The sequence below is a fragment of the Limnohabitans sp. 2KL-3 genome (assembly GCF_001269405.1).
Classification (GTDB): Bacteria; Pseudomonadota; Gammaproteobacteria; order Burkholderiales; family Burkholderiaceae_C; genus Limnohabitans_A.
The window spans coordinates 1-55,396 of the sequence record NZ_CXON01000015.1; the positions used below are offsets into that span (position 1 = coordinate 1).

Consider the following 55,396-nt stretch of genomic DNA (forward strand, 5'->3'; position numbering starts at 1 on the left):
AAGACGGCATACGAGATAGGAATGTGACTGGAGTTCAACGTGTGCTCTTCCGATCTCTGCTGAGTGCGCCTCACTTTTACTGCAGGTGTTGCGATGATCCGTATCGACACCGGCGCGCATGTCCAGCGGCAGGGTGGCCATCCAGATTGCATCGACGCGGATCATCGCAGCACCTGCAGTAAAAGTGAGGCGCACTCAGCAGCGCCAGACAGGGGCCAGGCGACCGACACCAAGGTGTCGCCCCGTTGGCAGCGCAGATCAATGGTCTGAGCAGTACAGCAAGCCGGTGCAGCTTGCAGGGCGCTCAGATCGAGCGCGATGAATCCAGCGCTGCTGGTCTGAGCAGATGCGGGCGGTGTGCTTGGGACATGTGGGACATGTGAGCCGTGTTGGCGATGCTTTTGGAGCCAGCGGCGCAGTACGTTGGCATTCATGCCGTGGGCTGCCGCGATGGCACTGACGGATGCGCCGGGGAGTTGGCAGGAGGCCACCAATTCAGACTTGAACTGAGTGCTGTAAATGCGACGCGTGCGCGAAGGCGTTGAAGGGGTAGGAGTGTCTTGATTCATCATCGTGTCCACGTTGTTGTTGTGTGGCCAGGATGTTGCCGGGATGGCATTTGAATCTCAAGATGGGTTCACCGGACGCTTACGGTCCAGCTTCATTTGTGTTGACTGATTCAAAAATCCAACTTTTAAATTCGCTGAAATGCGCTGCTCAAGGTCATTTCCCTTCAGACACGCAGGAATCCCTGGTGAAGCCGAGACACTCATAGCCCCAATGCATTCGTGAGCTGTGCGTGTTTCCAGCAAGGGCGATATGGTCAACAGCAACCAACACTAGGGCGAACCCGTTTCAGAGTGTGTGGTGTCACAGATGTGCAGCGATTTCAGTCGCTGCCGGGTTGTCTGCGAAGGGCCGCTTACTGTTCACTACCACCAGTCAACTTAAAGCGGGATGATGCTAGTGGCCTTTGAGGCTCAGCCACCAAGCATAAATCAAGCCATGGAGCACGCTTGGTTGCGTCAGCTTATCCTTGATCCTACTGATGAGTTCAAGGCTGTCGGCTTTATTGAGGCGCAGACGCTGAGTAGCTAAGGCCAAGCCAAATTCCAAGGCAGCTTCGCCGTACGGACGACTGGTGTTGAGGAAAACTTTCTCAAGAAACTCACGCATCATTTCGCTGAGTTCCGGCGAACCGGAATAATCAAGTTCATGTGCATCAGCCGCCCGAAGTAGGCTTACTTGCAGAACGCCATCGTTAAAGCGAAGAAAGTTCTCAACGTCCAGGACAACGGTCTCATGCATCGATGAGCTTAATCTGCTACCCGCCTCATTATGCTCACGCGCATTTTGGAGAGCGGCTGACATGGCAAGGAAACACACTGCCGCATTGTTACTGTCAGCGCGTATTTCGTTTGATGGATTCCAGAACACGAAGCCACTTGTCAATCGAAGCTCATCGCCAGACATGGTTTGCAGGTATCCGTCTTGAAGCGACTCCAGGGTTTTCGCCATTTCTAAAATCGAAGACTGAGTGTGATCCTTGGACCAAGGCGCATCATCAGTAATATCCATTTGATCAGCCTGCTGCATAAGCTCATCCGCACGTAACCAAGCGTCCCCGGTGCCAGACGGAGCACCTGTTGGAAGAACCATCCAAGATGAAAGAAGATATGGACGATCATTATCATCAGACTGGATCAAAAACTGTTTGAGTCGAAGCCAAGCCCGCATCGTCTCAGGTAAACCGACAGCTACGACGAAATGACGAGATGCCTTGGGTGCTAGCTCGCGAAGGTCACGTGCGATGGCTCTTAGACTGTGACCATCCCCGACAACAGCACCGCACACAAGAACCCCGGTCACCTCACTCCTCGCCGCATCATCAAGGGCCATTAAGTTTTCAAAATTTATAAGCTTTGGTGGTCGGCCAGTGATTGACTCCAAAATTTCTGCACAAACCTGCGCCATGCGACCACCGCCTACGCCATTGAGACCAAGAATATGCGAGACGCTAACAGGCGTCTTCAAGCGTATTTCATCTTTCAGCCACTTTTTTAAATCCGCGCTTTCAACGATCTTTGTCTCATCTAGACTCACTAGGTCCTTCCGAGCAACATTCCCAGCGCGAGGGTGATTGAGCCGGAGAACAGAACGATGACTAAAATTTTTGAGAAACGGATTTAGTGACGCAGGCTGATGGGCCTTTGTGAGCACGAAAGGTCTTGGCTTTTTACCTTGCGCAGCAAAATACTCGCCCGCGAGTTCGATTACTGTCTCATTTTGAATTCGCTGTGGACCAGCCGAGAGTGCTTCAGTGTGACGGCTGCGCGCATAGACAACACTTCCACTCCGTCCCTCATCAGACATTTCTAAAAGAGTGATCAAGGCGTTTTCAGACACACCGTCCTCGCGAAGTTTCGTCACCATTGAGCCAGTAGTCGACGCGCTAACCAGAACGGCGTCAGCCTCAGTTAAAACGGTGTGTAGCTCCGCCATCCCTCTATGCGAGTGGAAACTATCGATCTCCCATCCTGATCTGTTGCCGCCGCAAGAGCGTGTTACATCCTCGACAGCCCGCGCTATGGGATAGATCCCCATTGTGTCGATGTGAAGCGTAGATGTGCACTTCAACCTGCTCCAAGCCGTGGCGCATATAGCCACCGCTACGAAATAGGCATCCACCTCGTCCCGCAGAAGCTCGCTCGCCAGCAAAAATTGACGCGTTGCACGCCCTGAGGGATGTTTGAATATGTGTCCTGGAGGTGCCTCTTGAAACGCGCCCCGGATATCGACAAGTTGCGCCAGTCCGGCTTGCCAAAGTTTGGCAAGGTCGAGATCGTAGGTCCGTCGTGATTGATTGTCGCGAAAGGTTTGAATAAACAAGCCATCATGAAACTTCCAAATGGTGAGCTCTTTCAGGTAGTCAACGGCGTTGCGCCGACCACGTCTCACAAGACCGTCAGCACGAGACTTGTTTTGCGTCCAAACGTCAATAAGTCGATCTGCATACACATCAAACGACACGAGCAGCAAAGCATCCGGCAACGGATCATCCGACTTGAGGTTATTCTGGATTTCATCGTCCAGGACGTTCATGTCGAGTTCGGACCGCGCGAAGAACAAAACAAGGACGTCGATCAACTCTCCGGAGGACCTACAGTTTGTCCGAGACCTAAAGGCAATCATGCGTTTCATAAGGTTGGCCGCGGCAAAGGAATAAAGATGCTCACAAGCGTGCCAGCCACGCGGAGGAGTTCGCGCTGTGGGCCAAACCAGTTCTCGAAATCCAAGTTCTGAATTGCGCTATTTGCACCTGGTAAAAAGCATTTGAAGATAGCTTGCCTACCGGAACGAATTCGGACAAAACCGGCTGCAAGGGCAATTTCTGACAAAACCGCGTTAAGCCCAAGGCCGGTCGCGTGCGTACTCTTAGAGGTGACGTGCATTCTTAAACATTGCTGAAGCGCGGTGGCCTCCTCCTCTGCAGTCATCTGGAATACTGGCTTTCCAAGGAGCCGGGCTGCCATACCAGGTCCAGAGTCTAGAAAGTTGAAGCTGAGACCAGCGACCTTTTCACGCCCAGTTTGGCTCGACGAGATGGCATCCCAATATGCTTTGAGGGTTTCATTTCCGTAGAAGTCACCCTTTGCATCTACCTCTGAACTGGCGATCCATCCAACATTCAAGAGCTCAACGTGTCTTCTATAGACTTGACCTTGTTCGTTTGAAATTGCATGGTCTTGTGTGTTTTCAAAGAGCTCATGCGTTAGGGTGGCTAGCGAAGAAATTGTGCTTTCGTCAAGACCAGTAGAAGAAGGTGCCGCTCGCATTGCAAGACCACGGATAGTGGACTTCAGGTCGAATTTGTCCTTAACTTTTCTTGGTGAAGGACCGTTAAACAAAGGTTTTAGGTACTGGCGCGTGGCACCACTCACGGAGAGAAGGTCAATAGTTCTTCCGTGCACTAGAGAGTCATAGTCACCTTGGTAGGCTGCCTCTATTCTCGACTTGGCACCCAGCAGTGCAAGTTGCCGAGCTACGGGTTCACCACGCACTTTGACTGATCCGCTTAACGACATGGCAGCGATGCCGCTAGAGTAACCACAAGCCTCGCCGAGGATTTCCAAAGCACTTTTCTCAGAACCACCGTCTACGTTGAGTGCCGCCTCCGGATTCAGACGAGCCCAAGTTAATAACGCTTGGAGGTAAGCGGCATCCCGAAAAGAGCCTCGCCGCTTATTGAGGTTCTTAGCAGAAACCGCCAGGCCGCACTCACGATTTCCATGGATGGTACCGAGAGCTCTTTCGACGTCCTCTAATGAGTCGACGCCGGCAAGGCGAAATTCTTGGGATGATTTCATCGGATGAGTGAATTCGGAAAATGACGTAGCATTTATCTTAGAGCATAGCTCAGCGGAAAATCGGGCTAGCTCGGACCATACTATTTCATAAAGCAAAACCCACTAGCGTACGTCTTGGCAACTAGCGCAACCCGCCATGCGCAGTAAGGCAACGCCAGTCAGACAGGCACGACACCTTAATGTCGCAGATCACCCACAAGCAGTTACTCACACACATCAAATGTAAAAAATGACATCACACCAAATTTGGCAGTTACCCCATTTCAGGCTCCATATTGAAAATTGAGGACAATCAAAATCAAAACCAACGCGCCGCCAGAAACCCCGTACATGACCAACCAGCCCGATCCATCGTCTACTGTCGGCTATTACAACGACCGCGCCGAGCAATTTTTCAGCTCAACTTTGCGGGTAGACATGGGGCCAATTTACGAGCGCTTTCTTGACGGTCTTGCCCCCGGCGCAAGCATCTTGGATGCCGGTTGCGGGTCGGGGCGTGATGCGCGTGCATTTGCTGACCGGGGTTTCAGCGTCAGCGCTTTTGATGCTTCTGTTGAATTGGCCAAGCGAGCCAGTGAGCACTGTGGCTTTGTGGTGGATGTTCGGCGCTTTGAAGATGTGGACGAGGTCGCCCAATACGATGCGATCTGGTGTTGCGCCAGCTTGCTGCATGTGCCGCTTTTTGACATGCCGGGGGTGTTGTCCAAATTGTGGGCGGCGCTCAAAGCTGGTGGCCGCATTTATGTGAGCTACAAGCTTGGCAACGGCGAGCGTGAACACGACGGGCGACGGTTTACCGATGCCGACGAGGACACCGTGCGTGCTTGGCTGGGGGCGATGCCCGAACTGTTGCGCATGGAGTTTTGGCAAACCCAAGATCAACGGCCGGATCGGACAGAAAGCTGGACCAATGCTTTGGCCCACCGTTCAACCGGGCCTGACAAGCGACTGGTCACGGGTGGCGACGACCATTTTTTGCCGCACCTGTCGGCCGCTTTTGCGCGATCCAACCAAGCCGATTTGGCGGTGTCCTTTGTCAAGACCTCTGGGCTGCGTTTGCTGCTACCCGATTTGCAAGGCATGGCACAAGCAGGTGACACCCATCGCGTTCGGGTGTTGACCAGCGACTATTTGGACATCACCGACCCAGAAGCTTTGCGCTTGCTGCTCTTGCTGCAAGAAAGCGGTGCTGAGGTGCGCGTTTACGCCACTCAAAACCAAGACAGCTTTCACCTCAAGGCCTATGTGTTCGCCCGCTTCGAAGCCGGGCAGTTGGCGTCTGGCACCGCCTTCATTGGGTCCAGCAACATCAGCAGCAAAGCCCTGCGCGATGGGCTGGAGTGGAACTACCGCGTGGTGTTTCCGCAAGATGCCGGTTATCTGGAAGCACGCGAACGGTTTGAAGAACTCTTTGCGCACCCCAAAACCATGGCCTTGACCGACAGCTGGATCGAGGCCTATGAACAGCGGCGCTTGCCGCCCACGCGTTCGGTGGCTCCCGGCAGCCATGAACAAGAGGCACCACCAACGCCCAACGACATTCAGCAAGAAGCCTTGACCGCACTGGCCGACACCCGCGAAAACGGTTATCGACGCGGCTTGGTGGTTTTGGCAACGGGTCTCGGCAAGACATGGCTGGCCGCTTTTGATGCGGTGCGCATGGGGGCTCGGCGCATTTTGTTTGTGGCGCATCGCGAAGAAATTTTGAGCCAAGCGGCGGCCACCTTCATCCGCATCTTGCCCGGCAAGCGTGTGGGTTATTACACCGGGCGCAGCCGCGATGGCGATGTGGATGTGTTGTGCGCATCGGTACAAACACTGGGCAAGGCGGCGCACTTGGAGCGCTTTGCACCGCAGCACTTCGATTACATCGTGGTGGACGAATTCCACCACGCCGCTGCGGCCACCTACAAACGCTTGTTGGCGCACTTTGCGCCCTCGTTTTTGTTGGGCTTGACGGCCACGCCAGACCGCACAGACCAGTCGGACATTTTGTCTTTGTGTGACGACAACCTGGTCTTCGGCTGCAACCTTTTTGCGGGGATCACCAGCGGCTTGTTGGCTCCGTTTCATTACTACGGCGTTCATGACGAATCGGTCGATTACAAAGAAGTGCCTTGGCGCAATGGACGCTTTGATCCTGAAGAACTGTCAAACAAGTTGGCCACGTTGGCGCGTGCACGGCATGCCCTGTCGCAGTGGCGGGCCAAAGCCCAGCGAAGCACGTTGGCGTTTTGTGTGTCCACCCGGCATGCCGACTTCATGGCAGAGCATTTCACGCGGGCTGGCGTGTCGGCCGCTGCGGTGTATTCGGGCTCAGTGCTGGGGCGTGCACAGGCGCTCGAAAAACTGGAAGATGGTAGTTTGCAAGTTTTGTTCTCGGTGGACTTGTTCAATGAGGGCGTGGACTTGCCCAGCATTGACACGGTGTTGATGCTGCGGCCCACCGAATCCAAAATTTTGTTTTTGCAGCAGCTGGGGCGTGGCTTGCGGCGGCACGAAGGCAAACAGCAGTTGGTCGTGCTGGACTTCATTGGCAATCACCAAGCCTTTTTGGGCAAACCACAAGCCTTGTTTGGTGTGGGCAGCACGTACAAAGCTTTAGCGGACTTTGGCCGCAAGGCAGAGAGGAACGCACTGGAGCTGCCAAACGGTTGTTACGTCAATTACGACCTGTCGATCATCGAGTTTCTGAAATCGCTCGATGGAGCCGGAACGCAAAAGGACTACGAGGCGCTTCGAGCCGTGCTGGGCCGCAGGCCCACCCTGACTGAGTTTTACCATTCGGGCAGCAGCATGCAAGACATGCGTCGGCGTGAAGGCCATTGGTTTGCTCTGGTCCACAGCATGGGGGATTTGTCTGCGGACGACACCGCGGTTTCAGAGCGTTTCCAAATGGTCTTGCAGTACGTGGAAACCATGGAGATGAAAAAAAGCTTCATGGCCGTCACGCTGGAGGCGTGGCTGGAACTGGATGGCCTGCGCCAGCCTGTTGCGCTGGGCATTTTGGCCGCTCACTCGCGTGGGGTACTCGACCGTCGTCGCCCTTTGTTGTCCGACCTCGATGCAAAGATGCTGACCACCACGGGCACCGACGCCGCGTGGCAACGCTATTGGCTGAACAACCCCATCACAGCCTTAACTGGGGGCAACTCCAAAAACCCTGCATCGGTCCCGTTTAAGGCAATCGATGGCAGCTTTGGACTCAAGCAGGCTCTTTTGGAATCAGACGTGGCACCGCTGAGGGACATGCTGCAAGAACTGGTCGATTACAAACTGGCCGCTTACGAGGTGAGCAGGGTGGCGGTGAAGCCCGTCAACAATGTGATCCCCTTCCCCGTCAAGCGGCGCGAGACGGTGGAGTTGCCGTATTTCCCCAACCTCAAAATCGCGTGCGGCCATTTCAAAACCGGGCGTGCTGACGCCGAAGAGCACAGGGCTTTGCCGCTGGCCTATGGCACGCTGGACCCGAGTCGCCACTTCATTGCCCGCGCATCGGGCAACTCGATGAACGGCGGCAAAAACCCGGTGCTGGACGGTGACTATTTGTTGCTGGAGTTGATCACGCCCAGTCGGGCGGGCTCGATCACAGGCAATGTGGTGGCCATCGAGCGGCAAGACGACAGCGGCGACAACCAATACCTGCTGCGGGTGGTCACCAAGGGCCGCGATGGCCAATACATTCTGAAAGCCAACAACCCGGACTATGACGACCTGACGGCCACCGACGACATGCGCACGCTCGCTCGCCTGCGCAACATCATCGATCCACTGGATCTGGCGCTCGGTGAGCCTTTCATGCGCGAAGACATTCCGGCGCTGTTTGGCGAGGTCTACAACCCCGGCAATTGGAATGTCGGCCATGTGGTGCTGGCCCAGAAAAAGGCGCACATCCTGCTGGTCACGCTCAACAAACAAGGCCGGGCTGACGAGCACAAGTACATGGACCACTGGATCGATGACACGCACTTTCATTGGCAAAGCCAGAACGCCACCGACCCGACCAGCAAACGCGGCGACGAAATCATCCGCCACGCCGCTTTAGGCATCGACATCCACCTCTTTGTGCGCGACACCAAGCTGGCCGTCGGCAAGGCCGCACCCTTCACTTACCACGGCCGGGTGCGCTACCAGTCGCACCAGGGCAGCAGGCCCATGAGCATTGTGTTTGGGCTGCAAAGCGGGGCGGATTGACGGGTGCATCGCTGGCCCTGCAAGTGGGCGGCGATGCATTTCAAGGGCCTAACGTATTTTTTGAGCGCGGGCTGCGCTAGGCACGGCCTTATTGAATCGGCCCTATAAAGTTTTCAATGCTTGAAGATGTTGTAGGTCGGCGGCTTTAGCCCCGACATGCAGCCTGCGCCGAAGCCATGTCGGGGCTGAAGCCGCCGACCTACGAGATGGCATGGCGCACATTTCAAACTTCAACTGGCCGGATCAATAGGCTGCCTCGATGAGCTCGATGTCTTTCTTCAGCAATGCATTGAGCAAGGCATTGAGTGGGATGCCCTTGGCCTCAGCTCGCTTGACCAGGAAGTCCAACACCTGCGGATCAAGGCGCACAGGCGGAATCAGGCGCAAATCAGGCTTGTAAAACTTGCCCCGCTGCGCGTTCGAAAAATCGTATTCTTCTTTCATGGTGTTCACCTTTTAGCTGGCATGTGGGTATCGCTCACAGCGTCCGAAGTTTTCGTTCTGTCTTCATGGCGCGTCGGTGTCCGCGTTCCACACTTCTTACACAAAGGTCGCGGCAGAAACGCCAAACCGTTCGCTGAGCGCGCGCACTTGGCGAATGTTGAGTTCTCGCTTGCCCGTCAGTATTTCGGACACGACACCCTGACTGCCGATCTCGCTCAGATCGCTTTGCTTCAGGCCGTGTTGTTCCATCAGGAATTTCAGAGCTTGCACACCCGTGACTTCGGGCAAAGGGTGATGCTTCGCTTCATAGTCCTCAATCAGATCGCCCACGATGTCGACCAAGCCCATCGCAGGATGCTTTTCTTCGCCTTGGGTTTCATCCAGCAGGGCTTGGAGCATCTCGGTCATGCGCGCGTAGTGCGCTTCATCCCGGATGGGGGTGATGTCGGTGGCGGCACGGAACTGCTCCCAGACTGGGAGAAGGTGCTTCACGTCGATGGCTGCATTCATGATTTCCATGCTCCTTTGTCGTATTCCCGGTGGGTCAATACTGCCTTGATGTACAAAATTTGCTTTTCGAACCGGATGTAAGCCACCAGGCGGTACTTGTTCCCGCCGATATCAAACACCGCTAACTCGTTCACCTTGTCAACTGCATTGAAGGCGGCTTTGAGCTCGGCCCAGTTTGCAAAAATGTTCTTTTCAATCACCCGCCGCCATCCCTGCAAGGGGGCTTCGGCCTGAGGATGATCGGCAGCGAAGGCCCGCAGGGCACTGTTGCTGATGATTTTCATGGGTTCAGTTTATCTCAATACGAGATAAAAACAAGCAAAAGCTCATAGTCACCTTGGTCTGCAGCTCGCAGGGCTGCCAGGTTCCCCGGGATGAGCCCAGCCTTCTCGTCGGTGGCCAGCGGTGTCTGGCCGTCCTGCTCATCCCGGTCTATCGCCATAGGTTTGACCAACGGCCGCGAAGCAATTCTTCGGTCCTGCGGTCCACCTGTTTCCGAAGCCGTTCTGCGCCGGGGCGCTGGTCTTCAAGTCCCATGGTGTGGGCCACGCTTGCAACCTCTTCCATCGCGATGGTGCGAGCGCGTTCCTGAACCACGTCCGTGAGCGGGCGTCTTGGAACCAGTGCGTAGACCAGTTCGCAATCGAGTCCATCAGCGAGTTTGCGCAGTTGTCCGAGCGAGATGCGGTCATCCGCTTCGGACTGTTCGGACTTGTGCAGCGTCGCCCCCGAGACGCCCAGCCGCTGAGCCTGCTGGCGTTCCGTTCGACCCAGGGCTTCTCGGATGAGCTTCAGCCATCCCCGAGACGGTGGCTGCCGCTTCACCAAGTCCGCGTAGCCGGAAAGGGTGGACTGCACTTGTTCAAGTCGAAGTTGGTTCAGTTCAGGAGACATTGCTAGCCTATAGGCTGGTCAAATTCGTTGAAATGTAAGCCCAATTGGAAGCAGAATGCAATGAATTGCTTCTTTACAGAGAAGCAGTCAATGTCATTCTGCTGCACTTATAGGAAGGTTTTATTGATCAGGCCAGCCCATGAGCATTGTGTTTGGGCTGCAAAGTGGGGCGGATTGACGGCTGCATCGCTGGCCCTGCATGTGGGCGGCGGTTTTTTTTGGTGTGGGAGCCCACCCCTGTGGGCGATGGTTTGCAGGGCGAAGTTGAGGGCGTGTCCCACGCCCATCGCCCACAGGGTGGGCTCCTACAAAGACAGCTCATCGCCCACGGGGTGGGCTCCTGCACAAAAGCCATCTCTTGCCTGTTGCTCAAGACTGCATGGTGCCTGTCCTTTGGGCGCGCGTTTCGGCAACTTTTTGATGTCATTCATCTGACTTTGACTTCGACTCGGGTAAAGATACACTGCCATGATCTATTCCAGCCATGAACACGCCCAACCGCCACCCCAACAACGCCACGCCATCCCAACCAGGATCGTGGGCATCGAGCCAAGCCTTGGCTATTTTGGCTGTGGATGGCATCCGCCCCAGCAACAAGGGGTTGGCCCTCATGCAGTCGATTGACAGTGGCACCATGACCCATGCTCAGGCGATTCAGTCCATCATTGAAAGAGCACGTCAGTACGCCAAAGACTGAACATCATGCAGGACGATGATCATTGGGAATGAGGCTATGAAACAGGCTTGCATCGCCGGTATTCAAGGCGAGTCACGCCCAATGGCGCGTCTCATCTGGCTCAACATCAAACAGTTTCCAGTCTAAAGCCGCCCCGAGCCTGTTGAACCCTATTGAGGACGTGTCCCACGCCCATCGCCCACAGGGTGGGCTCCTACAAAAAGGCAGCCGTTGGCCTACAAGGTGGGCGTCTGCGTTCAGGGTCTGACGGCACAATCAGGTCATGCCAGACAATGCACCCTCACATGCCATTAAAACTATCAGCGCTCCGCACAAGGCGTTGATCAAGGAAGGCTTGTTGGTTCGGGTGAGTTCCGGGATTTACACCAAAGTACGGGCGGGGGCCAAAGATGCACCCCTTGCAACAACCCAGTCCAATCCCCTCAAGCCCATCAGCTTGCCCGAAGACTTGAATGCCCTGCCTCTGAAAAATGTGAGCGCATTTGTCCAGCGTTTTGCCATGTCATGCAATGTGCACTTCAAACGCACTGGACTGGACCCATGGGCAGAGGCGGTTACCCGGGCATCGGGCGACGATGTCACGCTGGACGAAACCGGCAAGCTCTTGGTCGCGCTGAAAAAGAAACAGTTGATCAATGGCCGTCAGATGGCACGCCTGATGTCCAACCACTTGAGTGAGCATCGCGGTGTTTGATCCATTTGGCGACTACGAAACCCGGGGCTATTTTCGAAATGCTTCAGACGAGTAAACCTCCTCACCCTCAGTCAGCACGTCGGGGTCAGAAAGTTTCATATAACTGAAATTCGTTGCTGTCCCGGCTGAGCAATTGCATCAGTTTGGGGTGGATGAAGAGCTTTTCTTTCCCATAAGTCATTTCACGCAGCACGCCCAAGGCCACGAGCTCTTTCAAATACCGCGAGGCAGCTTGCCGTTGCCCAATCTGCTTGTCCACCAGATTGCCAATTCGGCAGTAGGGCTGTTCAAAGATCACATCCACCAGCTCGCGGCTGTAGATTTTGGGCAAGCTCAGCCGTACGTGTTCGGTGGTGTGTTCGGCCAACTGCCGGATGGCCGCGATCTTTCCGGTGGTCCATCGCGATGTTTCTTCCACCGCCTTGAGCATGAACAAGACCCAAGGCTCCCAAGCTTGGTCCCGCGTGACTTCCAGCAAAAGGCGGTAATAGTCGGCTTTGTTCGCGATGATGTGCCGACTCAAATAGAGGATGGGCAAGTTCAACAACTCTTGCTGGATCAGAAAGAGGATGTTGATGACACGGCCTGTGCGTCCGTTGCCGTCCGTGAAGGGGTGAATGGCTTCAAATTGGTAATGCCCAACGGCCATTCGTATCAATGGGTCCAGTTCGGTTTCGTTGTGCAGGAACCGTTCCCAGTTGGCCAGCAGGGTCCGCAACCGGTCTTCCCCTTCCGGCGGTGTATAGATCACTTCGCCCGTTCGGTCGTTGGCCAGTTGGGTACCGGGTGTACGCCGGATATCCATGTCTGCACCTTTGAGGGTGCGACACACTTCAACCGCAGTGGTCGTGCACAGTGGCCTGGATTGGAGTGACCGATAGCCATGGTGCAGTGCGGTTCGATAACGCAAGGCTTCTTTGGTGGCGTGATCGGCTTGCCCATCACCATCAACGTGTTGAAACAGCTGGTCGGTGGTGGTGACGATGTTTTCGATTTCCGAGCTGTCTTTGGCCTCCAATAGCGGAATCGTGTTGATAAGCATGGTCTGGTTGGGGATCAGCTCGGCGGCTTGTTTCAGCTCGGCCAATGCAGCGCGGGCCGTAATGCAGGCACGCAGCACTGCTTTGCTTTCCAGGTCGTGCCCCGGAGGCAGTGTCGGTAACTGGTTGTGCGCCCGGTCTGGCTGCCAAACGGTTTCGATGTCGTACATGTACTTGAAATTGAATTATTGAAACATGTTTGAAGAATATGTTCTCATGAGCGACACGTCAAGCAAACGTGTCGCAATAATTCAATTTTTCGAACATGAGAGCAGCCTCATGTTCTTGGCGAGTACACGTCATCCCTGTCATGTCGCCAAAACAGGGTTTTGACGATATGAGGTTTCGGATCGATCAAAGATCGATATTCCCCGCCCGCAGCGCGTTGCTCTCGATGAAGTTGCGGCGCGGCATAATTCCTGTCCAAAATGGACAATAGTTACAGTTTTTGTCCATAATGGCGAAATGCCAAGCAAGCCACCCATTGTTTTCCCCCAAGAGCAAACGCTGCTCACCGCCTTGGGCGAGCGCCTGCGGCTGGCGCGTTTGCGCCGCAAACTGAGCACGGCCGTGGTGGCGCAGCGGGCAGGCATGTCGCGCACTTCGGTCTACAAGGTCGAAGCCGGCGATGCGGGTGCCACTTTGGGCACTTACCTGCGTGTGCTGGCGGTGCTCGGGCTGCAGGCAGATTTCAATGCCTTGGCCGCCGACGACAAAGTGGGGCGCAAGCTGCAGGATTTGGCTTTGGCCCCATCGGCTGCAGAGCGACGCCAGCGACGCGCCAGCATGCAGTTACCCGACTCTGCCAACAGCACTTCTGAGGTGCAGCCATGACGGGGCCATTCGATGGGCTAGAGGTCTGGTTGGGAGCTGGGCAACTTTGGCGTGTTTCTCGACTCATCACCCGACCGCTGGGGACAAACGCTGATGAAACGGCGTGAGGCCTTGCTGGCCAAGGACCAAAAGCGCCCGGCCAGAACACTTTATGCCTGGGATTTTCTGATCGGCGTGCAGGACATTACCCGACAGGGGGCGTTGCGGTTTCGCCCGTCGGGCACGCCAGCGTTTTTGGGCAACGATGCTTTTGCAGCACCACCCGTGACCACGTTGCGCGAACTGGAGCAGGTGGCTTGGCAACTGACCCATAAGCGCATTGACGATCTCGATGCTTTGCGCAAATGGTTAACTGTTCTGGTGGCACCGGGTGCTTCGTTGGGGGGCGCTCGGCCCAAAGCCAACTTCTCAGAGCTGGACGGTTCTCTTTGGATCGGCAAATTTCCGGCGCGTGACGATGACCGTGATGTCGGGGCTTGGGAGTTCGCCACGCACCAAATGGCCCAACGTGCAGGCATCGATGTCCCTGCTGCAAAGCTTTTGCGCCTGGGTGGTGAGTTTCATACTTTTTGTGTGCAGCGCTTCGACCGTGTCGGTGGTCAGCGGCGGTTTTATGCATCGGCCATGACGCTGCTGCGCAAGGACCAAAGTGAGGGCTGCAGTTATCTGGAATTGGCGCAATTTCTGCGGGCCAGTGGCGATGCAGCGACGGTTCAATCAGACCTGGCTCAGCTGTTCAGGCGCGTGGTTTTTAATGTGGCAATTGGCAATCGGGACGACCATTTGCGCAATCACGGCTTTGTGTTGAGTTCAACGGGCTGGCGTTTGGCACCCGCGTTTGATGTGAACCCGAACATCGACAAAGCCGAGCATGTGCTGAACATTGATGATATGGACAACCGTCCTGACTTGCGCACCGCGTTGAGCACTGCCGCGTTTTACGGCTTGACGGCCGCGCAGGGGCGGCACATCGTGGAGGAGGTGATGGGTGTCGTGGACACTTGGCGCGATGTCGCCAACCAAGTTCGCATTTCTCGGGCCGATATCGAATTGACGGCCGCTGCGTTCAGTGCGCATGAAGCTTGGCAAGGCCATGAAACGCGCTCTAAGCCCAAAAATTGACTTGTTAATGACAGCAGGAGCATTGGTCCGCTGTCCAATGAGAGGGCGCTGACAATGCTGCTGGTGATCCGGCACGCTGAAATTTGAATTTTGTTCACCGGTATTCCGTCGGTGGCTTTTCAGCGTGTGCCGCCTGGACGCAGCGATCCCTGTGGGAGCCCCGCCCTCGGGGCGATGTGTGGTGGTATGCGAGGCTTTATCGCGGCGAGGGCGCCGCTCCCACAAAAAACCTGATGCGATGAGCGGGAGCAATCGCATCAAGACCACCCCGAAGACCTACAGATACTTGGCGTGATGCGCAAAGTGATCGCCCAAGAACGTGGCGATGAAGTAGTAGCTGTGGTCATAGCCCGGCTGCATGCGCAGGGTCAGCGGGTGGCCCGCTGCCTCGCAAGCGGCTTGCAACCGTTCGGGGCAAAGTTGCGCCAAAAACTCGTCGGCATCGCCTTGGTCCACCAGCAGGTGCAGCTTTTCCTGGCGTGCAGTGGCCACCAGTTCTGCGGCATCCCATGCACGCCAAGCCTGTGGGTTTGCACCCAGGTAGGCAGTCAAGGCTTTTTGGCCCCAAGGCACTTGTGATGGCGCGGCGATGGGCGCAAACGCCGACACGCTGCGGTAGCGGCCCGGGTGGCGCAGCGCCGTGACCAACGCGCCGTGCCCGCCCATCGAATGGCCAAAGATGCCGCGTGAATCGCTGGCGGCAAAGTGCTGCTCGATCCAGTTGGGCAACTCAAGCGCCACGTAGTCTTGCATGCGGTAATGCGTTGCCCAAGGGGCTTGTGTGGCGTTGACGTAAAAGCCCGCACCTTGGCCCAGGTCGTAGGCATCGTCGTTGGCCACGGCTTCGCCGCGTGGGCTGGTGTCGGGCGCGACCACGATCACGCCGTGTCGCGCCGCGTGTGCCTGTGCACCGGCTTTGGTGATGAAGTTTTGTTCGGTGCAGGTCAGGCCCGAGAGCCAGTACAGCACCGGGCATTTCTCGCCGCGCAGCGCTGCCTCGGGCAGGTACACGGCCACGCGCATGTCGCAGCCCAAAGTGCTGGAGGTGTGCGCCCAGACTTCTTGCCGCCCGCCAAAGCTGGCGTGTTGTTCGATGCGTTTCATTCGCCACCTTCAAAGTGCACCACCGAGCGGATGGACTCGCCGTTGTGCATCAAGTCGAAGGCGTGGTTGATGCCGCTCAGCCCCATGGTGTGGGTGACAAACGGGGCCAACGCGATGCGTCCGGCCATGGCGTCGTCCACCATGCCGGGCACTTCACTGCGGCCTTTGACGCCGCCAAAGGCGGTGCCCATCCAGCGGCGGCCGGTGACCAGCTGGAAAGGTCGGGTGGAGATTTCCTGGCCCGCACCGGCCACGCCGATGATGACCGACTGGCCCCAGCCACGGTGCGCGCACTCGAGCGCAGCGCGCATGACCTGGGTGTTGCCAATGCATTCGAAGCTGTGGTCCACGCCCCAGCCGGTCATCTCGACGATGACTTGCTGAATGGGTTTGTCGTGGTCTTTGGGGTTGACGCAGTCGGTTGCGCCAAAGGTGCGTGCCAGATCGAACTTGCTGGGGTTGGTGTCGATGGCGATGATGCGCCCGGCCTTGGCCAGCTTGGCACCCTGCACCACGGCCAGGCCAATGCCGCCCAGGCCGAACACGGCCACGGTGTCACCTTCTTGCACCTTGGCCGTGTTTTTGACGGCGCCCAGCCCGGTGGTCACGCCGCAGCCCAACAGGCAGACTTGCTCAGGGTTGGCGTCGGGCCGGATTTTGGCCAGCGAGACTTCGGCCACGACGGTGTATTCGCTGAAAGTGGAGCAGCCCATGTAGTGGTACAGCGGCTGGCCTTGGTATGAAAAGCGCGTGGTGCCGTCGGGCATGACGCCTTTGCCCTGCGTGGCACGCACGGCCACACACAGATTGGTTTTGCCCGACTTGCAAAACAGACATTCCCCGCACTCGGCGGTGTAGAGCGGAATCACATGGTCGCCGGGCTGGACGCTGGTGACACCCTCGCCCACCTCGACCACAATGCCCGCGCCCTCATGGCCCAGCACGACCGGAAACAGCCCTTCGGGGTCTTCGCCCGAGAGCGTGAAGGCGTCGGTGTGGCAGATGCCGGTGTGCGTGATCTTGACCAGCACCTCGCCCTTGCGCGGTGGCGCGACGTCGATCTCAACGATTTGCAAAGGCTTGCCAGCTTCAAAGGCGACGGCGGCACGGGATTTCATAAAGGCTCCTGAGGGTGTGAATTGAAGGTATTGTGATCGCACGACTTGGTCGCCCATGAGCAGGCTTGCGCTTCAAACCGGTTTGTTTGAAATCAGCGCCTGTGCCCCTTGGTTTTGCAGCATCCACGCTGCGGTGATGAGACATCGGACAGCGATCAGATCATGGATTTTCTGAAAATCAGTTGCCAGATTGCGCTGGAAAATGGGTTCATGGTGCGCAATCCTGTTGCGTAACTTCCTGATGAGCTCCAGCTCCGAATAGACCATGGAACGAATTTGTGCGGTGGTCTTGTTGATCCTATGCAGATCTGAGCGATCGCATGCAGCTTAGAATTGCAGCACTAGCCTTGGGACACGTTGGCGAAAGCTCCCCCCGAGGACAGATGAAGTCTGAAAAGCCCGCCTTGTGCGGGCTTTTTCTTTTGGATATGCCCACGACGGGGCCATTCAGTGAAAACATCGTCTCTGGCCTCCCTGACCAAAAACTGAAGCCCACCCGGCTCTGTGGCCGTTGATGGTGTGACTTCAGCAGTTCACATACTCAAATATCAATATTCCCCGCCCGCAGCGCGTTGCTTTCGATGAAGTGGCGGCGTGGCTCGACTTCGTCGCCCATGAGCATGGTGAACACGCGGTCGGCTTCGATGGCGTTATGAGCCAGTCATTTTTTGTTGTAGACTACGAATCAAGTGGATTGGGGGTTCCCGGTCGGCGCTACAGCCTCGGTGGGTTCATCGGGGCTTTTCGCTTTCTGGGGAGGGTAAATCTTCAACCCTACATTTTGGTAGCCTTGCCCAGCACGGTCCCGTCCTCCGGCGCAAAAGAATTTGTTCTTGAGCAACTCAAAGGCTTGGTTTGCCTGCTCGGGCCGTATGTAATTCAGCCCGACGGGCCTGGCCACCAAGTCGGCCAGTTGCAGACCGGTCAGGTTGGTTTTCTTGTCAGCAAAGATGACGTTGAACGGCAGCTGTCGATTGCCCGGGTTTTCGCCATCGCAAATGCGTCTGAATTCCAATTCCAGTTCGGCGTCTTCCTTCTTGCCGCGACACTCGACCAAAACATGTGTCTGGAGGTGATCCTGCGTTTTTTCTGCCAAAAATTCCCGCAGAACCTCCAAGCAGATGCCTAACGCAATGTGATAAGGGTTGGAGCCAGCGCCTTCATGTCGATTCAATCGCGCCTTGTCGACCACACAAGACATCAAAATGAAATTGCTCGCATCCATGATGGAAGATAACCGGCCAATGAACTCTTCGCGTGTAGGCTTGTGGCTCAAAAAAGCGAAATCACCTTTTTGCTTGCGAATTTCATGCTCGTGCAGCACCACGCTGTCATGGCCAAAGTAGTTGAACTTCAGCTTTTCAACTGCCGGAATAATTTTCTCGGCGTAATGTCGTTTATGAAACACACAAAGAGCGAGCACAAACACCGGATAGTCGGGATCTATGCGCTCAAGTGAATGGTCTCCGCTCTCATCGACGTAAACCACATAGTCGCTGAAACGACGGACATTCACAACAGTTGCAGCGTGCAACTGTTGTTTAACAGGCATGACCTCTGCCGACTCGAACAGGGCGTATTGAGTGCCTTGCGGGGTCATCAAAGGCTTTCAATTGCCCATCAAATATCAATATTCCCCGCCCGCAGCGCGTTGCTTTCGATGAAGTGGCGGCGTGGCTCGACTTCGTCGCCCATGAGCATGGTGAACACGCGGTCGGCTTCGATGGCGTCGTCGATCTGCACACGCAGCAAGCGGCGCACGGTGGGGTCCATGGTGGTTTCCCACAGCTGGGCGGGGTTCATTTCGCCCAGACCCTTGTAGCGCTGGCGGCTGGTGGTGCGTTCGGCTTCGCTGATGAGCCAATGCATGGCCTGGCGGAAGTCGCCCACTTTTTCTTCTTTCTGGCGCTCGCCTTCGCCGCGCAGGGCTTTGGCGCCTTCGCTCAGCAAACCGCGGAAGGTTTCGGCGGCTTCGGCCAGAGCGCCGTAGTCCGCGCCATGCACAAAGTCTTGCGTGATGATGCTGCTTTTGATGTTGCCGTGGTGGCGGCGGCTGATGCGCAGAATCGGTTTGTCGGTGCGCACGTCAAACTCGGCTGTCACTTCGGCGGGGATGCCGGTGGTGTTGAGTTCGCGCAGCTTGGCTTGCAGCGCGGGGGCGCATTCGGCGGCTTGGTCCAGCGTGTCCAGGTTCAGTGACACACCATCGGCCATGGCGCGCAGGGCTTCAGCGTCCATGAAGTTGGACAGGCGGGCAATGACGTGTTCGGCCACTTGGTGTTTGCGGGCCAGCGCTTCCAGCTTCTCACCCGTCAGCACTTGCGGCGCAGCGCCGCCGGTGCTGATGCTGGCGTCTTTGAGCGCGATGCGCAGCAAGAAGCCGTCGAGCGCCGGGCCGTCTTTGAGGTACAGCTCTTCTTTACCGGCCTTGACTTTGTAGAGCGGCGGCTGGGCAATGTAGATGTGACCACGCTCGACCAAATCGGGCATCTGGCGGTAGAAGAATGTCAGCAGCAGGGTGCGGATGTGGGCGCCGTCCACGTCGGCGTCGGTCATGATGATGATGCGGTGGTAGCGCAGTTTGTCGACGTTGAAGTCGTCGGTGCCGCTCTTGCCGGATTCGGCGCTGGCCTTGCCGATGCCGGTGCCCAAGGCGGTGATCAGTGTGACGATTTCGTTGCTGGTCAGCAGTTTTTCGTAGCGGGCTTTTTCGACGTTCAGGATCTTGCCGCGCAGGGGCAGGATGGCCTGGAATTTACGGTCGCGGCCTTGCTTGGCCGAGCCGCCGGCGGAGTCACCCTCGACGATGTAAATTTCGCACAGGGCCGGGTCTTTTTCTTGGCAGTCGGCCAGTTTGCCGGGCAGGCCCATGCCGTCGAGCACGCCTTTGCGGCGTGTCATTTCGCGGGCTTTGCGGGCGGCTTCGCGGGCACGGGCGGCTTCCACAATCTTGCCGCAGATGATTTTGGCGTCGTTCGGGCGCTCTTCCAAGAAGTCAGTCAAGGCTTTGGCCACGATGTCTTCCACCGGGGCACGCACTTCGCTGGACACCAGCTTGTCTTTGGTCTGGCTGCTGAATTTAGGCTCGGGCACTTTCACGCTCAGCACGCAGCACAGGCCTTCGCGCATGTCGTCGCCGCTGACTTCGACTTTTTGTTTTTTGGCGATCTCGTTTTTCTCGATGTACTTGCTGATGACGCGGGTCATCGCGGCGCGCAAGCCCGTGAGGTGGGTGCCGCCGTCACGCTGGGGAATGTTGTTGGTGAAGCACAGCACGCTCTCGTTGTAACCGTCGTTCCACTGCATGGCCACTTCGACACCGATGCTGGTGCCGGGGATGCCGCCGTAGCTGTCAGCAGGGCGCTCGCCGTTGGCGTGGAAGGCGTTCGGGTGCAACACTTTTTTGTTGGCGTTGATGAAGTCGACAAAGCCTTTGACACCACCCGCGCCGGAGAAGTCGTCCTCTTTGCCGCTGCGCTCGTCCTTCAGGCGAATGCGCACGCCATTGTTCAAGAAGGACAACTCGCGCAAACGCTTGGCCAGAATTTCGTAATGGAAATCGGTGTTTTGCGTGAAGATTTCCACGTCGGGCAAGAAGTGCACTTCGGTGCCGCGCTTGTCGGTGGCCCCCGTGACGCGCATGGGCGAGACTTCAACGCCGTCCACGGTGTCGAGCAAACGGTTTTGCACAAAGCCTTTGGCAAAGTCGATCTGGTGCACTTTGCCTTCGCGGCGCACCGTGAGGCGCAGCCACTTGGATAGCGCGTTGACGCAGGACACGCCCACGCCATGCAAACCACCCGAGACTTTGTAGCTGTTTTGGTTGAACTTGCCGCCCGCGTGCAGTTCGGTCAATGCGATCTCGGACGCACTGCGCTTGGGCTCGTGCTTGTCGTCCATCTTGACGCCCGTGGGGATGCCACGGCCGTTGTCGGTCACGCTGATGGAGTTGTCGCTGTGGATGGTGACGACGATGTCGTCGCAGTGGCCGGCCAGTGCTTCGTCAATCGAGTTGTCCACGACTTCGAACACCAAGTGGTGCAAACCGGTGCCGTCAGACGTGTCACCGATGTACATGCCGGGGCGTTTGCGCACGGCTTCCAGGCCTTCCAGGATCTGGATGGAGCCTTCGCCGTAGCCTTCGGATGCGCCCACTTGGTGGGCGTCGATCTTGGGTTGGGCGGTGGTGAAAGCTTCTTCGCTGGGTTGGATGTCGTCGGTCATGTTCAATTTTCTCTGTCGCTTGAATGGCCGAAACCCGCGAGAGGTCGCGGGTTTCGATAAGGTGGGCCTGGTGGGCTGGGGCCTTAAATGCGCATGGGCATCACCACGTATTTGAAGTTGTCGTTTTCGGGAATGGTGATCAGCGCCGAGCTGTTGCCGTCGGCCAGATCGATGCGGACCATGTCTTGGCCCATATTGGCCAGCACGTCGATGATGTAGGTGACGTTGAATCCGATCTCGATGGCGTCGCCGCCGTAGTCGATGTCGAGTTCGTCCACGGCTTCTTCTTGTTCGGCGTTGGTCGAGGCCACACGCAGCGTGCCGGGCTCGAGGTTCAGGCGCACGCCTTTGAACTTGTCGCTGGTCAAGATGGCCGTGCGCTGCAGGCACGACAGCATGGCCTGGCGGCCCAAGGTCAGGTTGTTGCGATGACCTTTGGGGATGACGCGGTTGTAGTCGGGGAATTTGCCCTCGACCAGTTTGGTCACAAACTCCATGCCGTCAAAGCTGAACTTGGCTTGGTTGTTGGCGAACTGCATTTCGATCGCGCCGTCGGCGTCAGACAGCAGGCGCTGCAGCTCCAGCACGGTTTTGCGCGGCAAGATGACTTCTTGTTTGGCTGGCACTTCCACGTCAAGGGTGGCCGAGGTGTAGGCCAGGCGGTGGCCGTCGGTGGCCACCAGGCTGAGCTTGTTGCCTTCTGCCACAAACAAAATGCCATTGAGGTAATAGCGAATGTCGTGAACGGCCATGGCAAATGAGACTTGCCCCAGCAATTGTTTGAGGGTTTTTTGCGGCACGCTGAAGGCGGGCCCAAAGCTGGCGGCTTCTTGCACCAGCGGAAAGTCTTCGGCCGGCAGGGTTTGAACCGTGAACTTGGACTTGCCACCTTTGAGGATGAGCTTGGCCTGCGAGGATTCCAGACTCACGGTCTGATCGGCCGGCATGGTGCGCAAGATGTCGATGAGTTTGCGTGCCCCCACGGTGGTGGTGAAGTCGCCGGGGTCGCCGTCCATCTCGGTTGTGGTGCGGATCTGGATTTCCAGATCGCTGGTGGTCAGTTGCACGGCATGACCGGTTTTACGGATCAATACGTTGGCCAGCACAGGCAGGGTGTGGCGGCGCTCGACAATGCCGGATACGGATTGCAGGACCGACAGCAATTTGTCTTGGGTGGCCTTGAGAACGATCATGGGTCTACCTTTGGTGTTGTTTCAGCCCACGAACGCACAAAGCGGTCCGGGCAGTGCAATAAAGCGCATTTTCTCTTTTTTTGGCTGCAAAACGGCTAAAAACTGCTCAGAACCTTGTAAATGACAGGAGATCATGGCCTGGAGCGGCATTCAGCCTTTGAGCGTCTGTTCCAGAACGTGCAGTTGCTGGTTCAGCTCGGTCATTTGCAAGCGTTCGGCGCTGATTTTGCGCACCGCATGCAGCACCGTGGTGTGGTCGCGTCCGCCAAACAGCTCACCAATTTCGGGCAGGCTCTTTTGGGTCATTTCTTTGGCCAGGTACATGGCAATCTGGCGCGGGCGGGCAATGCTGGCCGGGCGCTTTTTGCTGTACATGTCGGCAACCTTGATCTTGTAGTAATCGGCCACCGTTTTCTGGATGTTCTCGACGCTGATCTGGCGGTTTTGAATGGAGAGCAGGTCGCGCAGGGCGTCGCGGGCCAGCTGAATGGAGATTTCTTTTTGGTTAAAACGCGAATAAGCGAGGATTTTGCGCAAGGCGCCTTCGAGCTCACGCACGTTCGAGCGCACGTTTTTGGCCACAAAAAACGCCACCTCTTCGGGCATTTCGCTGCCTTCGCTGATGGCTTTGTTGATCAAAATGGCCACCCGCATCTCCAACTCGGGCGGCTCCATGGCCACCGTCAGACCTGAATCAAAGCGCGAGACCAGACGCTCATGGATGTCGGCCAGGCCCTTGGGGTAGGTGTCGCTGGTCATCACAATGTGCGACTTTTTGGCCAGTAGGGCTTCAAAGGCGTTGAAGAATTCTTCTTGCGTGCGGTCTTTGTTGGCAAAGAATTGCACATCGTCGATCAGCAGCAAATCGAGCGAGTGGTAGTGGTACTTGAACTCGTCAAAAGTCTTGCGCTGATAGGCTTTAACCACATCCGACACAAACTGTTCAGCGTGGATGTACAAAACTTTCGCTTCGGGGCGCTCGGCCAGCAGTTTGTTGCCGATGGCGTGCATCAAGTGGGTCTTGCCCAAACCCACACCGCCGTAGATGAACAAGGGGTTGTAAAGCTGCCCGGGTGAGCCCGAAACGTGCATGGCGGCGGCCCTGGCCATGCGGTTGGCGGTGCCCTCGACCAGGTTGTCAAAGGTCAAGGCGGTGTTGAGTCGACTGCGGAAGGTGTTGGTGACCGGCTCTTCTACAGCTGGTGTGGGTTCTGGCCGCACTTCCATGGAAGAAGGCGTGGATGCACGCGCTGGCCTGATGCCGCCTTCACGAGGAGTAATCACTAACTCAATTTGAACAGGGTGACCCTGAAGACTTTCGAGTGTGGCCGACAAACGGCCCGCATATTGGGCGCGGACCCAGTCGAGTTTGAAGCGGTTGGCGACGAACAAAGTCACCTTTTGTTGGTCGTCGGAGACCTGTGCAGTCAGGGGTTTGATCCAGGTGTTGAACTGCTGCTCGGGCATCTCGCGTGACAGCTCGTCACAGCAGGTTTGCCACAGCGCTTGCCCGACATCGGACTGAAATTCTGGGGGGGTTCCCTCGGACATGTTGATCTTGTTTTTTTGTGGACAGTAGGGATCTGGGGCGATGGGATATGAAGGCTTATCAAGAGCTTATCCACATGCCGAAACGAACCGGGAGGGCGATCATAAACCACATCGGCCCATTTGATCCACCCTCACAACACTTGGGTCAAAATTCACCGCGATTTGCCTAGCTTGTGAAAGTTTGCGATAATCTTGGGTTTCGCCCAACGCTGATTCATGGCATTGGGCACAAAGGAAGAGTTATGAAACGCACCTACCAACCATCCAAGACACGTCGCGCCCGTACACACGGTTTTCTGGTTCGCATGAAAACCCGTGGTGGCCGTGCCGTGATCAACGCACGCCGCGCCAAGGGCCGCAAGCGTCTGGCTGTCTAATGTCCGCACAACCGTCTGGCAGTAACCCGTTGTTGCTGCAGGCGGTTGAAGCTGGGGCCAGGCCACCGTGCAGCGTCTAAAAACACGCCCACAATTTCAGGCCACCCTGGCTGGCGGCACAGTCTCGCGCACGGCGCATTTTGCGTTGCATCGCTTGAACTTGGCTGCCTTGACAGACACCTCTTTGGCTCAAGCCGATCAAGTCGGGCCTGCACCTTCACCGGAGCAGGCCCTTTTTGACTTGGCCGATGTCTGGCTGGGTGCCATGGTGCCCAAACGCTGGGCTCGCCGCGCGGTCACGCGCAATGCCATCAAGCGCCAAATTTACAACGTCAGCGAACACTTTGGTGATCGTTTGCCCTTGGCTGCCCATGTGGTTCGCTTGCGCACGGGTTTTGACCGCAAACAGTTCATCAGCGCCAGCTCCGAACCGCTGAAGTTGGCGGTGCGCCAAGAGCTTTTGCAGTTGTTCGAGCGTGCCATCACCCCCAAAGGCCAGCCATGATGCAGCGTTTGTTGATGTTGTTGGTGCGTGGCTACCGCTTGTTGCTGAGTCCTTGGCTGGGTTCGTCTTGCCGGTTTGAGCCCACTTGCTCGGCGTATGCCCTGCAAGCCCTGGGGAAGCATGGCGCTGCAGCAGGCACTTACATGACGGTGCACCGACTGATGCGTTGCCAACCTTGGTGCCAAGGCGGTCACGACCCCATTCCAGAACAGGCCCCCCGCCTGTTCACGGCTTTGTTTTCCCCTACTTCGTCAAAGAAGCCTTCATGAACGATATCCGCCGCACCATCCTCTGGGTGATTTTTGGTTTCTCCATGGTTCTGCTTTGGGATCAATGGCAGGTCTACAACGGCCGCCCTGCCACTTTCTTCCCCAAGCCTGTGCCTGCTGTTTCAGCGCCTGCTTCGGCAGCATCGGCTCCGGCCGCAGCTGCGGCTGTGCAGGGTGTCCCGGCGGCCACCACGAGCGTGGCATCGCCAGGTCAAGTGCCTGTGAGTGCAGGTGCGTCATCGCCGGTCAACAGTGAAAAAATCGAGGTCAGCACCGACGTGCTCAAGCTCAGCTTTGACACCGAAGGCGGTAACTTGGTGCGCAGCGAGTTCAACAAGCACAATGATTTTGTGGACACGACCAAGCCTTTTGTCTTTCTGGACCAAAGTGGCACACGCGTTTACAACGCCCAGACCGGCTTGATTGGTGGCAACTTCCCCACCCACAAAACGCTGATGCGCTTCAGTGGTGAAAAAAGCCTGAAAGACGGCCAAGACCAATTGACATTGCGCTTCGAATCGGAAGCTTTGAATGGCGTGAAACTGGTCAAAACCTACACCCTCAACCGTGGCAGTTACGCCATTGGCGTCAAACACGAGGTGATCAACACGGGCACCAGCACAGTGTCGCCACAGCTGTACTTGCAGTTGGTGCGTGATGGCAACAAACCCGCTGGCGAGTCTTCGTTCTATTCCACCTTTACCGGCCCTGCTGTTTACACCGAGGCCAAGAAGTACCAAAAGGTCGAGTTCAGCGACATTGAAAAGAACAAGGCTGAAATCGACAAGACATCGCCCAATGGCTATGTGGCCATGGTGCAGCACTACTTTGCAACAGCTTGGCTGCTGGCGGATGGTATTCAGCGCGAAAACTTTGTGCGCAAGGTGGACACCAATTTGTATGCGGTGGGCATGATCACGCCTTTGGCCGATCTGGCCCCAGGCCAGTCCAAAACGCTGAGTGCCCAGCTGTTCAGCGGCCCACAAGAAGAAAAAGTGCTCGAGGCCTTGGCCCCTGGCCTGGACTTGGTCAAAGACTACGGCTGGCTGGCCATGCTGTCCAAGCCTTTGTATTGGTTGCTCGACAAGCTGTTCAGCTTCATTCAAAACTGGGGCTGGGCGATTGTGGCGCTGGTGCTTTTGCTCAAGATTGCGTTCTACTGGCTCAATGCCAAGGCCTATTCGAGCATGGCCAAGATGAAAGCCATCAACCCCAAGATCATGGAAATGCGCGAACGCCTGAAAAACGATCCGCAAAAAATGCAGCAAGAGATGATGAAGATCTACCGCGAAGAAAAGGTCAACCCCATGGGTGGCTGCTTCCCGATCATGATTCAGATCCCGGTGTTCATCGCTTTGTACTGGGTGCTTTTGTCCAGCGTCGAAATGCGCAACGCGCCTTGGGTTCTCTGGATCCACGACTTGTCGGCACCCGATCCCTATTTCATCTTGCCTTTGGTCATGACTTTGACCACTTTGCTGCAAACGGCCTTGAACCCCGCGCCACCCGACCCGATGCAAGCCAAGCTGATGTGGATCATGCCCCTGGTGTTCTCGGTGATGTTCTTCTTCTTCCCCGCCGGCCTGGTGCTGTACTGGATCACGAACAACATCTTGTCGATTGCCCAGCAGTGGATGATCAACACCCGCATGGGCGTGCCGCCACAGTTCAACTTGCCCAAGTTCAAGTAAAACCTGTCGACTCAAAAGGCCGCGAAAGCGGCCTTTTTTTGGCCTTGACCTGTGGCCGCTTTTCACCCAACCCCTTTTTGTGATGGACCACTGACCATGCTCGCCAGACACCAGGAACCCATCGTTGCCATCGCCACCGCACCGGGTCGCGGCGCAGTGGGCATCGTGCGGGTGTCGGGCCGCAATTTGGCCTCACTGATTCAAGCCTTGTGCGGCCGCTCCCTTAAGCCACGAGAGGCCACGTATTTGCCGTTTGCCGATGCCGATGGCAGCCCGATTGACCACGGCTTGGCGCTGCACTTTGTGGCCCCACACTCGTTCACAGGCGAGGATGTGCTGGAGTTGCAAGCGCACGGCGGGCCGGTGGTTTTGCAGCTGCTGGTGGCGCGTTGCCTGCAAGCGGCCACCGAATTGGACCCGACTTCAGGCCATCCACGTCTGGCGGGTTTGCGCGTGGCGCAGCCGGGCGAGTTTTCTGAACGGGCTTTTTTGAACGACAAGATCGACTTGGCGCAAGCCGAGGCCATTGCCGACCTGATCGACGCCAGCACAGAGGCCGCTGCACGCAGTGCCAGCCGATCTTTGGCGGGCGATTTTTCCAAGGAAATCCATGCGCTGCGCGATGCGCTGATTCACCTGCGCATGCTGGTTGAAGCCACGCTGGACTTCCCCGAAGAAGAGATTGATTTTTTGCAAAAAGCCGATGCACAGGGGCAACTGACGCGCCTGCAAGCCGCGCTGCAAACTGTGTTGGGCAAAGCCCGTCAAGGCGCTTTGCTGCGCGAAGGCATCAAGGTGGTGATCGCGGGCCAGCCCAATGCGGGCAAGAGTTCGCTGCTCAATGCGTTGGCCGGGGCAGAGCTGGCCATCGTCACGCCCATTGCAGGCACCACGCGCGACGTGGTGCAGCAAACCATCCAGATCGAAGGCGTGCCGCTGCATGTGATCGACACCGCCGGTCTGCGTGAGGGCGAGGGGGTGGACGAGGTGGAGCAAATTGGCATTGCCCGCGCCTGGGGTCAGATTGAAGCCGCTGATGCGGTGCTGTTTTTGCACGACCTGACCCGCGTGGGCCAAGCCGATTACGACACCGCCGATGCCGACATTGCCACCCGACTGAAAAGTCGCCTGCCCGCCAGCGTGGCGGTGCTTGACGTGTGGAACAAGGCCGATGCGGCCCTTTTGGCGGGAGATCGTCCGGGTTTGACGCTTTCGGCACGCACTGGAGAGGGCCTGCAAGCCCTGCGACTGCAACTGCTGCACCAAGCCGGCTGGCAACAAGCCAGCGAAGGCCTGTTCATTGCCCGTGAGCGCCATGTGCAGGCGCTGCACCGGGTGCGCGAGCATCTGGACATGGCCGACGCCCATCTGGCCGCACAGGCCCAAAACCTGGATCTGCTGGCCGAAGAACTTCGCCTGGGCCAAAACGCGCTCAACGAGATCACCGGCGAGTTCAGCGCCGACGATTTGTTGGGCGTGATTTTTTCGAGTTTTTGCATCGGCAAATAAGTCGCTTCGCGCTTTTCGCGCAAGCCGCGCACCCCCTCCTCTTCGAAGAAAACCCTGACCCCGTCACCGGGTCCTCAGGGTTTTCTCGAATGCGCACAATTTCTTTTTTATGCACAATTTGTAAATCATGCAGAATCCAGCTACCAACTCCACCTTGTCAGAGCAGGCCTTCCAAGTCTTGCGCGGCGATGTCTTGTCGGGTCGCCATGCGCCTGAAAGCAAGCTCAAGGTCGATGCCTTGCAACAGATGTACGGCTTCTCGAGCAGCCCCCTGCGCGAAGCCCTGAACCGGCTGGTGCAAGAAGGCCTGGTCAAAGCAGACGAGCGCCGAGGTTTTCGGGTCACCCCCATCTCGCCCTCCGATTTGACCGACATCACCAAGATGCGCTTGATGCTGGACATCCCGGCCCTGCAAGAGTCCATCGCCGCTGGCGACGATGCCTGGGAGGCACAAATCGTGGCCACGTTTCATCGGCTCGAAAAAATCGAATCCCGTCTGCCGCAAGGCCCCGTGGTGCTGGACGCCGAGTGGAGCCAACGTCACCGGGACTTTCACATGACCCTGATTGCGGCCTGCCCCTCTGAGCGCCAACTGCTGTGGAGCATGAGCCTGTTTGACCAGGCCGAGCGTTATCGGCACTTTGCCGCACGCAACCGAACAGTCTCGAAAAAGAAGGACGAAGAACACCGCGCCTTGATGAAAGCCGTGCTTCGGCGTGACAGCGAAACGGCCAGCGCCATGCTGTCTGAGCACATCCGCAGCACGCAGGCCAATGTGATGGCGGCCTTTGCATTGCAACAAAAACAAGGCCTCTGAGCCATTTCATCATCCCAGCAGGAGACAAACATGCTCAATGTCACTCAACCCACCCCTTCCCATTTCGGCATTTATGTCACCGATGTCGAGAAGATGGTGCACTTTTACAAATCTGTCTTCGGATTGGTCGAGACCGATCGGGGCGTGGGCAAAACCTTCAAAGCGCCACTGGTTTTTTTGAGCGCCAGCCCGGACCAGCACCACCAGTTGGTGATCGCTGGCGGACGTCCTGCCGAGGCCACCTTCAGCACCGTGATGCAGTTGTCGTTTGCGGTTCCGTCTATCCAATCGCTGCGGGACTTGAAGGAAAAAGCCACCGCATTGGGTGCCAGCAAAGTGCTGCCCTTGAACCATGGCAATGCCTTGTCGGTTTATTTTGCAGACCCAGAGGGCAACACGGTCGAGATCTACATCGACATGCCGTTTTACATTTCGCAGCCACACGGCGACCCACTCGACTTGAGCCAAGACGACGAGACCATCTTGCGCGAGACCGAAGCCATCTGCAGACAAGACCCGAGCTTCATGCCCATCGCCCAGTGGCAAGCGAAATTTGCCAAGGCCCACTGAATCACCATTCCACCAAGGACTTCTTATGAAATTGCTTTCCTTCATCCACCAAGGCCGTGAAACGTGGGGCGCGCTCGTGAGCGCAGACGCCATCGTTGACCTGGGCAAAGCGCTGCCGCAATACGCCACGCTGACGGACTACATCGCCTCGGGCGCTTACCTGAACGCCAAGCAGGATGTGGCCAACAAAACCGCCGATGTAAAACTGGCCGACATCACCTTCTTGCCGGTGATCCCCAAGCCCGAAAAAATCGTCTGCGCCGTGCGCAACTACATGGACCACCACCAGGAAGTGCTGGCCGCGGGCATGCACCGCGAATTGTCCGAAGAGCCACCCATCTTTTTGCGGGTGTGGCGCTCGCAAGTGGCACACGGCCAACCCATCATCTGCCCCAAGGTGTCGGGCTCACTCGACTGGGAAGGCGAGTTGGCTGTGATCATCGGCAAAGAAGGCCGCAACATTGCCGAGGCCAACGCCTTTGACCATGTGGCGGGCTACTCTTGCTACAACGATGGCAGCATCCGCGAGTGGCAATTCCACGCCAAACAAATCGCTTCGGGCAAAAACTTTGAATCCACCGGCGGCTTTGGCCCTTGGATGGTCACGGCCGACGAAATCGCACCCAACCAGGAACTCAAGCTGATCACGCGCCTGAACGGCGAAGTGGTGCAGTCGAGCCACACCGGCCACATGATTTTCTCGATCGCCAAGCTCATCAGCTACGCCTCGACCATCTTCACGCTGGTGCCCGGCGACGTGATCGCCACCGGCACGCCTGCGGGTGTGGGCTGGAGCCGCAAGCCCGCCTGGTTCATGAAGCCGGGCGATGTGTGCGAGGTCGAGATCGAGGGCATCGGCACCTTGGTCAACCCGATCGCGGCCCAGGCCTGAGCATGAAAGCCATCCAAGTCCAGGTGCCCGGCGGGCCGGACAGTTTGCTGCTGGTGGATCTGCCCGATCCGCTGCCTGGCCCTGGACAGGTGCGCGTGAAAGCCCATGCCATTGGGGTGGGCCGCCCGGATGTGTTGATCCGCCAAGGCACCTACAAATGGATGCCGCCACTGCCTGCCGTTCCTGGCGCGGAGCTGGCCGGCGTGGTCGACGCCATCGGCGAAGGCGTGACACAGTGGCAACTGGGTGACCGTGTGCTCGTGAGTGCGCGCGAACTGGCCCAGCGCGGTGGCTGCTATGCCGAGGCCATTGTGGTGCCGCAAGACGCGCCTTACCCCTTGCACCCGACAGTGGCCTTTGAAGACGCGGTCAGCCTGCCCAACTTGCAACTGGCCTTGGCACTCATGCGCGTGGCCGGGACCAGCCATCGCCCACAGCCACATGTGCTGATCACAGGGGCATCGGGCGGTGTAGCGGGCATGCTGTGCCAGGTCGCCAAGCACCGAGGATTTGCCACCATTGGAACCAGTCGGACTGCCGACAAAAGCCAATACGCACGGGACCATGGTTTTGACCATGTGGTGTGCACGGAACAAGACGACCTGAAGACCCAAATTCAAACGCTCACGCAAGGCCGTGGTGTGGATCTGGTGTTCGACCATCTGGGCGGGCAAAGCCTGATCGATGGCTTGCACAGCCTGGCGTCACTCGGCACGGTGGTGTCTTACAACATTGTTCAAGGCATGCCCACAGACGACGTGTTTCAGGTGCTTCGCAAATTCTTGGGCAAGAGCTTGGCCGTGCGGTGCTTTTCGATGCACACCTTTGACGAGGACCCTTTGGCGCGTCGCGCACTGATGCAAGAAGCCATCGAGCTGATGGCGCAAGGGCTTGTTCGGCCGCCTGAACACCAGATTTTCAAACTCAGCGAAGTCCGCCAAACCCACGTCTTGCTCGATCAAGGCAGGGTCAGCGGCAAGCTGGTGATGCAACCGTGAAGTTCGTGCAGGCAAGCGTCCGCAGAAGGCGCTGCATGCTTTATTCATCCTTGAGGAGACAACCATGCTTCGTCGACATTTACTCATCGCTCTGAGTGCAGGGTCTTTGGCCTTGCCCATGACCGTTCTGGCCCAAACCTATCCAGAACGTCCCATCAAAATTCTTCAGGGTTTTGCACCCGGCGGCAATGCGGACGCCATTGCACGGTCCGTGAGCCAAGAAATGAGCAAAGGCTTGGGCCAGTCCATGGTGGTCGAGGCGCAAGCCGGTGCCGGGGGCACCATTGCAGCCACCACAGTGTCGAAGGCCAGACCCGATGGTTACACCCTGCTCTTGGCCACGGGCGGTCATGCGGTTGCTGGCGCGTTGTACAACAACTTGGCCTACCGCACGGTGCAAGACTTCGAGATGGTCAGCACCATCACGTATTTCCCATTTCTTGTGGTGGTGCCTGCGAACAGCAAGTATGCCAATTTGACGGCTTTGCTGGCCGCCGCCAAAGCCAACCCGACAGAAATCAGCTACGGCACAGCGGGCATTGGCTCGACCCATCACCTGGCCGGTGAGCTCTTGGCCAGCATGTCCAAAACACAGTTGCTGCATGTCCCTTTCAGGGGTGACTCGGCTTCGCTGACGGCATTGCTCAGTGGCGAAATCCCCATGATCATTGCCCCACCCACCGCGGTGATGGCCAACATCAAAGGCGGCAAACTGCGGGCGATTGCCACCACGGGGCCCCAAAGGTGGCAAGGTCTGCCCGATGTGCCCACGGTCACTGAACAGGGCGTGACCGGGTACGACGTGCAGTCTTGGGCTGGCTTGATGGCGCCTGCGAGCACACCGCGTGCCGTGATCGATCGCCTGAATGCAGAACTGCAAAAAGCGATCGTGGTCCCTGCGGTCAAATCGCGCCTGGAAGACATGGGTGGCGAAGTGCGTGGCAGCACCCCCGAGGAGATGCGCAGCTTGGTGGCAGGACAAACCCAAAAGTGGATACAGGTCGTCAACGACGCCAAAATTCCCAAACAATGATTGAAACCAACAAAGGATGACCGATGTCACTGATTGAAATTCGCAAACGCAGCCTGACGATCGAAACCACGTACCACGAAGGCGGCCCGGTCACGGACACCCCGCTGAAATTGGCGGCGGCTTGTGCAGTGATCCAAAACCCGTATGCCGGGCGCTACGAGCCTGACCTGATGCCCTTCATGGCGGAGCTGCGGTCTTTGGGCACCGTGCTGGCGCAAGAGCTGGTGGACACCTTGGGCAAAGACAACATTGAGGTCTACAGCAAAGCGGCCATTGTGGGCGTCAACGGCGAAATGGAACACGGCGCTGTATGGCATGAAGCGGGCGGCTGGGCCATGCGCACGGTGCTGGGCGAGCCCAAAGCCATGGTGCCCGCCAGCAAGGCGGTGGCGCACACTGGTTATCGCCTCATGGTGCCGGTGCATTACATCCACGCCAGTTATGTGCGCAGCCATTTCAACAGCATGGAAGTGGGCATTCAAGATGCGCCTCGGCCCAATGAAATCTTGTTTGCATTGGTCATGGGCACGGGGCCCCGTGTGCACTCTCGCTTGGGCGGACTGACCAAGGACAAAGTTTCAGTCCACGACGGCCAACGCTGATCGCATCGCAACCGGTCACTTCAGTGACTGATAGGGCAAAGGTTTCATCTCAAGATGGTTCCTTTGCTTTTTTCATTTCAGAACATGGCCACAGCCGCTCAACCCACCCTCAGCCCCGAGCAAGACGCTGACTTGCGCGAACGCTCGGACTGGATGGGTGCCTATCTGGTGCTGCATGCCTGGGGTGTCATTGCGCTGGCCATGGCGTTTTTCATCGCTTGGCCCAACCCTTTGAGCTTCATCGCCGCTGTGATCATCATTGGTGGCAGGCAGCTGGGCTTGGCGATCTTGATGCACGATGCGGCACACCGGGCCTTGTTCAAAAACACCCGGCTCAATGACACGCTGGGCGCCTTTTTGTGCGGCTGGCCGGTGGGCGCGAGCCTCACGCTGTACCGGCCTTACCACCTGAGCCACCACCGCCACACACAGCAAAAGGACGACCCCGACCTGATCTTGTCGGCGCCTTTTCCAATCACCGCAAAAAGCTTTTGGCGCAAGATGCGGCGCGACATTCTGGGCATCACCGGTGTCCAGCGGCGCTTGGAGTTTTTCCGCATGGAGATGGGCCAAGACCCCAGCCGTTTGCAGCGCCTGAAAAACCTGTTCGCCGCAGAAAAATACTTTGCCTTGAGCAACCTCGCCATCTTCGCCGTCTGCGCCGCAGCCGGGGTGTGGTGGGCTTACTTTGCGCTGTGGCTCTTGCCTTTGCTGACCTGGTACCAGGTGATCAGCCGCATCCGCAACATTGCCGAGCATGCGGTGGTGGGCGACAACAACGACCGCCTGCGCAACACCCGCACCACGCTCACCCACTGGGGCATGCGCATGGTGCTGGCCCCTTACTGGGTCAACTACCACCTGGAGCACCACCTGTTTGTGTTCACGCCCTGCTGGAAATTGCCTGCGGCCCACCGCATGCTGATCGAACAAGGCTTTGGGCCTCGCATGGAGCTGGCCGAGGGCTATGGGCAAGTGCTGCGCAAAGCGGTGTCCAAGCCGCACGACGACAGCACCCCCGGTGGACCGAAGGGCCCTCGCAAGAGCGCTGCACTCATTTGAATCACCTCAAGGATCGAACATGGCCAACCGCCTGGACCAGCAAGTCGCCATCATCACCGGTGCCAGTCGCGGCATTGGCCTGGCCATTGCACAAGCCTATGCCGCCGAGGGGGCCAGCTTGTGCCTGATCGCCACCGATGTGGCCCGTCTCAGTGCAGTCAAGGATGGGTTGGATTTGCCAACCGAGCGGATCATGACCATCGGACTGGACGTGACCGACCGCGATGCGTGTTTTGCCGCAGTGGCACAGGTTGAACAACGCTTTGGCCGCGTGGATGTGCTGGTCAACAACGCGGGCGTGTACCGGGGCAAGTCCTTTTTGGACTATGCCGCGCAGGACTTTCAGGACATGCTGGATGTGAACCTGTTTGGTGTGCTGCATTTCATGCAGGCGGTGCTGCCGGGCATGCAGGCACGCCGACACGGACGCATTGTCAACATGGCCTCAACAGCGGGCAAATGGGGGTCTCGCAACCAAAGCGCCTACAACGTGAGCAAACACGCGGTGGTGGGCCTGACGCGTTGTGTGGCCTTGGAGGCCAGCCCGCACAATGTGACCGTGAACGCGATTTGCCCCGGCTTTATCCAGACCGACATGGTTGAAGAACTCAAGGCACAGGTGGCACACAGCTCGGGCATGACCGGTGAAGAACTGGTCAAGGCCGCACTGACCCGTGTGCCTTTGGGGCGCATCCTGAACCCGACCGAAATCGCAGGTTTGGCGGTGTATTTGGGCTCGTCCGAATCGAGTGGCATGACGGGTCAAAGCATCCATGTCGATGGCGGCATGGTGATGAGTTGAAACGACAGAATGCCCGCCCCCGCACAAGCTTCTGCGCCCCACTCTCCGCATGCATCCATAAACCTACAAAAATCTGACTTTTGATGGTCCATCTTGAAACATTCGTCGCGCAAGAGACAGAACTTCGGGATAACCATGTACCTGCTATTTTTTCCTCGACACAGAATTCGCGTGTTCTTTGTTCTTTGTTGTCCAGGTACAAAACTCAATGGCTGACGAAATCATTCTCGAAACCCGGGGGCTCATCAAGGAGTTCAAGGGTTTTGTTGCTGTCAACGGTGTGGATCTGCGGGTCAAGCGCGGGCAAATCCATGCGCTGATTGGCCCCAATGGCGCGGGCAAAACCACGGTGTTCAACCTGCTGACCAAGTTTCTGATTCCCACCAAGGGACAGATTGTGTTCAATGGCCATGACATCACCTCCGAAAAACCCTCACAAGTGGCACGGCGTGGCATTGTGCGGTCCTTTCAGATTTCGGCCACTTTCCCCAACTTGACCGTCATGGAGAACGTGCGCATCGGCTTGCAACGCGCCACCGGGACATCGCTGCATTTTTGGCGCTCCGAGCGCAGCCTGAACCAGCTCAATGACAAAGCCATGGCACTGCTGGACGAGGTGGATCTGGGCAATATGGCTGACTTAACGGCCGTTGAGTTGCCTTATGGCCGCAAGCGAGCCCTGGAAATTGCCACCACTTTGGCCATGGATCCCGAGCTGATGTTGCTCGACGAGCCCACCCAGGGCATGGGCCACGAAGATGTGGACCGCGTCACGCAGCTGATCAAAAAAGTCGGGGCCAACCGCACCATTTTGATGGTGGAGCACAACATGAATGTGGTGTCCAAAATTGCGGACACCATCAGTGTCTTGCAACGTGGACAAGTGATTGCAGAAGGACCTTACGCCGTGGTGTCACAAAACCCGCAAGTGCTAGAAGCCTATATGGGCACCACCGACAACCAGCTGGAGGGTGCCCATGGCTGAGCCCAAAGAAATGCTGCGCATTAGCAACTTGCAAGCCTGGTACGGTGAGTCGCACATCCTGCATGGGGTGGACCTCACGGTGAATGAAGGCGAAGTGGTGACCTTGCTGGGCCGCAACGGTGCGGGTCGCACCACCACGGTCAAATCGATTCTGGGTCTGGTGGGGCGGCGCACCGGCTCCATCACCATCAAGGGCCAGGAAACCGTGAACTGGGCTCCGCACCAGATTGCCAAACTGGGCATTGGTTATTGCCCCGAAGAGCGCGGCATTTTCTCGGCCCTGACCTGCGAAGAAAACCTGCTGCTGCCGCCCGTGATTGCCCCCAACGGCATGTCGGTCGAAGAAATTTACGACATGTTCCCCAACCTGCTGGAGCGGCGCAACAGCCCGGGCACACGCCTGTCCGGTGGCGAGCAGCAAATGCTGGCGGTGGGCCGCATTCTGCGCACCGGCGCTCGCTTTTTGTTGCTGGATGAAATTTCTGAAGGCCTGGCCCCGGTCATTGTGCAAGCGCTGGCCCGCATGATCACGGCCCTCAAGGCCAAGGGCTTCACCATCATCATGGTCGAGCAGAACTTCCGATTTGCCGCCCCCCTGGCCGACCGCTTCTACGTGATGGAGCATGGCCAGATGGTGGAGAGCTTCAGCGCACATGAGCTGTCCTCCAAGATGGGCATGTTGAACGAGTACCTGGGTGTTTGATTTTTTTTCTTAACGGAGACAGCACGATGAAACGCAAACTTCTTTCCTTGGCCGCTTTGGCCGCCTGTGCCTTTGCGGGTGGTGCACAAGCCCAGATCTCTGACGGCATCGTCAAGATCGGTGTGCTCAACGACATGTCGGGTCTTTACTCCGACATCACGGGCCCCGGCTCGGTGACCGCCGCCAAAATGGCGGTGGACGACTACATCAAGGCCACCGGCAGCAAGCTCAAAGTGGAAATCGTGGGCGCTGACCACCAAAACAAACCCGATGTGGGCTCCAACATTGCACGCCAGTGGTATGACACCGACAAGGTCGACATGATCGCTGACGTGCCCACATCGTCGGTGGGCTTGGCCATTGCCAAGATCTCCAGCGACAAGGGCAAGCTGCACGTCAACTCCGGCTCGGCCACGGCCGACCTGAGCGGCAAGGCTTGCAACGCCAACACCATCCACTGGGCTTATGACACCTGGATGCTGGCCAACGGCACGGGCAAGGCGATTGTCAAAAGCGGTGGCAACACCTGGTTTTTCTTGACCGCCGACTACGCTTTTGGCCACGCCCTGGAGCGTGACACCGAAGCCGTGGTGACCAAGAACGGCGGCAAAGTGGTGGGCAAAGTGCGCACCCCCTTCCCAACACAAGACTTCTCTTCTTTCTTGCTGCAAGCACAAGCGTCCAAAGCCAAGATCATTGGCTTGGCCAACGCCGGTGGTGACACCACCAACTCGATCAAGCAAGCCGCCGAATTTGGCATCACCAAGGGCGGCCAGAACCTGGCTGGCTTGTTGGTCTTTTTGCCTGACGTGCACTCTTTGGGCCTGAACACCGCCCAAGGTCTGATGTTGACCGAGACCTTCTACTGGGACTTGAACGACAACACCCGTGCCTTCTCCAAGCGTTTTGCAGCTGAGCGAGGCGGCAAATACCCCTCGATGGTGCAAGCCGGTGTGTACTCCAGCGTGATCCACTACCTGAAGGCGGTGGACGCGGCCAAGACGGACGACGGCACCAAAGTGGCGGCCAAGATGAAAGAAATGCCTACGGACGATCCTTTGTTTGGCAAAGGCAGCGTGCGTCCCGACGGCCGCAAGATTCACCCAGCCTACCTGTTTGAAGTGAAAAAGCCTGCCGAGTCCAAGGGGCCTTACGACTACTACAAGCTGGTCGCCACGATCCCTGCCAACGAGGCCTTCCGCCCATTGGCCGAGAGCGACTGCCCTCTGGTCAAGAAGTAATCCCTGCCCTTCGTTCAAGCAAGTCGATACATCACCATGGAAATCTTTGGCATTCCCTCGCAAGCCCTGTTCGGGCAATTGCTGATCGGGCTGATCAACGGCTCTTTTTACGCGCTGCTCTCACTGGGTCTTGCCGTGATTTTCGGCTTGCTGAACATCATCAACTTCACCCACGGCGCCCAGTACATGCTGGGCGCTTTTGTGGCCTACCTTTCGCTCACCAAGTTGGGCATCAATTACTGGGTTTCGCTCATCGTCACACCGATTTTGGTGGGCGCGACCGGCATGGTGATTGAGCGCACCATGCTCAAGCGGCTGTACAAGCTGGACCATTTGTATGGCCTGCTGCTGACTTTCGGACTGGCACTCATCATCCAGGGCTTGTTCCGTCACGAATTCGGTTCATCGGGCATGCCTTATCCGGTGCCCGAGATCTTCCAGGGGGCCTACAACACGGGCTTCATGTTCTTGCCCAAATACCGCGCCTGGGTCATCGTGGCTTCGCTGGTGGTCTGCCTGTCCACTTGGTACGTGATTGAGCGCACCAAACTGGGGGCCTACCTGCGTGCTGCGACCGAAAACCCCAGCTTGGTCCAAGCCTTCGGCATCAACGTGCCACGCATGATCACGCTGACCTATGGTTTTGGCGTGGGTCTGGCGGCCTTTGCCGGTGTCATGGCCGCCCCCGTCTACCAGGTCAACCCCACCATGGGTGCGGACATCATCATCGTGGTGTTTGCGGTGGTGGTGATTGGCGGCATGGGCTCCATCATGGGTGCCATCCTCACGGGTTTTGGCCTGGGCCTGATCGAAGGCCTGACCAAGGTGTTCTACCCCGAAGCTTCCAGCACGGTGATTTTCATCATCATGACCATTGTTCTCCTGATCAAGCCTGCCGGGTTGTTCGGCACCCAGAAGTAAGACCATGACCACAGTCTCGACGCCCTCTTTCAAGACCCAGTCGTTCACGCACCAGTGGGTGGCCTTTGCCATCATGGTGCTGGTGCTGGTCATCGCGCCCATCTGGGTCTACCCGATCTTCCTGATGAAGGTCATGTGCTTTGCCTTGTTTGCCTGCGCCTTCAACTTGCTGATCGGCTTTGGTGGCTTGCTGTCTTTTGGCCACGCCATGTTTTTGGGCACTGCCGGTTATGCCGCTGCGCACGCCGCCAAGGTTTGGGGCTGGAACCCCGAATTGGCGGTGTTGTTTGCCACGGCGTGCTCAGGTGTGCTGGCCTTGGTCACGGGCATGCTGGCCATCCGCAGGCAAGGCATTTACTTTGCGATGATCACCTTGGCGTTCTCGCAAATGGTGTTTTTCTTTTACCTGCAAACCCCGTTCACGGGCGGTGAAGACGGCATCCAGAGCGTGCCCCGGGGCAAGCTGTTTGGCGTTTTTGACCTGGAACAAAACAGCGCCATGTACATGTTTGTACTGGCCATCTTTTTGGCAGGCTTTGCCTTCATCTGGCGCATCGTGCACTCGCCCTTTGGCCAGATCCTCAAAGCGATTCGCGAGAACCAGGACCGCGCCATTTCGCTGGGCTACGACACCGATCTCTACAAGCTGATTGCCTTCGTCATCTCTGGCGCATTGGCGGGCACGGCCGGTGCCACCAAGTCGCTGGTGTTCCAGTTGGCTTCGCTGACAGACGTGCACTGGTCCATGTCGGGCGAGGTGGTGCTGATGACGCTGGTGGGTGGCTTGGGCACCTTGTTTGGCCCGGTGGTGGGTGCGGCTGTCATCGTGAGCATGCAAAACTACCTGGCCCAGCTGGGTGCATGGGTCACCATCATCCAGGGTGTGATTTTTGTGATTTGCGTGCTGGCTTTTCGCCGGGGCATTGTGGGTGAGATTGCCCACTGGCTCAAAAAGCCGCTGTAAGCGATCCATCCAACCGATTCCTCATTCAGCCATTGGGCATCCAGGCCGCAAGACAAGACAGCGGCCTGCGCAATGTGGGGTCAAAGGGGTTGATGTGTGGGGAAACACGTTGCGCCTCTTTTTTGAGCAGCTCCACCACAGTGGGCAGCCGCTGATCGTTCAGGCGAGCTGAAATCGTTCCGACGCTGATGGCCGCCACCGCGTGGCCATCGCGGTCACAAACAGGGACCGCCACACCGGCCATGCCTTCGAGCAAACCCGAGTTGGTGTCGGCATAACCTTGGGCCCGAACCCGGTCAATTTCGGTCCTGAGGTACACCTCGTCGAGTGTGCCCAGTTCGCGAACACGGGGCACATTGAATCGGATCACTTCTTCGCGTTCGGCCTCGGGCAAAAAAGCCAGAATGGCCAAACTGCCCTGCCCCACCCCCAAGGCCACACGACCGCCAATGTCGCCCGTGAACGACCGAATGGGAAAAGGGCCTTCGCTGCGGTCAATGCACACCGCATCGAACCCGCTGCGGGCCAATAAGAAAAGGGTGTCACCCAAACTGGCCGACAGACGCAGCAGCAATGGACGGCACAGGTCGCGCAAATGCGATGGATTGCCAGCGCGTGCGGCCAGTACAAAAAACTCAATGCTCAAGCGGTAGTGCTTGGTCCGCTCATCTTGCTCCACCACGTTTTGGGCAATCAGCGCCTGCAAAGTGCGGTGAACCGTGGCTTGCGTCAAACCGATGTCTTTGGCGATTTGCGTCACCCGTGCACCCTCGCGCTGGGCTTGGGACAAATGGCCAATGATGGCGAAGGCGCGTTCGAGCACGCCTGATCCCATTTGTGGTGTTGTCATGTTGATGATCCGAAGTTTTGAAGAAATTTTATGGATTTAATTCGACTGAATGGAATTAAATAAATACTTTTATCATTTAATGAAATACCCTGTTGACGCCATCGCCTGATTCAAACACCATTTGTCAATGTCCGTCGTCCATATTTGCAAAGGCCAAAGCCAGGCCAGCGGGCACAGGAGTGTGGTGAATGTCTTTTTTGACGCTGACAAATCTTTCCAAGTTTTACGGCACGCAATGCGCCGTCGACAAGGTGAACCTGAGCGTTGAAAAAGGCGAGTTCGTCACCCTGCTGGGGCCTTCGGGCTGCGGCAAAACCACCACGCTGCAAATGATGGCCGGCTTTGTAGAAGCCAGCGAAGGTGACATTTTTCTGGATGGCCAGAACATCACCCACAAAGCCCCGAACACGCGTGGCTTGGGCATTGTGTTTCAAAGCTATGCGCTGTTTCCCCACATGACGGTGGCCCAAAATGTGAGTTTTGGCTTGGAGATGCGCTCCATGGCCAAGGCCGAACGTGCCCAGCGCGTGGCCTCGGCTTTGGCTTTGGTGCACCTGAGCGATTTGGCGCAGCGCTACCCCCGGGAACTCTCGGGCGGACAACGCCAAAGGGTGGCTTTGGCTCGCGCTTTGGTGATTGAGCCGCCAGTGTTGTTGCTGGACGAGCCTTTGTCCAACCTGGACGCCAAACTGCGTGAAGAAATGCAGTTTGAATTGCGGCAAATCCAGCGCAAAGTGGGGACCACCACCATCATGGTCACACACGATCAAACCGAAGCCATGTCGCTGAGCGACCGGGTGGTGGTCATGCAAGCAGGGCGCGTCACACAAATCGACAAGCCTTACGCGCTGTACGAAAACCCGCAGACCCCCTTCATTTCGACCTTTGTCGGCAAAGCCAATCTCTTGCATGGCCAATTCAAAAACCACGAGGGTGATTGCTGCATTGACATGCAAGACTTGAAGCTCCCAGTCGCAGGCGGCGTCTGGGTCGATGGGCAAACGGTGATGGTCAGCGTGAGGCCCGAAAAAATTCAGTGTGTTGCACCCGGCACGGGCCGTCTGGAGGGGACCGTCAAGGCGCGTTTTTTCCTGGGCAGCCAATGGCTCTACCAGATCGAGACAGCGCTGGGACTGCTGACCGTGACCTGCGCCAACAACGAAAGTTTGCCCCTCCACGAGGGGCAAATCACTGGTTTGGATTGGTCTGATGCCGCCATGCGGGTGCTGCCATGAGCAGACCAGGACGCTGGACACCCTGGTTTCTGTCAGCGCCGGCTTTGCTGCTGTTTTGTGGTTTGTTGCTGCTGCCCTTGTTGATGACGGGCATTCTGTCATTCCAGGTTTTTGACTACAACACGGGGGTCAAAGACGCCTACACCTTGGCCCATTACGTGGCGGTGCTGACCGACCCGTATTACTTTGAAATTTTCTGGCGAACGTTTTGGGTGTCTGCCGTGACGACCGCCATATGCCTGCTGATCGGTGCGCCTGAGGCCTATGTGTTGAGCCGAATGCGTGACCCATGGCGCACGGTGTGTTTGCTGGTGGTGCTGGCTCCCCTGTTGATTTCTGTGGTGGTCAGAGCCTTTGGCTGGAGCATGCTGCTGGGGCCGCGTGGCGTGATCAGCCAATTTTTCAGCTTTGCGGGCCTGGGCACATTCAAAGTCCTCTACACCGAGTGGGCCGTGGTCATTGCCTTGGTGCACGTCATGCTGCCTTTCATGATCATTCCGATCTGGACCTCACTGCAAAAGCTCGACCCGGGCGTCGAACAGGCGGCGCTGTCTTTGTCGGCATCGCGATGGACTGCTGTGCGTCGCATTGTGTTGCCACAGGTGATGCCCGGAATTTTGTCGGGCTGTCTGATCGTGTTTGGCTTGTGTGCCAGTGCTTTTGCCATTCCGGGTTTGTTGGGGGGGAGGCGTCTGAAAATGGTGGCCACTGTGGTTTATGACGAATACCTGCACGAATTGAACTGGCCACTGGGGGCCACTTTGGCCTTGATTTTGCTGGTGGCCAATCTGCTGGTCATGCTCAGCTACAACCGCGTGCTGGAAGGCCGCTACAAAAAATCCATGGGGGTGGCATGACCTCGAATGGCTGGCTTGCAAAACTGTTCAATGCGCTGGTGATGGTCTTCATGCTGGCCCCATTGATTGTGGTTTGCCTGGTCGCGTTCACACCTGAAAACACCCTGACGATTCCGACCACCGAGTACTCGTTGCGCTGGTTCAAGGCCGTGTTTGAGCACCCTGATTTCGTCACATCGTTCTGGAACAGTCTGTGGCTGGCCTTGGGTGCAGCCAGCTTGTCCACGTTGGTGGCCGTGCCTGCGGGCCTGGCCATCTCACGCTATGAATTCAAAGGGCGTGACGCTCTCAATGCCTTGTTTCTTTCGCCGTTGATCGTGCCGCACTTGGTGCTGGGCGTGGCCATCTTGAGGCTGTTCACGCTGATCGGGGCCACAGGCCATTTTTATTGGCTCATGTTGGCGCATGTGGTGGTGATCACACCCTATGCCTTGCGCCTGGTGCTGGCGGCGGCCGTGGGCATGGACAAGCACTGTGAACACGCTGCTTTGTCTTTGGGGGCCAGTCGGGCAACAGTGTTCAGGCGCGTGACCTTGCCCATGATCTTGCCCGGCGTGACGGGTGGGTGGTTGCTGGCTTTCATCAACAGCTTTGATGAGGTGACCATGTCCATTTTTGTGACTTCTCCGGCCACGGTGACTTTGCCCGTGCGCATGTACATGTACGCCACCGAGTCGGTCGACCCCTTGATGGCGGCCGTGTCGGCTTTGATGGTGGCTTTGACCGCAGGGGTGATGGTCATCTTGGACCGACTGTATGGTCTGGACAAAATACTGTTGGGTGGCAAATGAAACAAGAACCTTGCGCAGGCTCAGGTTTGTGGGTCAGACTGGCCGAGACCGAGCGTGAGACGCTGGGGTTTTTTCTCAATGGCCAAGCGTGCGAGGCGTTGGTGGGTGACACCATCATGACCGCCTTGCTGACTCAAAATCGCGCTCTGGGCCAAAGCGATCCATCGGGCACCCTGCGGGCGGGGTTTTGTGTCATGGGGGCTTGCCAGGATTGCTGGGTCACCACAGAAGACGGTGCCCGGCTGCGCAGTTGTCTGCGCCTGATTGAGTCAGGGATGCGCTTGGTGGTGAAAACATGAACAAGCTTCAGTCACCCCCTGTGATCGTGGGCGCAGGACCGGCCGGCATGCTGGCTGCGCAAACCCTGGTGCGCAAAGGTTTGCGCCCGGTGGTGCTGGATGAAAACGCTCGCCACGGCGGTCAGATTTACCGCCAACCGCCTGCACATTTTCAGCGCAGCCCAAAGGCCCTTTACGGGTTTGAGTCGGGCAAAGCCGGGGCTGTGCTCCAGGCCATGCAGGACTTGTTGCCGCACATTGATTACCGGCCCAACACCTTGGTGTGGAATGCACAAGCGGCTTGCCTGGATTTGCTGCACGAGGGCAAGACATCGGTTTTGCCCTATGGAGCCTTGCTGGTGGCCACCGGAGCCACCGACCGGATCTTGCCCTTTCTGGGCTGGACACTGCCGGGCGTCTTCAGCTTGGGCGGCGCCCAAGTGGCGCTCAAATTTCAGGGCTGCGCCATTGGCCGCCAAGTGGTTTTTGCGGGCACGGGACCGTTGCTTTATTTGGTGGCTTACCAATACGCCAAAGCGGGCGGGCAGGTGGCGGCCATTTTGGACAGTGCCCAGTGGAGCGATCAACTTCGCGCTTTGCCTGAGCTGACGGCCCAGGCATCGATGCTGTCCAAAGGCGTGTATTACGTGGCTTGGCTGATGGCGCATGGCGTGCCGATTCACCGAGGTGCCTTGCCGGTGCAAGCGCTGGGCAAGGCATCGGTAGAGCAGTTGATCTGGCGCGACAAACAAGGCGAACACCGCCTTGTTTGTGATGCCGTGGCCACGGGTTACGGTTTGCGCTCCGAAACGCAGTTGGCCGATTTGTTGGGTTGCGAATGGGCGTATGACGAGGCCGACAGGGCCTGGTTGCCTGCCAAAGACAGCGCGGGCCGCGCCTCAGTGCCGGGGGTTTACTTGGCCGGTGATGGGGCGGGCATTCAGGGTGCCGATGCCGCGCAATGGTCTGGTGAACGGGCGGCTTGGGCCTTGCTCAGCGATCAAGGACTGACACTGAGCGAAGATGAAAAAGCCCGCATCGATGCGCTGGACAAAATGATGGCCCGACGCAGAATTTTTGGCGCGGGCTTGACCAAGGCCTTTCCCGAGCCGCGCCAATGGCCCGCGTTGACCTCGGATGCGGTGGTGATCTGCCGCTGCGAAGAGATCACTGCCGGAGACATTCGCAACGCGGCCAAAGCATCAGGGGCGCTTGAGTTGAACCGTTTGAAGGCTTTTTCGCGTGTGGGCATGGGGCGCTGCCAGGGGCGGATGTGTGGGTGCGCCGCAGCCGAGTTGCTGGCGCATTGCACGCAGCAATCGCCCTCGCAGGTGGGCCGTTTGCGTGGGCAAGCGCCCATCAAACCCATTCCTTTTGAAAACACCTTCAGCGCCCAAACCGAGGGGCCTGCATGAGCCGCAGACAAGACTTTGATGTGGCCATTGTGGGCGGCGGCATTGTCGGGGCCTCTGCTGCCTTGGCTTTGAGGCGACACGGCAAATCGGTTGTGCTCCTTGAGCGGGATGTGTGCGGATCACGCTCAAGCGGAGTGAACTACGGTGGCGTGCGCCGCCAAGGTCGCTCGCTGGTGCAGCTGCCCCTGTCTCAGCGAGCCCACGAAATCTGGGGGCGCTTGCCCGCTGTGATCGGGATCGAAGGCGAATACATTCGCTCAGGACATCTGAAGATCGCCCGAACAGAAGCGGACATGGCCTCGCTGCAAGCGTACCGAGATCAATGCCAAAGCCATGGCCTGGATTTGCAGATCATCGGGGGCGATGCTTTGCGCAAAACCTACCCCTGGCTGGGCGAACGCATCGTGGGCGGTTCTTTGTGTGCTGAAGATGGTCACGCCAACCCCCGGCTGGTGTCACCTGCTTTTGCCAAGGCCGCGCAAGATGCAGGGGCGGTGATCATGGAGAGGACTTCTTGTGTGCGCCTGGTTCATGCACCGAGTGGTTTCGAGTTGGACACGGACACGGGGGTTCGCATCGGCAGCACCCATTTGCTCAATTGTGCAGGGGCCTGGGCAGGGCAAGTGGCCGCCCAATTCAACGAATCCGTGCCCATGGTCTCGGCACACCCGGTCATGGCCGTGACCGAACCCCTGCCCACATTCATGAACCTGAGCCTGGGTGTCGAAGGCGGTGGCATCTACGCCAGACAAGCGCCCAGAGGCAATTGCGTGATCGGTGGCTCGCGTGGTTTTGCGCTCGATGATCTGCGGGCCAGTCCCTCACGCGAAGCCATTGGCCTGGTGCTGGCCCGATCGGTTGAATTGCTCCCCCGCTTGCGGCATGCCCATGTGATCCGCACCTGGAGTGGCACAGAAGGCTACTTGCCAGACCACGAGCCGGTGATTGGCTGGAGCCAGACCACGCCCGGCCTGATTCACGCTTTTGGCTTCGCAGGCGCTGGTTTTCAAACCGGCCCCGCTGTGGGAGAGGTGTTGACCGAACTGGTTTGCCACGGCCATTCGTCCACGCCCATCGAGGCTTTTTCGATTGCCCGTTTTTCTGCCCTTTCTTCGTCCGTCACATCAACCCCAGGAGACTTACCATGACCCCCTTGTTGCGATCCACTCTTTCTGTAAAAACGCCGCTTTGTGCCCTCACTGTTGCACTCGCGGCCTTGACGCCAAGCTTGTCGCAGGCCCAAACCAAAACTTTGTACATCGGCATGAATGGCGGCGTGATGGAGAAAACCTGGACCAGCCATGTCTTTCCGGCTTTTGAAAAGGCCAACAACGTGAAGGTGGTGGTGGTGCCTGGCACTTCTTCCGAAATCTTGGCCAAGGCGCAGGCCAACAAAGACAAGCCTCAGATGCATGTGATGTTCCTGGACGATGGCGTGATGATCCGTGCGGCCGGCATGGGCCTGTGTGAAAAACTCAAACCCAGCCCGGCCTTGAATGAGATTTTTCCGACCGCTCGTTTCAAGGATGACATTGCAGCGGGCGTGACCATGGGCATGACCGGACTGGCTTACAACAAGAAGATGTTTGCTGAAAAAGGCTGGGCCGCCCCCACCTCTTGGATGGACATGGCCGATCCCAAATACAAGGGCAAGGTGGTGTTCCAGTCCATGCCCTCATCATCCTTTGGTCTGCATGGTTTCTTGATGTTCAACCGCATCAAAGGCGGCACCGAGGCCAATGTGGAGCCCGGCTTTGCGGCATGGAAATCATCGATTGGCCCCAATGTGCTGGAGTACATCCCCAGCTCGGCCAAATTGGCTGAAATGATCCAGAACGGCGAAGCGGCCATCGCCCCCCTGACCCCCACGAGCGTGGCCACCTTGCAGGAAAAAGGCATTGCCGTGGAATACGCTCAGCCCAAAGAAGGCTCGGTGGTGCTCATGGTGGCCCAGTGTGTGATCGCCAACAACTCTGAGCCGGTTTTGTCACAAAAGCTGGCCGAGCACCTGCTGTCAGCGTCTGCCCAAGCGGCTGGGCTGGAGCATGGCAATCAAATTCCATCCAACCCCAAAGCACCCGCCGTGGGCGACGATGCCAAATTGAAACTCCGGCAATTTGCCGATTACATGAAAACAGCGGTGGTGCTCGATTGGTCGGTCATCAATGAAAACCGTCCCACCTGGAATGCCCGCTGGAACCGCACCATCGAGCGATAAAGCCTGGACAGCACTGGCCTGACTTTAACCCCCCCAAACCCTGCCTTTTGTACAAGGGGCGGGGGTTTTTTCCTGGCAAGGGCCGTGTTTATCGCATGAATTGCTTGACGTAATCCGCCCCCAGGCCCACGGCTTCAAAGTGGGCGCGGTACTTCTCGATGCGGGTGAAGACATCGTCGTAGCCCGTGGCGTTGCCTTGGGTGTCCACGTACATCAAAGCGCCATGCACGGTGAACAGGGTCACCATGTCCTGGCAGTCGTCGGGCACCACCAGGGTGTGGGTCTCGCCCGGCGGCTCGAACACGTAGCTGCCTTCTTCGGCCACCCAGTCGTGCTCCAGATACAACCATTTGCCGCGCAGCACATGGGCATGCACCATGCCCGAATGGCGGTGGCGCTGCAACAGGCCCGAGCGCTTGACTTTGAGCAGGTGCACATAAAAGCCGCCGGACACGTTCAGGTGCAGCGGGCGCGACCAAATGCCCTCGCCCACCGGCGCCCACAGGCGCTCGTCCTCGGTTTGCACATCGTGCACCACCATGTCGGGGGCCATGCCCCAGGGTTGAGGTTTGGCGTAAGGCAGGCGGTCGTCGGCGACCGCTGGCGGGGTGTGGGGTGCGTTCATGGCAGTGGGTGCAAAGAGCTGAAAAGACCAGCTTAAAACGTGCTGACCCCGCTGTCAGCGTCTTGCGCGACAGCTGCGCCAGCGCTCAATGCCCCTCGAACGACACCAAGGTGAACAATTTCAGACCGCTGTCTTGGATGCGCTGCGAGCCACCCAGCTCCGGCAAATCGACAATGGCCGCGCCCTCGATCACGGTGGCCCCCAGCTTTTCAAGCAACTTTTTGCCCGCCATCATGGTGCCACCCGTGGCGATCAAGTCGTCGATCAACAGCACGCGCTGGCCGGGTTTGACGGCGTCGGTGTGCAACTCCACCGTGGCGCTGCCGTATTCCAGCTCGTAGGTTTCTTCCACCGTGGTGAAAGGCAGCTTGCCTTTTTTGCGGATGGGCACAAAACCCAGGCCCAATTCATAGGCCACAACCGAACCCAAAATGAAGCCCCGCGCATCCAGACCGGCCACCACATCGGGGCGCAAAGCCGGGTGCATGTAGCGGTGTACAAAGGCATCGATCAAGACACGGAACACGCGCGGGTCTTGCAAGAGCGGCGTGATGTCACGGAACTGCACGCCCGGCGCAGGCCAGTCGGGCACGGTGCGGATATGGCTTTTCAAATAGTCGTTGACGTTCAAATCGTCCATGTCTTTCAGCCTCGCAGGAGTTTTTCTTCGGCCACAGCCAGGGTTTGGGACTTACCAGACAACACCAGTGTGTCGCCCGAAAACAGCTCGGTGTTGTCGCTGACTTGTTCAGATTGACCGTTGGCGCGGCGCAGGTTGACCACACGCACGCCCATGGCGTGAAACGCCAGGTCTTTGACCTGCTTGCCCAACCAGGGCGACGCCAAAGGCAGGCCCACGGTGGTCAACCTTTCGTGGTCAATTTCGCTCAGGGTGTCGTCGTCCGCGCCATGGAAATAACCACGCAACAAGTTGTAGCGGGCATCGCGCTGGTCTTGCACGATGCGGATCACGCGCCGCATGGGCACACCCACCAGCGCCAGCGCATGGCTGGCCAACATGAGCGAGCCTTCCAGGGCCTCGGGCACCACCTCGGTGGCCCCGGCGAGTTGCAGCTTTTCAAGGTCCAAATCGTCCTTGGTGCGCACAATCACTGGCACCTGAGGTGCGTGGCTGTGGCTGTGGTCCAGCACCTTCATGGCGGCTGGCACATCGAGGTAGGTGATGACCACTGCACTGGCGCGGGCCAAACCGGCGGCCATCAGCGATTGCAAACGCCCGGCATCACCAAACACCACCGAATCGCCCGCCGCTGCGGCCTGGCGCACCCGGTCCGGGTCCAGATCGAGCGCCATGTAGGGGATGTTTTCCTTTTCGAGCATGCGGGCCAGGTTTTGCCCGCAACGTCCGTAGCCACAAATGATGACGTGTTTGCTGGTGTTGATCGACTTGCGGGCAATGGTGGTCATTTGCAGTGATTGCTGCAACCACTCGCTGGCCACCACCTTCATGACAATGCTGTTGCTGTGCATGATGATGAAGGGTGTGGCCATCATCGACAGCACCATGCTGGCCAGCACCGGGTTGAGCAAGGCCGGTGGAATGATTTGGCTTTGCGCCCCCAAAGTGAGCAACACAAAGCCAAACTCACCGGCTTGCGCCAAGTACAAGCCGGTGCGCAAAGCCACCCCGTGTGTCGCCCCGGTCATCTTGGCCAAGGCGGCCACCAACACCAGTTTGAACAACACGGGCAGCGTGGTCAGCACCAGCACCAGTGGCCAGCGTTCCACCACAATGTGCCAGTCCAGCATCATGCCGATGGTGATGAAAAACAGGCCCAACAAGACGTCGTGAAAGGGGCGTATGTCCAGCTCCACCTGGTGCTTGTATTCGGTCTCTGAAATCAGCATGCCGGCCACAAAAGCCCCCAAAGCCAAGCTCAGGCCGGCCAGCTCAGTGATCCAGGCCAGCCCCAGCGTGACCAGCAACAAATTCAGCACAAACAACTCTTCGCTTTTGCGCCGCGCCACCAGCGTCAACCACCAGCGCATGACCCGCTGGCCTCCGGTCATCAGCACGGTGATCAAGACCGTGGCTTTGAGCGCGGCCATCAACAAGGCGGTGAGCATCTCGTCAGCTGGGGCGCTCAGGGCCGGGATCATCACGATCAAGGGCACCACGGCCAAATCTTGAAACAACAACACCCCAACCACCCGCTTGCCGTGCTCAGACTCCAGCTCCAGCCGGTCAGCAACCAGCTTGATCACGATGGCCGTGCTGCTCATGGCCATGGCGCTGGACAAAGCCAATGCGGTTTGCCATTCCATCTTCCACAGGGTGGGGGCCAGGGCGGCGACAAACAAGGAAAACACCGTCACGATCACCAAGGTCAGCACCACCTGCAGCAAACCCAGGCCAAAGACATGTTTGCGCATGGAGCGCAGTTTGGGCAAGTTGAATTCCAGCCCGATCACAAACATCAAAAACACCACGCCGAATTCCGCCAGATGTTTGACCCCCTCGGAGTTTTGCGCCAATGCCAGCGCGTTGGGGCCAATCAACACACCCACCGCCAAATAACCCAGCATGGGCGGCAATTTGAGCATGCGGCATCCGACCACACCCAATACGGCGGCCAGCAAATACAACAGCGTCAACTCCAAAGCATTCATGATCAGATATTAACAAGGCCTTGTGAACATCCGACGGCGTTGTGAGTGCAGCCACTCCCCCCGTGCCATCAGACCGATAAAATGATCCTCATGCCTGCACACCCACACCAAACGCTTCAATTGGCCCGCGAAACCCTCGACATCGAGGCCAACGCCCTGCTCAAACTCAAGGAGCGGCTGGACCATCGTTTTGTTGCGGCCGTCGACATGTTGCTCGGCGTGCAAGGCCGTGTGGTGGTGACTGGCATGGGCAAGAGCGGTCACATTGGCCGCAAAATTGCGGCCACTTTGGCCTCGACAGGCACACCGGCCATGTTTGTCCACCCGGCCGAGGCCAGCCACGGCGACCTGGGCATGATCAAAGTGGTGGATGTGGTACTGGCCATTTCCAACAGCGGCGAAAGCGATGAACTGGTGGCGATCTTGCCGGTGCTCAAACGCCAAGGCGTCCCACTGATCGCCATGACCGGCGGCTTGACCTCTGCTTTGGCCCGGCACGCCGATGTGGTGCTCGATTGCTCTGTGGACAAAGAAGCTTGCCCTTTGAACCTGGCCCCAACCGCCAGCACCACGGCTCAGCTGGCCATGGGCGATGCACTGGCCGTGGCCCTGCTGGATGCCCGCGGCTTCAAGCCAGAAGACTTTGCTCGCAGCCATCCGGGTGGGTCCTTGGGGCGCAGGCTGCTCACCCATTTGAGCGATGTCATGCGAAAAGGCCAGGACGTGCCTCAGGTCAGCCCCGATGCCGAATTCACCACGCTCATGCGTGAAATGAGCAGCAAAGGCCTGGGTGCCACCTCGATCACCGATGCCGATGGACGGGTCTTGGGCGTTTTCACCGATGGCGACTTGCGCCGCCTGATTGAAAAAGGTGTTGACCTGCGAGCCCTCAAGGCCAGCGATGTGATGCATGCCAACCCCCACACCATTGCGCAAAGTGCACTGGCCGTTGAGGCCGCAGAATTGATGGAGCTGCACCGCATCACCAGCATTTTGGTGGTCGATGACCATGGCCGCTTGTGCGGAGCCATCAACTCCAACGACCTGATGCGGGCCAAGGTGATCTGACATGCAAACCATTGCCCCAGCCTTGAACTACCCGCCCGAGCTGCTGTTACAAGCCCAAGGTGTGCGGGTGGCTTTTTTTGACATCGACGGCGTGCTGACCGATGGGGGTTTGTATTTTTCTGAAAGCGGTGAAACCCTCAAGCGCTTCAACGTCCTCGACGGCCAAGGCATCAAGCTTTTGCAAAAAGCGGGCATCACACCAGTGGTCATCACGGGCCGCGATTCGGCCCCTCTTCGACTGCGACTGAAAGCGCTGGGCGTTCAACATGCCCGGTTTGGCACCGAAGACAAACGACCTGCCGCCGAAGCTTTTCTGGCCGAGTTGGGCCTGACTTGGTCACAAGCAGCGGCCATGGGGGATGACTGGCCCGATTTGCCGGTGATGCAGCGGGCGGGCTTCGCCTGCGCCCCGGCCAATGCCCATGCGCAAGCCAAGGCCCTGGCCCACCACGTCACCACCGAACGCGGGGGTGAAGGTGCTGCTCGCGCGTTTTGTGATCTGCTGCTGGTTGCGGGTGGGCACTACGCCGGTTTGCTGGCCCAAGTCGGGCACCATGACCACCCCGGGGCCTCGGCATGAATGCTTGGGTGCGTTTTCGTCGCAGCCTGGACCGACTGACACTCTACGTTCCCTTGATCATCATGGCCACCTTGGCCTTGGTCAGTTGGTGGTTGGTGCGCAGTTTGCCCGAGTTGCTGCCCACCGACCTTGACCGGCCTGTGCGCACCGAGCCAGATTACCAATTGCAAAATTTCACGGTCAAAAATTTTGATGCCACAGGCCAATTGACGCGGCAAATCAGCGGAGCAGCCGCCACGCATTTGCCGCAACCCAATGAGTTGCACATCCAGCGCATTCGCATATTTGCCCAAAACGAGCTGGGCAGCCAATTGACCGCTGAAGCCGATCAGGGCATCTCCAGCGACAACGACAACCAGTTCACCTTGATCGGCAATGTGCGGGCCGTTCGACAAGCCGATGCACGCACCCCTTTGACACGGCTACAAGGTGAACGCTTGACGGCCATTTTGAACGAGGACCGGCTGGTGTCCTCACTGCCCGTTGTGATCACCCGCCAACGCGATGTTTTCACTTCGCAAACGCTGGACTTCAACACCCGCTCGGGTCAATACCTGATGCAAGGCCGGGTCAAAGCCACACTCATGCCCACCACTGAAAAGCCCGCCATCTCCAAAAATTGATCCGGCCCATGATGTTTTGTGCAGGAGCGACGCCCTCGTCGCGATAAGCCTCGCAGACCACCACCCCCATCGCCCCGGGGGCGGGTCTCCCACAAAATGCAGACATTCCCCTTGTAGGAGCGACGCCCTCGTCGCGATAAGCCTCGCAGACCACCACCCCCATCGCCCCGGGGGCGGGGCTCCCACAAAATGCAGACATTCCCCTTGTAGGAGCGACGCCCTCGTCGCGATGAGCCTCGCAGACCACCCCCCTCCATCGCCCCGGGGGCGGGGCTCCTACAAAATGCAGACATTCCCCTTGTAGGAGCGACGCCCTCGTCGCGATAAGCCTCGCAGACCACCCCCCTCCATCGCCCCGGGGGCGGGGCTCCTACAAAAGGCAGGCAGCACCCTGTGCTGGGCTCCCACCAACAGATGACTGAGCGTGCTGCTCTGTGCAATTGAAAAAGCCCTGCAGGGCAGGGCTTTTTTTGACTTGAGATGAACCTTGATGGGTTCAGCCTGGCACGGGCTCAGTAACCGCCGCCGTAGCCGCCACCGCCTTCACGGCGACCGCCACCTGAACCGCCGCGAGGACCGGCACCATAGGGGCTGCGGAATCCGCCACCACCTTCGCGACCACCGCCGTAACCGCCGCCGCCATCACGGCCACCGCCGTAACCGCCGCCACCTTCACGGCCGCCGCCGTAACCGCCACCGCCTTCACGGCCACCGCCGTAACCGCCGCCGCCTTCACGGCCGCCACCGAAGCCGCCGCCGCCTTCACGGCGACCGCCGCCGTAACCACCGCCACCACCAAAACCGCCGCCACCTGTACGTGGAGGACGTGCTTCCATGGGGCGAGCTTCGTTGACGACCACATTGCGACCGCCGAGGGCTTGGCCGTTCATGCCATTGATGGCCGCTTGGGCTTCGTTGTCGCTGCCCATTTCCACAAAACCAAAACCCTTGGAACGGCCCGTGTCACGTTCCATCATGACTTTGGCGCTGGTCACCATGCCAAACTCACCAAAAGCTTGTTCCAGATCAGCGTCTCGAACCGAATATGGCAGGTTGCCAACGTAAAGTTTATTGCCCATAAAAGGGACTCCTCAAAACACAGAAATAAAAGCGATGGAGTTCCGAAAGCGCATTCAACAAGCCTGAAAACCACGGAAGGAAAGCGAAACTGATCTGGTCACCGCAAACATTGCCTCACTGTTTTTTACAGAAAAGCACAATAATTATGCGTCATAAATCCAAAAACTGTGCAATGAAAATCGCCTCATAGCCCGTATTCAGGGGCTTTGAGGCGATATTTTGTGGTTTTACCAACTGACCTCTCGGTCCGGTGTCGCACTGATTTTGTGAACGCTCAGATCTGCCCCATCGTATTCTTCCTCTTGGCTCATTTTCAGACCCAAGGTGAGCTTTAAAACACCGTAAACCAACACGCCACCCAACAAAGCCCAAACAACACCCAAACCTGTGCCGATCAATTGGGCTGTGAAATTGACCCCACCCAAGCCACCCAAGGCTTGCGTGCCAAAAAGTCCTGCGGCCAAACCGCCCCAAGCGCCACACAGACCATGCAGTGGCCAAACACCCAGCACATCGTCAATCTTCCATTTGTTTTGGGTCAGTGTGAACATGACCACAAACAAACCCCCTGCCACAGCACCCGTCACCAATGCACCAAACGGGTGCATCAAGTCGGATCCCGCACACACCGCCACCAAACCGGCCAAGGGGCCGTTGTGCACAAAACCGGGATCATTTTTGCCCAAGAGCAAAGCCGCCAAGGTCCCGCCCACCATGGCCATCAAAGAGTTGACGGCCACCAGGCCCGAAATTTTGTCGAGCGTTTGAGCGCTCATCACATTGAAGCCAAACCAGCCCACGATCAAAATCCACGAGCCCAATGCCAAAAAAGGGATGCTCGATGGCGGGTGCGCCGAGACTTGACCATCTTTGCGGTAACGGTTGTAACGTGCACCCAACAGCACAACGGCAGGCAAAGCAATCCAGCCGCCCATGGCGTGCACCACCACCGAGCCGGCAAAGTCATGGAACTCATCGCCCGTGACCGCCTTGATCCAGGCTTGCACCCCGAAGTGCTGGTTCCAGACAATGCCCTCAAAAAAGGGATACACAAAACCCACAATCACCGCCGTGGCAATGAGCTGAGGCCAAAACTTGGCACGCTCGGCAATGCCACCCGAGATGATCGCGGGAATGGCCGCCGCAAAGGTCAGCAAAAAGAAGAACTTGACCAAGTCATAGCCATTTTTGGCGGCCAGTTGTTCGGCCCCAACAAAG

General features: G+C 57.8%; 55 protein-coding genes (1 of these 55 cut by a window edge). 33 read left to right on the forward strand and 22 right to left on the reverse strand.

All coding sequences use genetic code 11. The features are described from left to right. Positions 1-161 precede the first annotated feature (161 nt). The 3 genes from AMM41_RS15890 to AMM41_RS15900 form a co-directional block, all read right to left on the reverse strand. Positions 162-572 (reverse strand): transposase, encoded by a 411-nt coding sequence (locus tag AMM41_RS15890; RefSeq protein WP_089961191.1) that lies wholly within the window; start codon positions 570-572, stop codon positions 162-164. 391 nt (positions 573-963) lie between these two features. Beyond that, positions 964-3,102, reverse strand: a complete 2,139-nt coding sequence (locus AMM41_RS15895; RefSeq protein WP_194944825.1) for a hypothetical protein — start codon at positions 3,100-3,102, stop codon at positions 964-966. A gap of 95 nt (positions 3,103-3,197) precedes the next feature. Continuing rightward, positions 3,198-4,367, reverse strand: a complete 1,170-nt coding sequence (locus tag AMM41_RS15900; protein WP_089961197.1) for a hypothetical protein — start codon at positions 4,365-4,367, stop codon at positions 3,198-3,200. 330 nt (positions 4,368-4,697) lie between these two features. Here AMM41_RS15900 and AMM41_RS15905 point away from each other — a divergent pair, with 330 nt between their 5' ends. Next, complete coding sequence (locus tag AMM41_RS15905; protein WP_089961480.1) at positions 4,698-8,561, forward strand: DUF3427 domain-containing protein; 3,864 nt, start codon at positions 4,698-4,700, stop codon at positions 8,559-8,561. A 243-nt stretch (positions 8,562-8,804) separates the two neighbouring features. Here AMM41_RS15905 and AMM41_RS15910 read toward each other — a convergent pair whose 3' ends face one another. The 4 genes from AMM41_RS15910 to AMM41_RS15925 form a co-directional block, all read right to left on the reverse strand. Continuing rightward, positions 8,805-9,005 (reverse strand): hypothetical protein, encoded by a 201-nt coding sequence (locus AMM41_RS15910; RefSeq protein WP_089961202.1) that lies wholly within the window; start codon positions 9,003-9,005, stop codon positions 8,805-8,807. 96 nt (positions 9,006-9,101) lie between these two features. Beyond that, on the reverse strand, positions 9,102-9,515 hold the full coding sequence (locus AMM41_RS15915) for a helix-turn-helix domain-containing protein (RefSeq protein ID WP_089961481.1): 414 nt from the start codon (positions 9,513-9,515) through the stop codon (positions 9,102-9,104). Continuing rightward, positions 9,512-9,799: a type II toxin-antitoxin system HigB family toxin gene (locus AMM41_RS15920; RefSeq protein WP_089961204.1), complete on the reverse strand. Its 288-nt coding sequence runs from the start codon at positions 9,797-9,799 to the stop codon at positions 9,512-9,514. The genes AMM41_RS15915 and AMM41_RS15920 overlap by 4 nt, the downstream gene beginning before the upstream one ends. 148 nt (positions 9,800-9,947) lie before the next feature. Further along, positions 9,948-10,409, reverse strand: a complete 462-nt coding sequence (locus AMM41_RS15925; RefSeq protein ID WP_089961207.1) for a mobile mystery protein A — start codon at positions 10,407-10,409, stop codon at positions 9,948-9,950. A 484-nt stretch (positions 10,410-10,893) separates the two neighbouring features. On the opposite strand from AMM41_RS15925, the gene AMM41_RS15935 reads away from it, so the two are divergent. Then, positions 10,894-11,106 (forward strand): hypothetical protein, encoded by a 213-nt coding sequence (locus tag AMM41_RS15935; RefSeq protein ID WP_089961214.1) that lies wholly within the window; start codon positions 10,894-10,896, stop codon positions 11,104-11,106. Between the two features lie 262 nt (positions 11,107-11,368). Continuing rightward, the gene (locus tag AMM41_RS15940; protein ID WP_089961217.1) at positions 11,369-11,800 is read left to right on the forward strand and encodes a hypothetical protein; all 432 of its coding nucleotides are present in this window, start codon (positions 11,369-11,371) and stop codon (positions 11,798-11,800) included. Positions 11,801-11,885: 85 nt separating this feature from the next. Here the strand turns inward: AMM41_RS15940 and fic are convergent, their stop codons facing one another. Continuing rightward, on the reverse strand, positions 11,886-13,010 hold the full coding sequence (gene fic / locus AMM41_RS15945; protein WP_089961221.1) for a protein adenylyltransferase Fic: 1,125 nt from the start codon (positions 13,008-13,010) through the stop codon (positions 11,886-11,888). A gap of 295 nt (positions 13,011-13,305) precedes the next feature. On the opposite strand from fic, the gene AMM41_RS15950 reads away from it, so the two are divergent. Together AMM41_RS15950 and AMM41_RS15955 are read left to right on the forward strand one after the other, a co-directional pair. Continuing rightward, positions 13,306-13,674, forward strand: a complete 369-nt coding sequence (locus tag AMM41_RS15950) for a helix-turn-helix domain-containing protein (protein ID WP_089961224.1) — start codon at positions 13,306-13,308, stop codon at positions 13,672-13,674. A 93-nt stretch (positions 13,675-13,767) separates the two neighbouring features. After that, positions 13,768-14,796 carry a type II toxin-antitoxin system HipA family toxin gene (locus tag AMM41_RS15955; protein ID WP_089961227.1) on the forward strand — a complete coding sequence of 343 codons (1,029 nt, stop codon included), beginning with the start codon at positions 13,768-13,770 and terminating at the stop codon, positions 14,794-14,796. Between the two features lie 276 nt (positions 14,797-15,072). On the opposite strand, the gene fghA is transcribed toward AMM41_RS15955, so the two are convergent. The 8 genes from fghA to dnaA all read right to left on the reverse strand — a co-directional run bounded on the left by fghA (position 15,073) and on the right by dnaA (position 23,986). Then, positions 15,073-15,900 carry an S-formylglutathione hydrolase gene (fghA, locus tag AMM41_RS15960; RefSeq protein WP_089961229.1) on the reverse strand — a complete coding sequence of 276 codons (828 nt, stop codon included), beginning with the start codon at positions 15,898-15,900 and terminating at the stop codon, positions 15,073-15,075. Beyond that, positions 15,897-17,018 (reverse strand): S-(hydroxymethyl)glutathione dehydrogenase/class III alcohol dehydrogenase, encoded by a 1,122-nt coding sequence (locus AMM41_RS15965; RefSeq protein ID WP_089961232.1) that lies wholly within the window; start codon positions 17,016-17,018, stop codon positions 15,897-15,899. The genes fghA and AMM41_RS15965 overlap by 4 nt, the downstream gene beginning before the upstream one ends. Positions 17,019-17,090: 72 nt before the next feature. Continuing rightward, entirely contained in the window at positions 17,091-17,285 is a 195-nt protein-coding gene (locus AMM41_RS15970; RefSeq protein WP_228769317.1) for an Abi family protein, read from the reverse strand. Between the two features lie 274 nt (positions 17,286-17,559). Further along, positions 17,560-17,679, reverse strand: coding sequence for a hypothetical protein (locus AMM41_RS22480; RefSeq protein ID WP_108377133.1), 120 nt, complete (start codon positions 17,677-17,679; stop codon positions 17,560-17,562). A 24-nt stretch (positions 17,680-17,703) separates the two neighbouring features. Beyond that, complete coding sequence (locus AMM41_RS15975; protein WP_089961239.1) at positions 17,704-18,618, reverse strand: DUF3800 domain-containing protein; 915 nt, start codon at positions 18,616-18,618, stop codon at positions 17,704-17,706. Positions 18,619-18,638: 20 nt separating this feature from the next. Next, the gene (gyrB, locus tag AMM41_RS15980; RefSeq protein WP_089961242.1) at positions 18,639-21,242 is read right to left on the reverse strand and encodes a DNA topoisomerase (ATP-hydrolyzing) subunit B; all 2,604 of its coding nucleotides are present in this window, start codon (positions 21,240-21,242) and stop codon (positions 18,639-18,641) included. A gap of 83 nt (positions 21,243-21,325) precedes the next feature. Beyond that, positions 21,326-22,435, reverse strand: a complete 1,110-nt coding sequence (gene dnaN / locus AMM41_RS15985; RefSeq protein WP_089961245.1) for a DNA polymerase III subunit beta — start codon at positions 22,433-22,435, stop codon at positions 21,326-21,328. A 150-nt stretch (positions 22,436-22,585) separates the two neighbouring features. Further along, on the reverse strand, positions 22,586-23,986 hold the full coding sequence (dnaA, locus tag AMM41_RS15990) for a chromosomal replication initiator protein DnaA (protein ID WP_089961248.1): 1,401 nt from the start codon (positions 23,984-23,986) through the stop codon (positions 22,586-22,588). A gap of 242 nt (positions 23,987-24,228) precedes the next feature. On the opposite strand from dnaA, the gene rpmH reads away from it, so the two are divergent. The 18 genes from rpmH (at position 24,229) to AMM41_RS16080 (ending at position 39,927) form a co-directional block, all read left to right on the forward strand. Then, positions 24,229-24,363 (forward strand): 50S ribosomal protein L34, encoded by a 135-nt coding sequence (gene rpmH, locus AMM41_RS15995; RefSeq protein ID WP_005798102.1) that lies wholly within the window; start codon positions 24,229-24,231, stop codon positions 24,361-24,363. A gap of 67 nt (positions 24,364-24,430) precedes the next feature. Beyond that, positions 24,431-24,868, forward strand: a complete 438-nt coding sequence (locus AMM41_RS16000) for a ribonuclease P protein component (RefSeq protein ID WP_089961251.1) — start codon at positions 24,431-24,433, stop codon at positions 24,866-24,868. Beyond that, positions 24,865-25,137, forward strand: a complete 273-nt coding sequence (gene yidD / locus AMM41_RS16005; protein WP_089961254.1) for a membrane protein insertion efficiency factor YidD — start codon at positions 24,865-24,867, stop codon at positions 25,135-25,137. Before AMM41_RS16000 ends, yidD begins: the two co-directional genes overlap by 4 nt. Then, the gene (gene yidC, locus AMM41_RS16010) at positions 25,134-26,828 is read left to right on the forward strand and encodes a membrane protein insertase YidC (protein WP_089961257.1); all 1,695 of its coding nucleotides are present in this window, start codon (positions 25,134-25,136) and stop codon (positions 26,826-26,828) included. Before yidD ends, yidC begins: the two co-directional genes overlap by 4 nt. A gap of 96 nt (positions 26,829-26,924) precedes the next feature. Continuing rightward, the gene (gene mnmE, locus AMM41_RS16015; protein WP_089961260.1) at positions 26,925-28,337 is read left to right on the forward strand and encodes a tRNA uridine-5-carboxymethylaminomethyl(34) synthesis GTPase MnmE; all 1,413 of its coding nucleotides are present in this window, start codon (positions 26,925-26,927) and stop codon (positions 28,335-28,337) included. A 127-nt stretch (positions 28,338-28,464) separates the two neighbouring features. Next, on the forward strand, positions 28,465-29,154 hold the full coding sequence (locus AMM41_RS16020; protein WP_089961263.1) for an FCD domain-containing protein: 690 nt from the start codon (positions 28,465-28,467) through the stop codon (positions 29,152-29,154). A 30-nt stretch (positions 29,155-29,184) separates the two neighbouring features. After that, complete coding sequence (locus AMM41_RS16025; RefSeq protein WP_089961267.1) at positions 29,185-29,724, forward strand: VOC family protein; 540 nt, start codon at positions 29,185-29,187, stop codon at positions 29,722-29,724. A 25-nt stretch (positions 29,725-29,749) separates the two neighbouring features. After that, positions 29,750-30,616 (forward strand): fumarylacetoacetate hydrolase family protein, encoded by an 867-nt coding sequence (locus AMM41_RS16030; RefSeq protein WP_089961270.1) that lies wholly within the window; start codon positions 29,750-29,752, stop codon positions 30,614-30,616. A gap of 2 nt (positions 30,617-30,618) precedes the next feature. Beyond that, positions 30,619-31,614 carry a zinc-dependent alcohol dehydrogenase family protein gene (locus AMM41_RS16035; protein ID WP_089961273.1) on the forward strand — a complete coding sequence of 332 codons (996 nt, stop codon included), beginning with the start codon at positions 30,619-30,621 and terminating at the stop codon, positions 31,612-31,614. Between the two features lie 64 nt (positions 31,615-31,678). Further along, on the forward strand, positions 31,679-32,647 hold the full coding sequence (locus tag AMM41_RS16040; RefSeq protein ID WP_089961276.1) for a Bug family tripartite tricarboxylate transporter substrate binding protein: 969 nt from the start codon (positions 31,679-31,681) through the stop codon (positions 32,645-32,647). A gap of 23 nt (positions 32,648-32,670) precedes the next feature. Continuing rightward, complete coding sequence (locus AMM41_RS16045) at positions 32,671-33,249, forward strand: amino acid synthesis family protein (RefSeq protein WP_089961279.1); 579 nt, start codon at positions 32,671-32,673, stop codon at positions 33,247-33,249. Between the two features lie 84 nt (positions 33,250-33,333). After that, positions 33,334-34,311: a fatty acid desaturase family protein gene (locus tag AMM41_RS16050; protein ID WP_089961485.1), complete on the forward strand. Its 978-nt coding sequence runs from the start codon at positions 33,334-33,336 to the stop codon at positions 34,309-34,311. A 19-nt stretch (positions 34,312-34,330) separates the two neighbouring features. Next, on the forward strand, positions 34,331-35,113 hold the full coding sequence (locus tag AMM41_RS16055) for an SDR family NAD(P)-dependent oxidoreductase (protein ID WP_194944826.1): 783 nt from the start codon (positions 34,331-34,333) through the stop codon (positions 35,111-35,113). Positions 35,114-35,321: 208 nt separating this feature from the next. Continuing rightward, positions 35,322-36,098 carry an ABC transporter ATP-binding protein gene (locus AMM41_RS16060; RefSeq protein WP_089961285.1) on the forward strand — a complete coding sequence of 259 codons (777 nt, stop codon included), beginning with the start codon at positions 35,322-35,324 and terminating at the stop codon, positions 36,096-36,098. Further along, positions 36,091-36,801, forward strand: a complete 711-nt coding sequence (locus AMM41_RS16065; protein ID WP_089961288.1) for an ABC transporter ATP-binding protein — start codon at positions 36,091-36,093, stop codon at positions 36,799-36,801. The genes AMM41_RS16060 and AMM41_RS16065 overlap by 8 nt, the downstream gene beginning before the upstream one ends. 26 nt (positions 36,802-36,827) lie before the next feature. After that, positions 36,828-38,042 (forward strand): ABC transporter substrate-binding protein, encoded by a 1,215-nt coding sequence (locus AMM41_RS16070; protein ID WP_089961292.1) that lies wholly within the window; start codon positions 36,828-36,830, stop codon positions 38,040-38,042. Between the two features lie 36 nt (positions 38,043-38,078). Then, positions 38,079-38,963 (forward strand): branched-chain amino acid ABC transporter permease, encoded by an 885-nt coding sequence (locus AMM41_RS16075; RefSeq protein WP_089961294.1) that lies wholly within the window; start codon positions 38,079-38,081, stop codon positions 38,961-38,963. 4 nt (positions 38,964-38,967) lie between these two features. Further along, positions 38,968-39,927, forward strand: coding sequence for a branched-chain amino acid ABC transporter permease (locus AMM41_RS16080; protein ID WP_089961297.1), 960 nt, complete (start codon positions 38,968-38,970; stop codon positions 39,925-39,927). 25 nt (positions 39,928-39,952) lie between these two features. On the opposite strand, the gene AMM41_RS16085 is transcribed toward AMM41_RS16080, so the two are convergent. After that, a complete protein-coding gene (locus AMM41_RS16085; protein ID WP_089961299.1) occupies positions 39,953-40,777 on the reverse strand; it encodes an IclR family transcriptional regulator in 825 nt (274 codons plus the stop codon). 188 nt (positions 40,778-40,965) lie between these two features. Here AMM41_RS16085 and AMM41_RS16090 point away from each other — a divergent pair, with 188 nt between their 5' ends. From AMM41_RS16090 to AMM41_RS16120, 7 genes are read left to right on the forward strand one after another with little or no spacing between them, the layout of a single operon-like run. Continuing rightward, a complete protein-coding gene (locus AMM41_RS16090) occupies positions 40,966-42,012 on the forward strand; it encodes an ABC transporter ATP-binding protein (protein ID WP_089961302.1) in 1,047 nt (348 codons plus the stop codon). Next, positions 42,009-42,869 (forward strand): ABC transporter permease, encoded by an 861-nt coding sequence (locus tag AMM41_RS16095; RefSeq protein ID WP_089961304.1) that lies wholly within the window; start codon positions 42,009-42,011, stop codon positions 42,867-42,869. Before AMM41_RS16090 ends, AMM41_RS16095 begins: the two co-directional genes overlap by 4 nt. Then, a complete protein-coding gene (locus AMM41_RS16100) occupies positions 42,866-43,660 on the forward strand; it encodes an ABC transporter permease (protein ID WP_089961307.1) in 795 nt (264 codons plus the stop codon). Before AMM41_RS16095 ends, AMM41_RS16100 begins: the two co-directional genes overlap by 4 nt. Further along, positions 43,657-43,959, forward strand: coding sequence for a (2Fe-2S)-binding protein (locus AMM41_RS16105; RefSeq protein WP_089961310.1), 303 nt, complete (start codon positions 43,657-43,659; stop codon positions 43,957-43,959). The genes AMM41_RS16100 and AMM41_RS16105 overlap by 4 nt, the downstream gene beginning before the upstream one ends. Next, positions 43,956-45,353: an NAD(P)/FAD-dependent oxidoreductase gene (locus AMM41_RS16110; RefSeq protein WP_089961313.1), complete on the forward strand. Its 1,398-nt coding sequence runs from the start codon at positions 43,956-43,958 to the stop codon at positions 45,351-45,353. The genes AMM41_RS16105 and AMM41_RS16110 overlap by 4 nt, the downstream gene beginning before the upstream one ends. After that, positions 45,350-46,501 (forward strand): NAD(P)/FAD-dependent oxidoreductase, encoded by a 1,152-nt coding sequence (locus AMM41_RS16115; RefSeq protein WP_089961316.1) that lies wholly within the window; start codon positions 45,350-45,352, stop codon positions 46,499-46,501. Before AMM41_RS16110 ends, AMM41_RS16115 begins: the two co-directional genes overlap by 4 nt. Further along, positions 46,498-47,571 (forward strand): ABC transporter substrate-binding protein, encoded by a 1,074-nt coding sequence (locus tag AMM41_RS16120; RefSeq protein ID WP_089961319.1) that lies wholly within the window; start codon positions 46,498-46,500, stop codon positions 47,569-47,571. Before AMM41_RS16115 ends, AMM41_RS16120 begins: the two co-directional genes overlap by 4 nt. A gap of 88 nt (positions 47,572-47,659) precedes the next feature. On the opposite strand, the gene AMM41_RS16125 is transcribed toward AMM41_RS16120, so the two are convergent. The 3 genes from AMM41_RS16125 to AMM41_RS16135 form a co-directional block, all read right to left on the reverse strand. Further along, the gene (locus tag AMM41_RS16125) at positions 47,660-48,196 is read right to left on the reverse strand and encodes a 2,4'-dihydroxyacetophenone dioxygenase family protein (protein WP_089961322.1); all 537 of its coding nucleotides are present in this window, start codon (positions 48,194-48,196) and stop codon (positions 47,660-47,662) included. Positions 48,197-48,281: 85 nt separating this feature from the next. Continuing rightward, positions 48,282-48,836 carry an adenine phosphoribosyltransferase gene (locus AMM41_RS16130; protein ID WP_089961325.1) on the reverse strand — a complete coding sequence of 185 codons (555 nt, stop codon included), beginning with the start codon at positions 48,834-48,836 and terminating at the stop codon, positions 48,282-48,284. A gap of 5 nt (positions 48,837-48,841) precedes the next feature. Beyond that, positions 48,842-50,827 (reverse strand): monovalent cation:proton antiporter family protein, encoded by a 1,986-nt coding sequence (locus AMM41_RS16135; RefSeq protein ID WP_089961327.1) that lies wholly within the window; start codon positions 50,825-50,827, stop codon positions 48,842-48,844. Between the two features lie 90 nt (positions 50,828-50,917). On the opposite strand from AMM41_RS16135, the gene AMM41_RS16140 reads away from it, so the two are divergent. Genes AMM41_RS16140 through lptC form a run of 3 tightly spaced genes read left to right on the forward strand, consistent with a single transcriptional unit; the run spans position 50,918 to position 53,098 of the window. After that, the gene (locus AMM41_RS16140; protein ID WP_089961488.1) at positions 50,918-51,895 is read left to right on the forward strand and encodes a KpsF/GutQ family sugar-phosphate isomerase; all 978 of its coding nucleotides are present in this window, start codon (positions 50,918-50,920) and stop codon (positions 51,893-51,895) included. A 1-nt stretch (position 51,896) separates the two neighbouring features. Further along, positions 51,897-52,475 (forward strand): KdsC family phosphatase, encoded by a 579-nt coding sequence (locus AMM41_RS16145; RefSeq protein WP_089961330.1) that lies wholly within the window; start codon positions 51,897-51,899, stop codon positions 52,473-52,475. Then, positions 52,472-53,098, forward strand: coding sequence for an LPS export ABC transporter periplasmic protein LptC (gene lptC / locus AMM41_RS16150; protein WP_089961332.1), 627 nt, complete (start codon positions 52,472-52,474; stop codon positions 53,096-53,098). The genes AMM41_RS16145 and lptC overlap by 4 nt, the downstream gene beginning before the upstream one ends. A 512-nt stretch (positions 53,099-53,610) precedes the next feature. Here the strand turns inward: lptC and AMM41_RS16155 are convergent. Both AMM41_RS16155 and AMM41_RS16160 read right to left on the reverse strand, forming a co-directional pair. Beyond that, entirely contained in the window at positions 53,611-54,177 is a 567-nt protein-coding gene (locus tag AMM41_RS16155) for an RNA recognition motif domain-containing protein (RefSeq protein ID WP_089961335.1), read from the reverse strand. 228 nt (positions 54,178-54,405) lie between these two features. Beyond that, positions 54,406-55,396, reverse strand: partial view of an ammonium transporter gene (locus tag AMM41_RS16160; RefSeq protein ID WP_089961339.1) — the 3' portion only. The gene runs 212 nt beyond the window's last position; the window shows 991 of its 1,203 coding nt (coding positions 213-1,203); its start codon lies off the right edge, out of view — the gene reads right to left on this strand; the stop codon is at positions 54,406-54,408.

What these genes read in the sequence shown, in the direction of transcription:
- AMM41_RS15890 (WP_089961191.1), bottom strand. Translation starts at nt 572, where the DNA reads ATGATGAATCAAGACACTCCTACCCCTTCAACGCCTTCGCGCACGCGT.
- AMM41_RS15895 (WP_194944825.1), bottom strand. Translation starts at nt 3,102, where the DNA reads ATGAACGTCCTGGACGATGAAATCCAGAATAACCTCAAGTCGGATGAT.
- AMM41_RS15900 (WP_089961197.1), bottom strand. Translation starts at nt 4,367, where the DNA reads ATGAAATCATCCCAAGAATTTCGCCTTGCCGGCGTCGACTCATTAGAG.
- AMM41_RS15905 (WP_089961480.1), top strand. Translation starts at nt 4,698, where the DNA reads ATGACCAACCAGCCCGATCCATCGTCTACTGTCGGCTATTACAACGAC.
- AMM41_RS15910 (WP_089961202.1), bottom strand. Translation starts at nt 9,005, where the DNA reads ATGAAAGAAGAATACGATTTTTCGAACGCGCAGCGGGGCAAGTTTTAC.
- AMM41_RS15915 (WP_089961481.1), bottom strand. Translation starts at nt 9,515, where the DNA reads ATGAATGCAGCCATCGACGTGAAGCACCTTCTCCCAGTCTGGGAGCAG.
- AMM41_RS15920 (WP_089961204.1), bottom strand. Translation starts at nt 9,799, where the DNA reads ATGAAAATCATCAGCAACAGTGCCCTGCGGGCCTTCGCTGCCGATCAT.
- AMM41_RS15925 (WP_089961207.1), bottom strand. Translation starts at nt 10,409, where the DNA reads ATGTCTCCTGAACTGAACCAACTTCGACTTGAACAAGTGCAGTCCACC.
- AMM41_RS15935 (WP_089961214.1), top strand. Translation starts at nt 10,894, where the DNA reads ATGAACACGCCCAACCGCCACCCCAACAACGCCACGCCATCCCAACCA.
- AMM41_RS15940 (WP_089961217.1), top strand. Translation starts at nt 11,369, where the DNA reads ATGCCAGACAATGCACCCTCACATGCCATTAAAACTATCAGCGCTCCG.
- fic (WP_089961221.1), bottom strand. Translation starts at nt 13,010, where the DNA reads ATGTACGACATCGAAACCGTTTGGCAGCCAGACCGGGCGCACAACCAG.
- AMM41_RS15950 (WP_089961224.1), top strand. Translation starts at nt 13,306, where the DNA reads ATGCCAAGCAAGCCACCCATTGTTTTCCCCCAAGAGCAAACGCTGCTC.
- AMM41_RS15955 (WP_089961227.1), top strand. Translation starts at nt 13,768, where the DNA reads ATGAAACGGCGTGAGGCCTTGCTGGCCAAGGACCAAAAGCGCCCGGCC.
- fghA (WP_089961229.1), bottom strand. Translation starts at nt 15,900, where the DNA reads ATGAAACGCATCGAACAACACGCCAGCTTTGGCGGGCGGCAAGAAGTC.
- AMM41_RS15965 (WP_089961232.1), bottom strand. Translation starts at nt 17,018, where the DNA reads ATGAAATCCCGTGCCGCCGTCGCCTTTGAAGCTGGCAAGCCTTTGCAA.
- AMM41_RS15970 (WP_228769317.1), bottom strand. Translation starts at nt 17,285, where the DNA reads ATGGTCTATTCGGAGCTGGAGCTCATCAGGAAGTTACGCAACAGGATT.
- AMM41_RS15975 (WP_089961239.1), bottom strand. Translation starts at nt 18,618, where the DNA reads ATGACCCCGCAAGGCACTCAATACGCCCTGTTCGAGTCGGCAGAGGTC.
- gyrB (WP_089961242.1), bottom strand. Translation starts at nt 21,242, where the DNA reads ATGACCGACGACATCCAACCCAGCGAAGAAGCTTTCACCACCGCCCAA.
- dnaN (WP_089961245.1), bottom strand. Translation starts at nt 22,435, where the DNA reads ATGATCGTTCTCAAGGCCACCCAAGACAAATTGCTGTCGGTCCTGCAA.
- dnaA (WP_089961248.1), bottom strand. Translation starts at nt 23,986, where the DNA reads ATGTCCGAGGGAACCCCCCCAGAATTTCAGTCCGATGTCGGGCAAGCG.
- rpmH (WP_005798102.1), top strand. Translation starts at nt 24,229, where the DNA reads ATGAAACGCACCTACCAACCATCCAAGACACGTCGCGCCCGTACACAC.
- yidD (WP_089961254.1), top strand. Translation starts at nt 24,865, where the DNA reads ATGATGCAGCGTTTGTTGATGTTGTTGGTGCGTGGCTACCGCTTGTTG.
- yidC (WP_089961257.1), top strand. Translation starts at nt 25,134, where the DNA reads ATGAACGATATCCGCCGCACCATCCTCTGGGTGATTTTTGGTTTCTCC.
- mnmE (WP_089961260.1), top strand. Translation starts at nt 26,925, where the DNA reads ATGCTCGCCAGACACCAGGAACCCATCGTTGCCATCGCCACCGCACCG.
- AMM41_RS16020 (WP_089961263.1), top strand. Translation starts at nt 28,465, where the DNA reads ATGCAGAATCCAGCTACCAACTCCACCTTGTCAGAGCAGGCCTTCCAA.
- AMM41_RS16025 (WP_089961267.1), top strand. Translation starts at nt 29,185, where the DNA reads ATGCTCAATGTCACTCAACCCACCCCTTCCCATTTCGGCATTTATGTC.
- AMM41_RS16030 (WP_089961270.1), top strand. Translation starts at nt 29,750, where the DNA reads ATGAAATTGCTTTCCTTCATCCACCAAGGCCGTGAAACGTGGGGCGCG.
- AMM41_RS16035 (WP_089961273.1), top strand. Translation starts at nt 30,619, where the DNA reads ATGAAAGCCATCCAAGTCCAGGTGCCCGGCGGGCCGGACAGTTTGCTG.
- AMM41_RS16040 (WP_089961276.1), top strand. Translation starts at nt 31,679, where the DNA reads ATGCTTCGTCGACATTTACTCATCGCTCTGAGTGCAGGGTCTTTGGCC.
- AMM41_RS16045 (WP_089961279.1), top strand. Translation starts at nt 32,671, where the DNA reads ATGTCACTGATTGAAATTCGCAAACGCAGCCTGACGATCGAAACCACG.
- AMM41_RS16050 (WP_089961485.1), top strand. Translation starts at nt 33,334, where the DNA reads ATGGCCACAGCCGCTCAACCCACCCTCAGCCCCGAGCAAGACGCTGAC.
- AMM41_RS16055 (WP_194944826.1), top strand. Translation starts at nt 34,331, where the DNA reads ATGGCCAACCGCCTGGACCAGCAAGTCGCCATCATCACCGGTGCCAGT.
- AMM41_RS16060 (WP_089961285.1), top strand. Translation starts at nt 35,322, where the DNA reads ATGGCTGACGAAATCATTCTCGAAACCCGGGGGCTCATCAAGGAGTTC.
- AMM41_RS16065 (WP_089961288.1), top strand. Translation starts at nt 36,091, where the DNA reads ATGGCTGAGCCCAAAGAAATGCTGCGCATTAGCAACTTGCAAGCCTGG.
- AMM41_RS16070 (WP_089961292.1), top strand. Translation starts at nt 36,828, where the DNA reads ATGAAACGCAAACTTCTTTCCTTGGCCGCTTTGGCCGCCTGTGCCTTT.
- AMM41_RS16075 (WP_089961294.1), top strand. Translation starts at nt 38,079, where the DNA reads ATGGAAATCTTTGGCATTCCCTCGCAAGCCCTGTTCGGGCAATTGCTG.
- AMM41_RS16080 (WP_089961297.1), top strand. Translation starts at nt 38,968, where the DNA reads ATGACCACAGTCTCGACGCCCTCTTTCAAGACCCAGTCGTTCACGCAC.
- AMM41_RS16085 (WP_089961299.1), bottom strand. Translation starts at nt 40,777, where the DNA reads ATGACAACACCACAAATGGGATCAGGCGTGCTCGAACGCGCCTTCGCC.
- AMM41_RS16090 (WP_089961302.1), top strand. Translation starts at nt 40,966, where the DNA reads ATGTCTTTTTTGACGCTGACAAATCTTTCCAAGTTTTACGGCACGCAA.
- AMM41_RS16095 (WP_089961304.1), top strand. Translation starts at nt 42,009, where the DNA reads ATGAGCAGACCAGGACGCTGGACACCCTGGTTTCTGTCAGCGCCGGCT.
- AMM41_RS16100 (WP_089961307.1), top strand. Translation starts at nt 42,866, where the DNA reads ATGACCTCGAATGGCTGGCTTGCAAAACTGTTCAATGCGCTGGTGATG.
- AMM41_RS16105 (WP_089961310.1), top strand. Translation starts at nt 43,657, where the DNA reads ATGAAACAAGAACCTTGCGCAGGCTCAGGTTTGTGGGTCAGACTGGCC.
- AMM41_RS16110 (WP_089961313.1), top strand. Translation starts at nt 43,956, where the DNA reads ATGAACAAGCTTCAGTCACCCCCTGTGATCGTGGGCGCAGGACCGGCC.
- AMM41_RS16115 (WP_089961316.1), top strand. Translation starts at nt 45,350, where the DNA reads ATGAGCCGCAGACAAGACTTTGATGTGGCCATTGTGGGCGGCGGCATT.
- AMM41_RS16120 (WP_089961319.1), top strand. Translation starts at nt 46,498, where the DNA reads ATGACCCCCTTGTTGCGATCCACTCTTTCTGTAAAAACGCCGCTTTGT.
- AMM41_RS16125 (WP_089961322.1), bottom strand. Translation starts at nt 48,196, where the DNA reads ATGAACGCACCCCACACCCCGCCAGCGGTCGCCGACGACCGCCTGCCT.
- AMM41_RS16130 (WP_089961325.1), bottom strand. Translation starts at nt 48,836, where the DNA reads ATGGACGATTTGAACGTCAACGACTATTTGAAAAGCCATATCCGCACC.
- AMM41_RS16135 (WP_089961327.1), bottom strand. Translation starts at nt 50,827, where the DNA reads ATGAATGCTTTGGAGTTGACGCTGTTGTATTTGCTGGCCGCCGTATTG.
- AMM41_RS16140 (WP_089961488.1), top strand. Translation starts at nt 50,918, where the DNA reads ATGCCTGCACACCCACACCAAACGCTTCAATTGGCCCGCGAAACCCTC.
- AMM41_RS16145 (WP_089961330.1), top strand. Translation starts at nt 51,897, where the DNA reads ATGCAAACCATTGCCCCAGCCTTGAACTACCCGCCCGAGCTGCTGTTA.
- lptC (WP_089961332.1), top strand. Translation starts at nt 52,472, where the DNA reads ATGAATGCTTGGGTGCGTTTTCGTCGCAGCCTGGACCGACTGACACTC.
- AMM41_RS16155 (WP_089961335.1), bottom strand. Translation starts at nt 54,177, where the DNA reads ATGGGCAATAAACTTTACGTTGGCAACCTGCCATATTCGGTTCGAGAC.